The organism is Pseudomonas sp. B6001, from assembly GCF_013386015.1.
Classification (GTDB): Bacteria; Pseudomonadota; Gammaproteobacteria; order Pseudomonadales; family Pseudomonadaceae; genus Aquipseudomonas.
In genome coordinates, this window is sequence record NZ_JACAOX010000023.1 from 1 (window position 1) to 57,671 (window position 57,671).

The 57,671-nt window shown below is 61.8% G+C and carries 44 protein-coding genes and 1 pseudogene (1 of these 45 running past the window's edge); 12 read left to right on the forward strand and 33 right to left on the reverse strand.

Annotation, left to right across the window (positions count from 1 at the left end):
* Positions 1-206 precede the first annotated feature (206 nt).
* Entirely contained in the window at positions 207-1,202 is a 996-nt protein-coding gene (locus HX821_RS24560; protein WP_023658850.1) for a succinylglutamate desuccinylase/aspartoacylase family protein, read from the reverse strand.
* Between the two features lie 158 nt (positions 1,203-1,360).
* Here HX821_RS24560 and HX821_RS24565 point away from each other — a divergent pair.
* Positions 1,361-1,789: pseudogene (locus tag HX821_RS24565) on the forward strand (TetR family transcriptional regulator C-terminal domain-containing protein); the annotation flags it as partial.
* Here HX821_RS24565 and HX821_RS31890 read toward each other — a convergent pair.
* The 7 genes from HX821_RS31890 to HX821_RS24595 all read right to left on the reverse strand — a co-directional run bounded on the left by HX821_RS31890 (position 1,745) and on the right by HX821_RS24595 (position 9,036).
* Positions 1,745-2,743 (reverse strand): DMT family transporter, encoded by a 999-nt coding sequence (locus HX821_RS31890; RefSeq protein WP_008433732.1) that lies wholly within the window; start codon positions 2,741-2,743, stop codon positions 1,745-1,747. The pseudogene HX821_RS24565 and the gene HX821_RS31890 overlap by 45 nt on opposite strands.
* Positions 2,740-3,438, reverse strand: coding sequence for an ABC transporter permease (locus HX821_RS24570; protein WP_003217050.1), 699 nt, complete (start codon positions 3,436-3,438; stop codon positions 2,740-2,742). The genes HX821_RS31890 and HX821_RS24570 overlap by 4 nt, the downstream gene beginning before the upstream one ends.
* A 7-nt stretch (positions 3,439-3,445) precedes the next feature.
* Complete coding sequence (locus tag HX821_RS24575) at positions 3,446-4,150, reverse strand: ABC transporter permease (protein ID WP_134326647.1); 705 nt, start codon at positions 4,148-4,150, stop codon at positions 3,446-3,448.
* An 80-nt stretch (positions 4,151-4,230) separates the two neighbouring features.
* On the reverse strand, positions 4,231-5,067 hold the full coding sequence (locus tag HX821_RS24580; RefSeq protein ID WP_087692319.1) for a transporter substrate-binding domain-containing protein: 837 nt from the start codon (positions 5,065-5,067) through the stop codon (positions 4,231-4,233).
* A 25-nt stretch (positions 5,068-5,092) separates the two neighbouring features.
* Positions 5,093-7,087, reverse strand: a complete 1,995-nt coding sequence (locus HX821_RS31940) for an aminotransferase class I/II-fold pyridoxal phosphate-dependent enzyme (protein ID WP_177036617.1) — start codon at positions 7,085-7,087, stop codon at positions 5,093-5,095.
* A gap of 103 nt (positions 7,088-7,190) precedes the next feature.
* Positions 7,191-7,982, reverse strand: coding sequence for a CDP-diacylglycerol diphosphatase (locus tag HX821_RS24590; RefSeq protein ID WP_177036619.1), 792 nt, complete (start codon positions 7,980-7,982; stop codon positions 7,191-7,193).
* A gap of 70 nt (positions 7,983-8,052) precedes the next feature.
* Positions 8,053-9,036, reverse strand: coding sequence for an aldo/keto reductase (locus HX821_RS24595; RefSeq protein WP_003217060.1), 984 nt, complete (start codon positions 9,034-9,036; stop codon positions 8,053-8,055).
* 111 nt (positions 9,037-9,147) lie between these two features.
* On the opposite strand from HX821_RS24595, the gene HX821_RS24600 reads away from it, so the two are divergent.
* From HX821_RS24600 to HX821_RS24610, 3 genes are all read left to right on the forward strand, one after another.
* Complete coding sequence (locus HX821_RS24600) at positions 9,148-10,059, forward strand: LysR family transcriptional regulator (protein WP_102604648.1); 912 nt, start codon at positions 9,148-9,150, stop codon at positions 10,057-10,059.
* Between the two features lie 138 nt (positions 10,060-10,197).
* Entirely contained in the window at positions 10,198-13,953 is a 3,756-nt protein-coding gene (locus tag HX821_RS24605) for a hypothetical protein (protein ID WP_256344345.1), read from the forward strand.
* A 98-nt stretch (positions 13,954-14,051) separates the two neighbouring features.
* Complete coding sequence (locus tag HX821_RS24610; protein WP_177036621.1) at positions 14,052-15,398, forward strand: sodium:proton antiporter; 1,347 nt, start codon at positions 14,052-14,054, stop codon at positions 15,396-15,398.
* Between the two features lie 3 nt (positions 15,399-15,401).
* Here HX821_RS24610 and HX821_RS24615 read toward each other — a convergent pair whose 3' ends face one another.
* The 3 genes from HX821_RS24615 to HX821_RS24625 form a co-directional block, all read right to left on the reverse strand.
* Complete coding sequence (locus tag HX821_RS24615) at positions 15,402-15,542, reverse strand: hypothetical protein (protein WP_003217070.1); 141 nt, start codon at positions 15,540-15,542, stop codon at positions 15,402-15,404.
* 11 nt (positions 15,543-15,553) lie between these two features.
* On the reverse strand, positions 15,554-15,766 hold the full coding sequence (locus tag HX821_RS24620) for a hypothetical protein (protein ID WP_003217072.1): 213 nt from the start codon (positions 15,764-15,766) through the stop codon (positions 15,554-15,556).
* 72 nt (positions 15,767-15,838) lie between these two features.
* Complete coding sequence (locus tag HX821_RS24625; protein WP_003217074.1) at positions 15,839-16,384, reverse strand: hypothetical protein; 546 nt, start codon at positions 16,382-16,384, stop codon at positions 15,839-15,841.
* 413 nt (positions 16,385-16,797) lie between these two features.
* Here HX821_RS24625 and HX821_RS24630 point away from each other — a divergent pair, with 413 nt between their 5' ends.
* The gene (locus HX821_RS24630; protein WP_003217076.1) at positions 16,798-18,207 is read left to right on the forward strand and encodes a circularly permuted type 2 ATP-grasp protein; all 1,410 of its coding nucleotides are present in this window, start codon (positions 16,798-16,800) and stop codon (positions 18,205-18,207) included.
* 2 nt (positions 18,208-18,209) lie between these two features.
* Positions 18,210-19,160, forward strand: coding sequence for an alpha-E domain-containing protein (locus tag HX821_RS24635; RefSeq protein ID WP_003217078.1), 951 nt, complete (start codon positions 18,210-18,212; stop codon positions 19,158-19,160).
* Positions 19,161-19,320: 160 nt separating this feature from the next.
* On the opposite strand, the gene msrA is transcribed toward HX821_RS24635, so the two are convergent.
* The 3 genes from msrA to msrB form a co-directional block, all read right to left on the reverse strand.
* Positions 19,321-20,016: a peptide-methionine (S)-S-oxide reductase MsrA gene (gene msrA / locus HX821_RS24640; protein ID WP_008433754.1), complete on the reverse strand. Its 696-nt coding sequence runs from the start codon at positions 20,014-20,016 to the stop codon at positions 19,321-19,323.
* Between the two features lie 160 nt (positions 20,017-20,176).
* Positions 20,177-21,934: a cytochrome c biogenesis protein DipZ gene (locus HX821_RS24645; protein WP_177036623.1), complete on the reverse strand. Its 1,758-nt coding sequence runs from the start codon at positions 21,932-21,934 to the stop codon at positions 20,177-20,179.
* A 29-nt stretch (positions 21,935-21,963) separates the two neighbouring features.
* Positions 21,964-22,476, reverse strand: coding sequence for a peptide-methionine (R)-S-oxide reductase MsrB (msrB, locus tag HX821_RS24650; protein ID WP_003217084.1), 513 nt, complete (start codon positions 22,474-22,476; stop codon positions 21,964-21,966).
* Positions 22,477-22,777: 301 nt separating this feature from the next.
* Here msrB and HX821_RS24655 point away from each other — a divergent pair, with 301 nt between their 5' ends.
* Positions 22,778-23,488 (forward strand): response regulator transcription factor, encoded by a 711-nt coding sequence (locus HX821_RS24655; RefSeq protein ID WP_003217086.1) that lies wholly within the window; start codon positions 22,778-22,780, stop codon positions 23,486-23,488.
* A complete protein-coding gene (locus HX821_RS24660) occupies positions 23,485-24,951 on the forward strand; it encodes a HAMP domain-containing sensor histidine kinase (protein WP_177036624.1) in 1,467 nt (488 codons plus the stop codon). The genes HX821_RS24655 and HX821_RS24660 overlap by 4 nt, the downstream gene beginning before the upstream one ends.
* Here the strand turns inward: HX821_RS24660 and HX821_RS24665 are convergent.
* Positions 24,914-25,855 carry an alpha/beta fold hydrolase gene (locus tag HX821_RS24665; RefSeq protein ID WP_177036626.1) on the reverse strand — a complete coding sequence of 314 codons (942 nt, stop codon included), beginning with the start codon at positions 25,853-25,855 and terminating at the stop codon, positions 24,914-24,916. The genes HX821_RS24660 and HX821_RS24665 overlap by 38 nt on opposite strands.
* Positions 25,812-26,774 (reverse strand): AraC family transcriptional regulator, encoded by a 963-nt coding sequence (locus tag HX821_RS24670; protein WP_177036628.1) that lies wholly within the window; start codon positions 26,772-26,774, stop codon positions 25,812-25,814. Before HX821_RS24670 ends, HX821_RS24665 begins: the two co-directional genes overlap by 44 nt.
* A 97-nt stretch (positions 26,775-26,871) precedes the next feature.
* On the opposite strand from HX821_RS24670, the gene HX821_RS24675 reads away from it, so the two are divergent.
* Complete coding sequence (locus tag HX821_RS24675) at positions 26,872-27,831, forward strand: SDR family NAD(P)-dependent oxidoreductase (protein ID WP_177036630.1); 960 nt, start codon at positions 26,872-26,874, stop codon at positions 27,829-27,831.
* Positions 27,832-27,847: 16 nt separating this feature from the next.
* Here HX821_RS24675 and HX821_RS24680 read toward each other — a convergent pair whose 3' ends face one another.
* The gene (locus HX821_RS24680) at positions 27,848-30,106 is read right to left on the reverse strand and encodes an ATP-dependent DNA helicase (protein ID WP_177036632.1); all 2,259 of its coding nucleotides are present in this window, start codon (positions 30,104-30,106) and stop codon (positions 27,848-27,850) included.
* Complete coding sequence (locus HX821_RS24685) at positions 30,103-31,752, reverse strand: VRR-NUC domain-containing protein (protein WP_177036634.1); 1,650 nt, start codon at positions 31,750-31,752, stop codon at positions 30,103-30,105. The genes HX821_RS24680 and HX821_RS24685 overlap by 4 nt, the downstream gene beginning before the upstream one ends.
* Before the next feature lie 188 nt (positions 31,753-31,940).
* On the opposite strand from HX821_RS24685, the gene HX821_RS24690 reads away from it, so the two are divergent.
* Positions 31,941-32,165, forward strand: a complete 225-nt coding sequence (locus HX821_RS24690) for a YgdI/YgdR family lipoprotein (protein WP_102369114.1) — start codon at positions 31,941-31,943, stop codon at positions 32,163-32,165.
* 205 nt (positions 32,166-32,370) lie between these two features.
* Here the strand turns inward: HX821_RS24690 and HX821_RS24695 are convergent, their stop codons facing one another.
* The 10 genes from HX821_RS24695 to HX821_RS24740 all read right to left on the reverse strand — a co-directional run bounded on the left by HX821_RS24695 (position 32,371) and on the right by HX821_RS24740 (position 49,688).
* Positions 32,371-33,801, reverse strand: a complete 1,431-nt coding sequence (locus tag HX821_RS24695; protein ID WP_177036636.1) for a lipase — start codon at positions 33,799-33,801, stop codon at positions 32,371-32,373.
* A 179-nt stretch (positions 33,802-33,980) separates the two neighbouring features.
* Positions 33,981-37,091: an autotransporter serine protease gene (locus HX821_RS24700; protein ID WP_177036638.1), complete on the reverse strand. Its 3,111-nt coding sequence runs from the start codon at positions 37,089-37,091 to the stop codon at positions 33,981-33,983.
* A 184-nt stretch (positions 37,092-37,275) separates the two neighbouring features.
* Positions 37,276-40,233, reverse strand: a complete 2,958-nt coding sequence (locus HX821_RS24705) for an autotransporter serine protease (protein WP_177036640.1) — start codon at positions 40,231-40,233, stop codon at positions 37,276-37,278.
* Positions 40,234-40,430: 197 nt separating this feature from the next.
* Positions 40,431-41,768: a TolC family outer membrane protein gene (locus HX821_RS24710; RefSeq protein WP_003217106.1), complete on the reverse strand. Its 1,338-nt coding sequence runs from the start codon at positions 41,766-41,768 to the stop codon at positions 40,431-40,433.
* Positions 41,769-41,770: 2 nt separating this feature from the next.
* Positions 41,771-43,105, reverse strand: a complete 1,335-nt coding sequence (locus tag HX821_RS24715) for an HlyD family type I secretion periplasmic adaptor subunit (protein WP_008433775.1) — start codon at positions 43,103-43,105, stop codon at positions 41,771-41,773.
* Positions 43,102-44,853, reverse strand: a complete 1,752-nt coding sequence (locus HX821_RS24720) for a type I secretion system permease/ATPase (protein WP_177036641.1) — start codon at positions 44,851-44,853, stop codon at positions 43,102-43,104. Before HX821_RS24720 ends, HX821_RS24715 begins: the two co-directional genes overlap by 4 nt.
* Before the next feature lie 104 nt (positions 44,854-44,957).
* The gene (locus tag HX821_RS24725) at positions 44,958-45,326 is read right to left on the reverse strand and encodes an AprI/Inh family metalloprotease inhibitor (RefSeq protein ID WP_177036643.1); all 369 of its coding nucleotides are present in this window, start codon (positions 45,324-45,326) and stop codon (positions 44,958-44,960) included.
* Positions 45,327-45,400: 74 nt separating this feature from the next.
* Positions 45,401-46,849: a serralysin family metalloprotease gene (locus HX821_RS24730; RefSeq protein ID WP_177036645.1), complete on the reverse strand. Its 1,449-nt coding sequence runs from the start codon at positions 46,847-46,849 to the stop codon at positions 45,401-45,403.
* Positions 46,850-47,213: 364 nt separating this feature from the next.
* Positions 47,214-48,314 carry a P1 family peptidase gene (locus HX821_RS24735; RefSeq protein WP_134326664.1) on the reverse strand — a complete coding sequence of 367 codons (1,101 nt, stop codon included), beginning with the start codon at positions 48,312-48,314 and terminating at the stop codon, positions 47,214-47,216.
* Positions 48,315-48,323: 9 nt separating this feature from the next.
* Positions 48,324-49,688: an APC family permease gene (locus tag HX821_RS24740; protein ID WP_177021716.1), complete on the reverse strand. Its 1,365-nt coding sequence runs from the start codon at positions 49,686-49,688 to the stop codon at positions 48,324-48,326.
* Positions 49,689-49,885: 197 nt separating this feature from the next.
* On the opposite strand from HX821_RS24740, the gene HX821_RS24745 reads away from it, so the two are divergent.
* Entirely contained in the window at positions 49,886-50,680 is a 795-nt protein-coding gene (locus tag HX821_RS24745; RefSeq protein WP_008433783.1) for a helix-turn-helix transcriptional regulator, read from the forward strand.
* A gap of 104 nt (positions 50,681-50,784) precedes the next feature.
* On the opposite strand, the gene HX821_RS24750 is transcribed toward HX821_RS24745, so the two are convergent.
* The 4 genes from HX821_RS24750 to HX821_RS24765 are packed head-to-tail and all read right to left on the reverse strand — an operon-like array spanning position 50,785 to position 54,565.
* Positions 50,785-51,864 carry a polyamine ABC transporter substrate-binding protein gene (locus tag HX821_RS24750; RefSeq protein ID WP_010169417.1) on the reverse strand — a complete coding sequence of 360 codons (1,080 nt, stop codon included), beginning with the start codon at positions 51,862-51,864 and terminating at the stop codon, positions 50,785-50,787.
* Between the two features lie 60 nt (positions 51,865-51,924).
* On the reverse strand, positions 51,925-52,266 hold the full coding sequence (locus tag HX821_RS24755; RefSeq protein WP_003217122.1) for a cupin domain-containing protein: 342 nt from the start codon (positions 52,264-52,266) through the stop codon (positions 51,925-51,927).
* A gap of 27 nt (positions 52,267-52,293) precedes the next feature.
* Positions 52,294-53,700, reverse strand: a complete 1,407-nt coding sequence (locus tag HX821_RS24760) for an FAD-binding oxidoreductase (protein WP_177036647.1) — start codon at positions 53,698-53,700, stop codon at positions 52,294-52,296.
* Between the two features lie 49 nt (positions 53,701-53,749).
* Positions 53,750-54,565, reverse strand: coding sequence for an AraC family transcriptional regulator (locus HX821_RS24765; RefSeq protein WP_003217127.1), 816 nt, complete (start codon positions 54,563-54,565; stop codon positions 53,750-53,752).
* Positions 54,566-54,826: 261 nt separating this feature from the next.
* Here HX821_RS24765 and HX821_RS24770 point away from each other — a divergent pair, with 261 nt between their 5' ends.
* Complete coding sequence (locus HX821_RS24770) at positions 54,827-55,099, forward strand: DUF1652 domain-containing protein (protein WP_003217129.1); 273 nt, start codon at positions 54,827-54,829, stop codon at positions 55,097-55,099.
* Between the two features lie 148 nt (positions 55,100-55,247).
* Here HX821_RS24770 and HX821_RS24775 read toward each other — a convergent pair whose 3' ends face one another.
* Positions 55,248-57,671: the 3' portion of a UvrD-helicase domain-containing protein gene (locus tag HX821_RS24775; RefSeq protein ID WP_177036649.1), read on the reverse strand. 45 nt of this gene lie beyond the right edge of the window; only the last 2,424 of its 2,469 coding nucleotides appear in the window; the start codon falls outside the window, past its right edge — the gene reads right to left on this strand; its stop codon occupies positions 55,248-55,250.

The following is a 57,671-nucleotide window of genomic DNA, read 5'->3' on the forward strand; positions in this document are numbered from 1 at the left end:
GATGCGGCGACCCGACAAGCCAGCTCCCACATTTGAACCGTGCCCGCTTTAGCTTTTGATTTTGATCTTAGGCACTCCGAGCCTAAGCGAGGAGCCGAGTGGTGGGGCAAGAGCGTTTTGCTTACTTTTGCGCTCTTCAAAAGTGAGCCGCTGTAAGAGCGGAACCAATACCAGCCATAACCGAAGAAACGGATATGTACTCCCGCCTAAGGATCCAACACCCCCCCGCTGTACCCCTCAGACAACCGCGTCCCGGTAAACTTGGCCACCACCGAACCCTGTGAAACCAGCCGCTCCCGATGCCCCGTCACCATCCGCCCGGTTTGCGCCGCATGCAGCACAACCTCAGAAGCCGGATCCCCAGGCCGCCGAATAATCCGCGCAAACCGCTCACCCTCTTCCACCTGTTCACCCAAACCTTTTTCAAACACCAACACCCCGGCACACGGCGCCAGGATGGTCTCCATACAGCCCATATCCACCACCTGCCCGTGCCATTGCGTAATCACTGGCGCCTCATCAATCACCCCGCTGGCGCAGAGCCAAGCCCAGATCCCATCACCATCCTGCCCGGCCAGGGCATCACTCACATCCGCCTGCCCACGCAATTCAATCGTCGCCGCCAACCGCGGCTGCCCATGATCAATGATGGTCTCCTCAAACGACCCATCACCACCCTCGTCCCAGACAATCACCACATCCACCTGCAACGCCGCCGCAAGCGCCCGGCCCGCGGGCCAAAAGCTGCGGTGGATGTAGAGATATGGCAGGGCTTCATCATCGGTGTGCAGGTCCAGCACCAGGTCAGCATCGGCGGCCAGTTGCACCAGGCTTTTCTGCCATTGCGCCAGGTTGCTGGCCGGCCGCTCCATGGCCAATGAATGATCAAACGCCCGGTTGAAATTCTGCCCGGTGGCTTCGTGAAACCGCCCCAACAACCGCCCCTGGCGAAACTGGCCAATGCCAAACGGGTTGGCCTGGGGCACCACCGTCACCGTGCCCTTGAGCCGCCCCTGATCCTGGCAGGCCTGCAAACGCGGCAGCAGTTGATGCAACACCAGCATCCCGGCGATTTCATCGGCATGCACACCGGCCTGCAGGTGCACCCGAGGGCCGTCGCCGTCACCCTCGAAGCGCCAGGCGCCAATGTGCAGGGTGTTCCCGGAATCCCCGGGGACTTGCCACGAAAGGTCTTTTGCCATGCCGTTGCCCTCCTCTTGTTGGTTCTGCAGGTATATATTGAACACACGTTCAACCATGTATCTTCACCGAGGGTGTGCCTGTGGCCGAAGACCGTCGCGACCTGTTGATTGCCGCCACCCTCACCAGCCTCGCCCGTGACGGGCATGCCGGCATTTCCGTGCGGCGCATCGCCGCTGAAGCCGGGGTTTCGGTGGGGTTGCTCAATCACCATTTCGGCAGCATCGATGCACTGATCGCCGAGACCTACCACAAACTCGCCAGCGAACTGACCACCGCCCTGTGGCAGGAAGTGGACCAGGCCGTGGGCCCTGCCGCGCGGCTCGATGCATTCCTCGCCGGTTCGTTTTCCTCGCGGGTCATGGACCCGAAACTGTTGGGCGTCTGGGTGGTGTTCTGGAGCCTGATCCGCCACTCGAACCACGTGAATGACTCCCATGAAAAAAGCTACCGCGCCTACCTCGACCTGATCCGCCAGTTGCTCGACGACCTGGCCGAGAGCGAAGGCTTCGTGATCCACGACACGCGCCTGGCCGCCATCGGCTTATCGGCGATGCTCGACGGACTCTGGCTCGAGTGGTGCCTCAACCCCGGCACCTTCAGCCCCGCCAACGGGCTGCACATCTGCCGTTGCTGGATACAGGGGCTGCGTCACGGAGCATTCGGCGCCGACCACATCCTGTGACACGGGGTGCCGGGCGCTGAGCATGGCCAGGGTGCCGCTGATGGCGATCAGCACGGCGCCGAAAATCAGCGACACGTCCATCACCGTGCCCCAGACCAGGCTCGAGAGCAGGAACGCCCAGATCAACCCGGTGTACTCGAACGGCGCCAGCAGCGTCGCCGTGGCCCGGCGGAAGCTCGCAAACAGCAGGAACTGGCCAATCCCGCCCACCAGCCCCGCGCCGAGCATCCCCAGCCATGCCGGGGTCGGCGATGGCGTGTGGGTCCAGGGCAGCGTCAGCGCCATGCAGATCACAAACACCACATTGGTGATCAGCATCTGCTCCAGCACCGAGGTGTTGTCGTCCACCTGGCGCAACTGGATATAGGTAAACGCCCAGCACAGTGCTGCCGCCAATGTCAGGGCGATTGGCAACGGATCGAGCATGTTGCTGGGGCGACAAGCGATCACCACGCCGACAAAGCCGATGATCAGCGAAATCCACTGGCCGCGACTGGCGCGCTCCTTGAGGATCAATGCCGCGAGCAACGTGACCATGATCGGTGCGGAAAAATACAGCGTGGTCATTTCCGCCAGGGTCAGGTCTCTGGCGGCGGTGTAGTACAGCAGCCAGGCCAGCAGCGACAGCAGGCCGCGGATGATCAACAGCTTGCGGCTGACCGAGTGCCAGGCACGCTTGAGCAAACCCATTCGCCCGGCGATCACGCACGCGGCGACCACCACCAGGCTGCGCCAGAACAGGATGGTGAACACTGAATAGTCGGCCACCAGCCATTTGATCCCGGCGTCCTGCAGCGCCAGGAACGCATAGGCCAGCGAGCACAGGGCAATCCCTTGCAACGAGCGATCGGTTTTCATCCGGCAGACCTGCGCAACGGTGTGCCGCGTCGCTCGGCAATGGCGTACAGGGCTTCAATCAAAAAGGTCAGGCACAGGTAGACCCCGGCCACCAGCAGCAGCGGCTGGTAGATCTGCAAGGTCTGGGCGCGTACCACGTTGGCGGCGCCAAGCAGGTCGACCACGGCAATGGTCGAGGCCAGCGCCGTGGACTTGAGCAGCATCACCGTCTCCCCCGCCAGGGTCGGCAGCAGCAGGCGCATGGCCCGTGGCAGGCGCACCCGCAACAGTGCCTGGCGTGGCGTCATGCCGAACGCCGAGGCGGCTTCCATTTCACCCTTGGGCACGGCCAGCAGCCCGCCGCGAATCACTTCACCGACGTACGCGCCCACCGACAACACCAGGGCGAACACGATGTACCAGTAACCGTCCCGCAGGAACGGCCAGAGGAAACTCCCGCGAATCATCGGGAACTGGGCAAACAGGCTGCCCAGGCCGTAATAGAAGATGTAGATCTGGATCAGCAACGGCGTGCCCCGCAGCACACTGGTGTAGCCCAGTGCGCAACGGGCCAGCCACTTGCGCCGGGACAGCCGCGCCAGCGCTACCAGCACCGCCAGGGCGAAGCCGAGCACTGCCGAGATCACCAGCAGCGACAGCGTCGTCTGCAAGCCCTTGGCGATCAGTCCTGCGTAATAACTTATCCACTCAGGCATGTGCGGCTCACTCGACAACCGGCATCCAGCGACGAATACGTCGCTCCAGGCGCCCGGACAGGTAGTTGGAGGCCAGTGTCACCAGGTAATACAAGGCGGCGGCCGTGAGGTAGAACAACAGGTAATGCCGGGTCGAGCCCGCCGCCTGTTTGGCGGTGTACAGCAGTTCGTTGGTGCCCACTACGCTGATCAGCGCGCTGTCCTTGATCAGATTGATCCACAGGTTGGACATCCCCGCCAGGGCGTATGGCGCCATGATCGGCAGGGTCACCCGACGGAACAGGCCAAAGCCGCTCAAGCCAAACGCCCGCGCCGCTTCGATCTGGCCATGGGGAATCGCGAGGATCGCCGCGCGGAAAATCTCCGAGGCGTACGCGCCTTGCACCAGCCCCAGTACCAGGACCGCTACCAGCGGGCCGCTGATGTTGAACTGCGCAAACCCCAGCCACAGCATCAATGCGTTGAGGCCCATCGAGCCTGCGTAATACAGCAGCAGGATCAGCAGCAACTCGGGCACCGCGCGAAACACCGTGGTGTAGCCGCGCATCAGCATGGCTATCGGGCGCGGTGCACTGAGCTTGGCGCAGGCCACCACCAGGCCGATCAGCAGCCCCACCGCAAACGAGCCGGCGGAGATCTGCAGGGTCATCCAAAGCCCTTTGAGCAGTGCATTGCCCCAGCCTTGTTCGCTGAAGTTGAGTAGATCGAACATCGCGGCTCCCTATTTCGATGACACGCGGTGACCCTGTGACGAGGGAGCTCCCTCGCCACAAGCACTCCCTTTCTACCGGGTTAGTTTGTGTAGGGGCTGTCACATACCTTGCTGACGTACGCCGGGGTGTCGGCGCGTTTGCACGGGCTGACCGATACCCCAAACACGCTCTGGGACAGGTCGGCGTAGTCCTTGCTCACCAGCAACTCACCGATGGCCTTGTCGAGCCGGGCCTTGAGTTCGGTGTCTTCCTTGCGCAGACCGGCCCCCACGCCGCGGCCGATGATCGGGTCGTAAGGCACTTCGGCGATTTCGGCCAGGCCCTGGGCCTCAGGGGTCTTGACCATCATGGCGATGGCGACGCCGTCGGCCATCATCAGGTCGGTGCGCCCGGCAATCAGGTCGGCGTTGGCCGATTCCTGGGTGTCGTAGTACTTCAGGTCAGCAATATTCTCGTAGTACTTCTTCAGGTAGTTGGCGCTGACCGTAGAGATCTGCACGCCGATGATCTTGCCCTTCAGCCCTGCCGGCGAGACTTCGACCGTGGTGCCCTTGGGGCCGGCAATGCCCAGCAGCGAATCGTAGTAGGCGCGGCTGAAGGCGATCTGTTTTTCGCGCTCTTCGGTGACCGACATCGAGGAGAAAATCACGTCGATTTTCTTCGCCAGCAGCGACGGAATAATCCCGTCCCAGGCCACTTCCTTGATCTGGCACTCAGCCTTCATCAAGCCGCAGAGCTTATGGATCAGGTCGACTTCAAAGCCCGTCCACTCACCATTGCCGCCCTTTACCGTGAACGGTGGGTAGGGTTCTGCCGCCACCGCGAACACAATGGGTTTCTCCGCCGCCAACGCAGTACCTGCCGCCAGCATCAACACAGCACTGCTCAACCACTTTGCCAATCGTTTGGATTTCATGATCTTGCCCCGTCTTTTTTTGGAGTTAGCGAGTTTGATGCGCGTTGACGAACTGCCGGCAACGTTCACTGCGTGGGTCGATAAACACCGAGTCCGGCGAGCCGGTTTCCTCGATCAGGCCTTGATGCAAAAACGCGACTTTGGATGACACATCCCGGGCGAACGCCATTTCATGGGTCACTAGGATCATGGTGCGGCCTTCTTCGGCCAGGGAGCGAATCACCCGCAGGACTTCGCCCACCAGCTCCGGGTCGAGGGCCGAGGTGGGTTCGTCGAACAGCATGACTTTGGGGCGCATGGCCAGGGCTCGGGCGATGGCCACCCGCTGCTGCTGGCCGCCGGAGAGGAACGCCGGGTATTCATTGCGCTTGGCGGCCAGGCCAACCCGGTCGAGCAAGGCTTCGGCGCGCTCGATGGCTTCGGCCCGGCTTTCGCGCAGCACCTGGGTCGGCGCTTCGATCAGGTTCTCCAGCACGGTGCGATGGGGCCACAAGTTGAAGTTCTGGAACACCATGCCGAGTGTCGAGCGAATCCGCACCAGTTGCCTGGCGTCGGCCACCAGCGGTGCGCCGGGCCGGCCGTAGTTGAGCTTGATGCTTTCACCGTCGACGTGGATGCTGCCCTGGTCCGGCACTTCGAGCATGTTGATGCAGCGCAGCAAGGTACTTTTGCCCGAGCCGCTGGCGCCGATCAGCGAGATCACCTCGCCTTCGTGGGCGGTCAGGGAGATGCCCTTGAGCACCTCGATATTGCCAAAGCGTTTATGCAGGTCGAGCACCTCAATCATCTTCTTCGCAGCCACCGGCTGTACGCTGATGATTTTCGCCGCAGGCTCGATTCGCGGTTCTCCGGCGAGCTTGGCGACGAAGCGGCTGATACGTTCACAGGCTTCGGCCAGTCGCGCTTCACCCAGGGTAAACGACAGCCGCACAAACCCCTGGGCCGGCTCGCCGAAGGCCGCGGCATCCAGCACGGAAACCCCTGCTTCGCGGAACAGCCGCCAGGCGAAATCCAGGGAGCCGAGGCCGGTGTCCCGCACATCCACCAACACGAACATGCCTGCCTGCGGGGCCCGCACGTGAATGCCCGGGCAACCGCCGAGGCCTGCTACCACCAGGTCGCGGCGGCGGCGGTAGGTTTCGCGCATGCCCTGGGTGACTTCATCGTGGGCCAGCACGGCGGCGGTCGCGGCCTCCATCACGAACCCCGGCAAGCCGTAGAGCATGCTCAATACCAGGGTTTCCGCGTGGGCCACCATCGCAGGCGCGGCGACGATCCAGCCGATGCGCCAGCCGGTCATGGCATGGGACTTGGACAGGCTGCCGATCACGATGCAGCGATCGGCCATGCCCGGCAACGCGGCCAGGCTATGGTAGTCGCCATCGAACACCAGGCTTTCGTAGACCTCGTCCACCACTACCCACAGTTCATGCTCGATCGCCAGGTCGGCGATCACCTGCAATTCCTGAGGGTTGAGGACAACGCCGGTGGGATTGTTGGGGTTGGAGAAGAAGATCGCCCGGGTGCGAGGCGTAATGGCGGCAGCCAGCAGTGCCGGGTCGAGGCGAAAGCCCGAGTCGGCGGAACACGGCACCCGCACCAGCGTTGCGCCGCTGGCCTTGAGGGTCGCTTCGTAGGTGACGTACATCGGGTCGAGCACGATCACTTCATCACCGGCCTGCAACAGGCACAGCGAGGTGACGAACAAGGCGTTCTGCGCACCGGCCACGGTGATGACGTTTTCAGCGTTGAGCGGGCGAGCCAGGGACTGGCTGTAGCGTGCAGCGATGGCATCGCGCAGTGCCGGGCGGCCGGGGATTTCGGTGTAGTGGGTGTCGCCCTGGCGCAGGGCCTCGACGGCGGCGTCGGTGATGAACGAGGGTGTGGCGAAATCCGGATCGCCCACACTCAGGATGATGATGTCTTCGCCTTTGCTGCTGGCCTGGAAGGCAGCGTGGTGGATGTCCCAGGCGGCTACGCCCTGCCCTGCAATTCGCTCGACAAAAGGTGAAAACCGCATGCCAGTGCCTCTCGTTCAATCAGAAAAAGCGCAAGCCCGCCTGTTACCAGGCAGGGGGTGCAGCCAACATAATTGAAACTGAACACTCGTTCAACGGCAAACTTCACCGGATGTCGTTAACAGCTAAAACAGGTCGTTGTGGTGGTTTGCCCATCAGGTTGCACTGGCGGTCCTGCAGTTCTTCGGCGGAGGCCAGGTTCCATTCCTTGAGCGTCAACCGCGTGGTCAACAGTACGAAGTTGCCGTTCGGCGCCGGTGCCAACAGCAAGCTGTAACTGGCCATGGCGTCGCCCTGGGCCTGCACGTAGTCATTCAGGATGGCCAATGGGTCGCGCAGGTCGAATTCCACCGCCGACAACGTACGGGCACTGTAGGTATGCCCCTGCAGTTTTACCGGCAGGGTTTGCCAGTGCTCGTCGAGGGTTGCCGCGCGTTCGTTGAGGGTGTTGAAAATGTCGGGGCGCAGGCAGGCGATATGAATGTGCAACTGGTTTTGCGTGCGGCCATACCGCGAGTTGATCGCCAGGGATACATAACGGTCGGCAATCGGTGTTTGCAGGCCGGCCGAGAGTACATCGTGGTGTTTCCAGGCCTGGGCAAAGTAATGCGGCAACAAGTCCCGGGCCAGCGCGACGTCTTCGATTCCGGTGACTTTATCGGTGGGGATCAGTAAGTCCTGGTACGGGCCGTTGAGGTCCTTGAGCAGCGCGAACCCCTTGTCCGGATCAACCTCGAGGCAGGGGCGCGGATTCTGGTGCTGGTTCTGGTCGGGCACGCATTGACGGCTGACGATCTGCCACAGCACATCGGGATTGCCGCGCCATTTCCAGGCGGCTGCCACCGCCACCACACACAGCAAACCACCCATGATCTTGAACAAGGGACCGCGCTTCATGCCAAAAACCTCAACGCCAAAGGAATGTCTTTTGTTGTTTTGCAGCTGCAAGACATCCCTGTCGCAAAGGTTAACGCTGGGCCGGGGCCATGAACTCCGGCCCTACCGGGTCTTTTATCGTGCTGGCCAGAATACGGTCGATATGTTGCAGGTCGTCGGCCGTGAGCTGCCAGCCGAACGCATCTTCAACGCCTTTGAGCTGCTCCGGCCGGCGGGCGCCCCACAGTGCAACCGTGGGGCCCTGGTCCAGCACCCAGCGCAACGCCAGGGCCAGCACAGACTTGCCGTGGCATTCGCGAGCGTACACGTCCAATGCCGCGACCGCCGCCAGGTACTGCTCAAAGCGTGGCGCCTTGAATTTCGGGTCGAGCTTGCGCACGTCATCCCCGGTAAAACCCGTGGCCGCGTGCATGCTGCCGCTCAACAAACCCCGGCACAGCGAACCGTAAGCCAAAACCACCAGTGAATTTTGCTTGGCGTACGGCAGGATATCGCTGTCGATCGCCCGCTCAAACAGGTTGTAGGGCGGCTGCACGGTGTCCAGGTGCGTGTACTGGCGGAAATCGTCCATTTGCGCAGGCGAATAATTGCTCACCCCCACGGCAAGGATCTTGCCTTCACGGCGCAGTTTTTCCAGCTCGCCGGCGGTTTCCTCCTGAGCTACCAACGGGTCGGGCCAGTGAATCTGGTAGAGGTCGATGTAGTCGGTTTCGAGGCGCAGCAGTGAGTCTTCGATTTCCTTGCGGATACGTCGGGCCGTGGCATTGCGGCGCACCGTGCCGTCGTCCCATTGCAACCCGGCCTTGGTGGCGATCACCGCCGTGTGGCGTACGCCGCGCAGGGCCCGGCCGATCAGTTCTTCCGACAGCCCAAGGCCGTAGACCGGCGCACTGTCGATAAAGTTGATGCCGCTGGCCAGCGCATGGCGAATGGTCTTGACCGAGACCTCATTATCGGCGCCGCCCCACATCGAGCCACCCATGGACCAGGTGCCCAGGGCAATCCGCGAGACGGCCTTGTCGATGCCCGGGATCTTGATGGTTTCGATACTCATGAAAAAGCCTCCGCCAGAAACAATCAGTAAAAAAACGATTACTCTAGATCATCCGTGGTTGAATCGGGCTCAACGCCGCGTGCAACCCAAACCCCATAAAAGGTGCTTGATATGGCTGCGTTCAATCGCTCCGAGTTGGCCGACCTGAATGTCTTCATGGCGATCATCCGTCGCCGCAGTTTCCGGCATGCCGCCAATGAACTTGGCGTCACCACCTCGGCCCTGAGCCACACCATGCGCAACCTGGAAACGCGCCTGGGGGTCAAGTTGCTGTATCGCACCAGCCGCGCCGTAGAGCCTACCGATGCCGGCGTGGTACTGGCGGAAAAACTCAGTGCCGGCTTTGCGACGATCCAGGACGGCCTCGACACCCTCGAACTGTACCGCGAGGCGCCGATTGGCCGCCTGCGCCTGAACGTACCCCGGGATGCCGCGGTGCTGCTGATTTCGCCGGTGCTCGGCGAGTTCACCCGCACCTACCCGCAACTGCGCCTGGACGTGATGATCGAGGACCGCATGCTCGACATCGTCGCAGAGGGCTACGACGCAGGAATCCGCTATGGCGCCACGGTGCCCCAGGACATGGTGGCCGTGCCGCTGACCGGCGAGCTGCGCTGGATCATGGTCGCCTCCCCGGCCTACCTCGCACAGGCAGGGACACCTGCAGTGCCCAGGGACTTGCTCACGCACTCCTGTGTACGCATGTACCTGGGCGACAAGACCACCTACAAATGGGAACTGGGCAATGGCGCACGCCAACAGCGGCTCGATGTGCCCGGCCACTTCAGCGCGGCCGACACCCAGACCATCGTTGATGCGGCCCTGCAAGGCGTGGGTATCGCCTATTGCCTGGAGAATCGCGTGCTGGCGGAACTGGCCGACGGGCGCCTGGTGGAAGTGCTGCCCGACTGGGCCTGCATCGGCGCGCCGCTGTGCATGTACTACCCCAGCCGGCGTCAGTCGCAGCCGGGATTGCGCCAGTTGATCGACATGATTCGGCTGAGGACCGCGGCGCACCCTTAGCATGGGCGCGTAAAACGCCGTATCAATCTGCATGCCAGTGGGATGGAATCGCTGAGGGGGCATCGGGTACGAAGAGTTACACCCGCTGGAGCGAAGCGCTGCTTGGGTGTACTCGATAAATTACCGGATCCCCCTCCTATGACAATTGCTCCTACTCAGGCTACGGCTTCTTTCATTCCTTTGAACGCACCTGACAAGCCGCTTCCCCCGGCGCGGCTCCAGGCCGCAGCGCCGGAAAATGCCGCGCCAGGCTCCCCCGGGACCAGGATCCCCAGCCCGCGTGCCGATGCCGACGGTGAACTGGCAGGCCAGGTAGCCAGCGCGCTGCGTCAGGTCAAGGGCGACGGCCATGATGACACGATCATGGTCGAGAACATTCCGCCGAACTCAACGTTCGGGCAGTGGTGGTCGCAGTTGGGGCGTGCCATGGAGTCCCCGCAAGTCCGTGACTGGATGAGGGAAAACGGGATAAACCCCAATTCAGTGATGATTGACCCCAATACCGGGAAGATCACCTACCAGCGCAGGCCCTCCGCCGCCGCGCAACCCAACGGCCCCGATGACAAAGGCTGGGCGCAGGTGGGCGCACAGGTCAGGGACGCCGCACGCGTTATCGGCGACGGTAACCCGATCCCCTTCAAACCGCCGCTCTCCCAAAACAGCAACAGTGCCCCCCTGTGGTTGGTGAGCCAATTCTACAAAGAGCAAGAACATATCCTGCCGGATCATGCCCACGAGCGTGCAGATGAGTTGGCGCGCGACAAAGCTTTTACCGGCGTGAGCGGCCCGCGTTTTGCGGACCTGCACGAAACCCGTGGTGAGGATGAGGTTGAGCGCCAGAAAGCCCTGGTGGGCAATACCCAGACGCTGAACACCGTGGGGCGTGAACTCAATTACCTGCTTGAGCGGATTCGATCGGGCAGCATTGGGAGCGGTGACGTTCTCGACTACCTGCAAAAGAATAAAGTCGAGCTTCACCCCGACAGCGCTTACCGCCAGGTCGGGAGCACCGACTCAGGGAGCACCATTAGCCTCAAGGAATTCCTTGAGATCAATGGCTGGGACGTGCCAACCACGCCCGAGGAGGTGGAGAACCTGACGAATTATCTGCTCAGGCCTGAACTCCAGGCGCCGCTCCATGGCAATTATGGCGGTGCGCTGGAATGGCAGCCCCCGCTTGCGCCCGAGGCGGCGAATCAGCTGCGGTCCGACCTGCGCCGCGGCAAGATCGGCGACGTTGATTTGAACGGCGCCAGGAACGTAGTGGAATACCTCATGCAGGGCAAGTCGTTCACGCCTTCCGAGCTGGCTGACCCGCAGCGGGTGCTCGACTCGCTGATCCGCTCCCCCAAGGGCAAGGCGTTGGGCGAGGCCCTCCAGGCAAAATTTGACGCGCAGTCCATCAAAGGCAGTGCCACTGATTGGCTGTTGGCAGCCATGAGTGTGGACAAAGACAACTCGTTCCGCGCGACAGACCCCAGGTCCAGGCATCACATCGCCGGTTTTGCCGTGACCGGGAACAGTACCTGGGGCAAACCCGCCTCCGGTATCGTCAGCCGGTTGGCCGAACATCTTGTCAGCACCGGCAAGGCATCGTCACCCGAGGCAGCGGCGCTACAAGCGCATCTGCTGCTCTCCACCCGCGCTCCGGAGTTCCTGGTTAAAGACATCCCGGACCAGGTCACCCCGGGTTCACATAGTTGGGTCAGTTTTGTCACCGCGGTAGAACGCATCGAAGCGCAGTCTCCGGGTTCAACCGCAGGGATGTCCTATGGGCAGGTCATGCTCCACGCTGAGGTCGCGCCGGTCTCCGCCCAGGAGCGTTATGTCGAATATGCCGCCCAGCAAGAGGCGCTCAAGGATTGGGGAAGCGCGAACGGTATGCCGTATCCGGTGACCGAAGGCCAAATGAATGATGTACGCGATGCATTCGATGCGCAGATCACCGAACTGAGCGCGGCCAGTCAAACACAGAGCATGCCGATGCCATTACGCAAGGAAATGGCCCTGGAGCAATTGCGCAAAGCCCTGCCGGGCATGGATACGGCAACCCTGGAAGACAAGAGCATCACGTTGGAACCCGCCCATAGCGATTTCCCGGGGCCTTATTCGATCCTCGACTTGTATATGAAGGACGCGCTTCACCATCGACCTGGCGTCGAAGAACCACCGGCCGTAGGGGTACTTGGAATTGGGCCCCCGCCCCCCGCTGACAATCATTGGGTGACCTCATCCAGTACGTTGAACCTCAGCGAGGTGCTGGAAAAAACCAAAGACCTGCCAAGTATGCCGAACGTGTTCCAGGACGCGTTCGGGGAATACGCCGACGGCATCGAAAAAAGCGTCGCGGCCCAGGTGAAGTGGATGGTTTCGCGGCTCCCTGAAGAAGACCGTAAAAACCTGGAATACGGCGAAATCACAGTGGTCAGGGAAGTCGACGTCGATAAGGACAACTTTGGCAAGGAAACCCGCAAGCGGGTGCCCGAAGACAATTGCCTGCTGGTGAAAACCAGGCGCAAAAACCAGGTGCACACCTACGAAATCAATCTCAGGACCGCGAAGATTACCGAGCGTACGGACCTGGGTGACTTCACGGCAGGCAAACAACCTTCCAACCACACCCATTACCATAAAGACCTGGAAGAAGTCATACCTTCGGGCGAGTACGCACCCGGGTTGACGGATGAAAAAATCCAGGACGCCAACCCCAAGAGCTTTGGCAGTGCCCGAACGTCTTATATTGCCGATGCCATGGTGACGGATGTTGATATCCGGTCATTCAAAAAAGAGGCCGAGGGGGTCACCACGCTTGATACCGAGGTTCCCTTTTACAAGAAAGTCAATGAATTCCTCCTCAACCTGATCCCCTTGAGGTCGGCAATCGTCAACTTTCAAAACGGCAACATCGGCGAAGGTGTCGGCGACCTGGCCCTGGATATATTTGGGTTTGCCGTGGGCCTCGGTGCGGCAGCCAGGGGGGCCAAGGCCGTGGCCGCCGGCGCATCGGCTTTCAGCAAGTTCGCCCAGGGCGCGAAGATTGTCGGGCGCGCGGCGCTGGGGAGTTTCAATCCGTTGAGCGGGGCTGATGATCTGGCCCGGAGTGCATTGAAGCTGGGGCGCACCACGCTGACCGCTGGACGTAACGGCGTCAATCATCTGCGTGGCGCCTTGCGCAGTGTCGACCTGACGTCACTGGCGAAAAAGCCCGGCATTGCCGAAGGCACTTACAAGGCGGCCAATGCGACCGAAGAAGCCAAGGTGTTTGCGAAGTTTGATGACGCCACCGGTAATTGGCACGCCTTGAATGTGAAAACCAGACAGCCCTTTGGCGAGCCGCTGGAAAATTTCAAAGCTGACGCCGTGCCGGTAGAAGCGCTTCGCGACAAACTGGAGAAGCTCCATGCCAAAACGGGATACACCGGGACAATCTGCTACGAAAAAACCATGTTCGTCGGGATGGCAGACAATGCACTCCCGTTGAAAACTCGCGAGGCCGTGCTGGGCAGTGTGGTCAGGAGCGGGGATTCCAATTACACGCAACGCTACAAGGATCTGATGGGTATTACTGTCGAGAATACCAGCGCCGTATTCAGGCCCGCGGACATTACCGAATCAGGCGTTATCAACTTCATGAGCAATAAAGCAGACGGCAATATCGTACACACCGCCTATATTCAAAAGAGCAGTGATGGAAAGCTCTATATCTACAACACCAACCAAGCCGGCCTGGACAAAGCCATGTTCGATGCCACTGGCACTCTTGATCAATCGGTCGGTGCAACGGTATTCAGTCTTGATAATGACGGGCTGCAAAAGTTTCTCGACTCGGGGTTCACCTTCTCCTTCACCCCAAACAGCACCCTCAATGCCAACGTAACACGCCTGGCGACCTGACAAACCGCGCATTGCCCGAGCAGGCAATGCGCGTTTTTTGAACCTCTCTCTCCCGGCAAACCTCAAACGTTCACACAGACCATGCCCGGGACTATTCAATGACCTTCATCCTATGGATGGCCGTACTGGGCGCGGTGTTGCTCACCCTCGCCCTCACCTCCTCCTACCTGCGCTGGATGCCGGTCACCACCTCGGCGGTGTGCCTGTTGCTCGGCGTGGGTATCGGCCCGCTGGGCATGGACCTGCTGCATCTGGACATCAAGGCCTCGGCCAGTTGGATGGAACACCTGACAGAAGTCGCGGTGCTGTTTTCGCTGTTCGTCAGCGGGCTGAAACTGCGCCTGCCCCTCAAGCACCGAACCTGGCGCATTGCGTTTGGCATGGCCGGGCCGGTGATGCTCTTGACCATCCTCGGGACGTGCCTGGTGCTGCATTGGCTGCTGGGGTTGTCGTGGGGGGGTTCACTGCTGGTGGGGGCGATCCTTGCGCCCACCGACCCGGTGCTCGCGGGCCTGGTGCAGGTCAATAACGCGCAGGATTATGACGCGCTGCGCTTCGGTCTTTCCGGTGAGGCAGGCTTGAACGACGGCACGGCCTTCCCGTTCGTGATCTTTGCGCTGATTTTCATGCAGCACGGCGGGTTCGACGGTGACTGGCTGGGCGGCTGGGTGCTGAAAAACCTGCTCTGGGCCGTACCTGCCGGGTTGCTCGTGGGCTACTGGATGGGGCGTGGCATCGGTCGCGTCACCCTGAAGATGCGTATCACCAATGCCGACAGCACCCTGTCACCGAATGACTACCTGACGCTGGCCCTGATCGCCCTCGCCTATGTGGTGGCCGAAGCCATCGGCGGCTACGGCTTCCTGTCGGTATTTGCCGCCGGCCTGGGCCTGCGCCAGGCCGAGTTCAAGTCCACCGGCAACTCACAAACCCCGGCGGAACATCTGGCACAGCCGGTGGTTGGCCACATGGAAGTTGAGCCGGAGCATGCGTTGCATGGCGATGTCGGGCAACTGCAGGACACGCAAATCGCCGCCGGGGTGATGATGGGCGACATGCTCGCCTTTGGTGGGCTGGTAGAGCGTTCGATGGAAGTGTTCCTGGTGACCTTGCTGGGCGTGGTGCTGATCAGCCATTGGGACTGGCGGGCGCTGGCGGTGGGGGCGGCGCTGTTTTGCGTGATTCGCCCCCTCAGCGTGCTGTCGATACCCTGGGGCGGCTTGCTGAATCGCCATCAGCGCGGGCTGGTGGGCTGGTTCGGGATTCGCGGGATCGGCAGCATCTACTACCTGTTCTATGCCATCAACCACGGGCTGGTGGGCACCAGCAGTGCGGTCGCGGTGAACCTGACGCTGTCAGTCATTGCCCTGAGCATCGTCGTTCATGGTCTCAGCACGCAGCCGATGCTGGCGTGGTATGAACGACGTGCCCAGGCACAACAATGACGTCTACTCCTGGTTTTCAGTGTTGCCGACGTCAGCGGCATCATCCAGGTCGTTAAGCGGTACTTCGGCATCATCCATCAATGAACCTGGGTCTTCATTGCCCGGGTCATTGAGTTCATCGTCTTCGTCTATTTCAACTGACATCACCGTCTCCTCTAACCGCCTTGGGTATCGATATCGGCATCGGTTTCAGGCTTGGGCTCGCGCTCGGGCTTGAAGTCTGGACTGTAGTCGTTTTCCTTGGCCTTGGGGTCGCTGGCAGGCTTGGGGTCTTTCGGCGCGTCGGCCGCGGTGCCGGGGGCCGGTTCGCCGCGGTCGATGGCGGGATCGTTACGGTTGCTGGTTTGCGGGTCGTTGTCTGTGCTCATGGCTCACCTCTGTTGGAAAACGCAGACTGCGTAAAGGTAAGGTCCCGTGCGGGTCGGTGAAGTTCCAATTGCTTATGAGCCGGGGTTGTCCACCTGGATGTAAAACGCGTAGGCCCCCAGCATCACCCAGAACACCATGAACAGCCAGGGCGCGCGCATCGAGAACAACAGCGACTTGCGATAGCCCTTGTGGGACGACTCCATCTCACTGAACAGTGGCGACTCATCGTAGGCCAGGCCCATCACCGGCTCGCTGCGCAGCAGTTCGCTCTGCTTGTAATGCCAGTGGTCGATGATTTCGTAGGCCGCCCGAATCCCCGGCCAGGCGTTGAGGGAACTGAGAATGCCCAGGGTCGCCAGGAACACGGGCACCACCAGGGTGAACAGCTTGCCCCATTCGGGGTTCAGGTTGCCCATGCCGGACACGAAGGCGATCACCAGGAATGACTGGGCCGTGAGGTAGGCGTCGGTGCGGTTGGCCAGGATGCTGGTTTCGTACTGGATTTCACGCCGGTAAAAGTCGAGACGGTCCTTGGGCGAACCGAAAATCTTAGCGTTGTGTTCGCTGTGGTCGGTCAGGCTCGATTCCGGGGTGTCGGGTGAGATGATTCTGGGCACATCCGTGCTCCGTGCTGGCATTTGAAGCAGTTTAGAAGAACCGGGCTGGTGCAAAGTTCAAGTAATCAGTGCACCGTTTTGAGGCGATAGGGCCGCATCGGTGGCGCGGGAGCTTGGGCCCGCTGGACCGGGACAGCGCTCCAGTGCGCAGCGGTCTGATTCCTTTTTGGGGCCCCTGCGCAGCCCAGCGGGAGCAAGCTCCCTCGCCACAAGGTGGATGGCACAGGCATTGCTTTAGTCCTTTATCTGCCCGGATACAGGAGCAATCGTTACCCCCCGACCCAGAGCCCACCCCAAAAGAAAGTAAGGACCAGGCCTGCTGGCACCATCAGCCACGGGCTCATAAAAAAATGCGTTTTCTAAAGCGGCAGTGCCAAAGCGCAGTTAGTCCCGGCACTGACAAGGTAATTGGAATGGCTCGATCTTTCTTTGATGAAATGAATGACGCACAAGGCGTTTGCCGTGCGCATTATCAGGAATTCTCCCGCTGGCTGGCCAACACGCCGCCAGAACTGCTGGCCCAGCGCCGCCGTGAAGCCGACCTGCTGTTTCACCGCGCGGGGATCACCTTCACCCTGTATGGCGACGAGCAAGACACCGAGCGCCTGATCCCCTTCGATATCATCCCCCGCAGCATCCCCGCCAGTGAGTGGAGTGTCATCGAGCGTGGCTGTATCCAGCGGGTGAATGCGCTGAACATGTTCCTTGCCGACATCTACCACGACCAACGCATCATCAAGGCCGGGATCATTCCCGCCGATCAGGTGCTGGGCAACGAGGGATACCAGAAAGCCATGGTCGGCCTGGACCTGCACCGCGATATCTACTCGCACATCTCCGGGGTCGACCTGGTGCGCGATGGCGACGGCACCTACTACGTGCTCGAAGACAACCTGCGTACCCCCAGCGGCGTGAGCTACATGCTCGAAGACCGCAAGATGATGATGCGCCTGTTCCCCGAGGTGTTCGCCAAGCAACGCATCGCCCCGGTGGACCACTATCCCAACCTGCTGCTCAAGACCCTGAAAAGCTCCAGCCGCCTGGACAACCCGAATGTGGTGGTGCTGACGCCGGGCCGGTTTAACAGCGCGTTCTTCGAGCATGCATTCCTGGCCCGGGAAATGGGCGTGGAGCTGGTGGAAGGCGCCGACCTGTTCGTGCACGACCTCAAGGTGTTCATGCGTACCACCGACGGCCCCAAGGCCGTGGATGTGATCTACCGCCGCATCGACGATGCCTTCCTCGATCCGCAGGCTTTCAACCCCGATTCGATGCTCGGCGTGCCCGGCCTGGTCGCGGCGTACTGCGCGGGCAACGTAGTGCTGGCGAATGCGATCGGCACCGGCGTGGCGGACGACAAGTCGATCTACCCGTACGTGCCGGAGATGATCCGGTTCTACCTGGATGAAGAGCCGGTCCTGCAAAACGTGCCGACGTTCCAGTGCCGCAAGCCGGATGAGCTGTCCCACGTACTGGCGCACCTGCCGGAACTGGTGGTCAAGGAAACCCAGGGTTCCGGCGGCTACGGCATGCTGGTGGGCCCGGCGTCCAGCGCGGCCGAGATCGAGGACTTCCGCCAGCGTATCAAGGCCCGCCCTCACGCCTACATCGCCCAACCGACCTTGAGCCTGTCCACTTGCCCGACGTTTGTCGAAAACGGCATCGCGCCGCGGCATATCGACCTGCGACCGTTCGTGCTCTCGGGCAAGGAAACCCGCCTGGTGCCCGGTGGCTTGACCCGCGTGGCGCTGCGCGAAGGCTCATTGATCGTCAACTCGTCGCAAGGCGGCGGAACCAAGGACACCTGGGTGGTGGAGGGCTGAGTATGCTGAGTAGAACCGCCGCAGATCTGTATTGGATGTCCCGTTACCTGGAGCGTGCCGAGAACCTGGCGCGCATGCTGGAAGTCAGTTATTCGCTGTCGTTGATGCCCCAGGCCGGGCGCAGTGACGGGCTGGACGAGTTGGCCATGTCGCTGCTCAGCAGCGGCACCCTGGACAGTTACCTTGAGCGCCATCAGCAACTGGACGCCGAGCGCATGCTGCACTTCTTCGCCCTCGACGAGGAAAACCCCGCCAGTATCTACAACTGCCTGCGGGCTGCACGGGGTAATGCCCATGCGGTGCGGGGACGGATCACGGCTGATATGTGGGAAAACCTCAACGCCACCTGGCTGGAGATGCGCAGTATTGCGGCCGGCGGGTTGGCGCGGCATGGCATCAGCCACTTTTGTGACTGGGTGAAGCAGCGCTCGCACCTGTTTCGTGGGGCGACGTCCGGGACGATCATGCGTAACGATGCGTATCGGTTTATTCGGCTGGGGACGTTTGTCGAGCGGGCGGATAACACGTTGCGCTTGCTGGACGCGCGGTATGAAATGTTTGGGGAAGAGTCCGAGGAAGTCAGCGACCTTTCGGCACGCGGGTATTACCAGTGGAGCGCGTTGTTGCGGGCGCTGTCGTCGTTTGAGGCGTATACCGAGCTGTACCCGAATGCGCTGAATGCGCGGTCGGTGTCGGAGTTGTTGCTGTTGCGCAGTGATGTGCCGCGCTCGTTGCATGCGTGTATCGAGGAGTTGAGCCATATCCTGGCGGACCTGCCGGGGAGTTATGGGCGTACGGCCCAGCGTTTGGCGGCGGAGTTTGAGGCGCGGCTGAGGTATACAGGGATTGATGAGATTCTGGAGGATGGGCTGCATAGCCGGTTGACGGATTTTATCGACACCGTGCGGGAGTTGGCGCGGGCGATTCATAGCTCCTACCTTGAAGTCGTCTGATAATCGTTCCCACGCTGATCGTTCCCACGCTCCGCGTGGGAATGAATCCGGTGACGCTCCGCGTCACGACTTCAAGAGCGGACGCAGAGCGCCCTGGCGGCGTTCCCACGCAGAGCGTGGGAACGATCGTCGATCGTCGAGAGTGGGAACGATCATAGGTCTACTGGTTTTTCACCAGTACCGGTTCTGCGCGGTACTGCTCAGGGAACAATTTTTTCAGCTGGGCCACCTTTGGCAGGTCGTTGATCACGATGTAGGGGTACGACGGGTTTTCGGTCAGGAAGTCCTGGTGATAGGACTCCGCCGGGTAGAAGGCTTTGCCCATCTCGATCTTGGTCACGATCGGCTTGTCGAAGGCTTTCGCGGCGTCGAGTTGGGCGATGTAGGCCTGGGCGACTTTTTGCTGTTCGGCGTTCTGGGCAAAGATCGCCGAGCGGTACTGGGTGCCGCTGTCCGGGCCCTGGCGGTTGAGTTCCGTGGGGTTGTGGGCGACCGAGAAGTAGATCTGCAGCAGCTTGCCGTAGCTGACCTTGCTCGGGTCGTAGGTCACGGCGACGGACTCGGCGTGGCCGGTGTCGCCGCCGCTGACGCTTTCGTACTGCGCGGTGCTCGCCGCGCCGCCGTCATAGCCGGAGACGGCGTTTTTCACCCCTTGCACATGCTGGAACACACCCTGCACGCCCCAGAAGCAGCCGCCGGCGAAGACCGCGGTTTGCAGGTTGTTCGCGTCTGCCGGCAGGTCCATGGCCGGCGGCGCGATGGCCACGGCGTCGTCGGACGGGCCGAAGGAGAACGCCGAGCTGTGGCCGACAAAGGCGGCGAACGCCAGGGCCGGTAAGTACTTAAGCAGTTTCATCTCAGTCACTCCGAAACATCAGGATAAATGCGGTCAACTGTGGGAGCTGGCTTGCCTGCGATTGAGGTGGTGAATTCAACATCGCTATCGCAGCGATGCGGCGACCCGACAAGCCAGCTCCTACATTGATCGGGTTAACCATGCAAAATTTCGCTATGGGTTAGCCGAAGGTGAAGGCATAGGCCGCCACTTGCGGGTCCAGGAACTCGATGGTGAAGGTCCGGTCCTTGACCGCGCCCGGCTGGCGCACCAGTTGATACAAGCGTTGTTCGGTCACGGTGCCGCTGCCATCCGGCGCGACGTCGGTGCCGTGGGAATCCCCCGGCGCCTGGCCGTCGATGCTGACCTTGAAGCGCACCGGCTTGCCATCGGCGCCCGGGCCCAGCACCAGGTGCAGGTCACGGGCGTGGAAGCGGTAGACGATCTTGCCGTTGGCCGCTGCGAGGGTGGCTTGCTGGCCGCCGACGTTCCATTGGCCTTCCAGGGTCCAGTTATTCAAGGCCAGGTTGCCGGCTGCCGGGTAGTTCACCACCTTGTCGGTGCCCAGGGTGCCGGTGGTCACGAAGTTCTCGGCGCGCTGGAAGCCCAGGTAGGTTTCCGGCGACTGCACTTCGTTCATGTCCGGTGCGGCCTGGATGCCCTTGGCATCGGCTTCGATCAAGCCGCCCGCCACCTTGGTAGCGCCCGCCTCACGCAGCAGTTGCTGGATCACTCGCTCGGACTCGGCGTAGTCACCCTCGCCAAAATGGTGATAGCGGATCTGGCCCTTGGCATCGGCAAAGTAATGCGCCGGCCAGTACTGGTTGTTGAAGGCGCGCCAGATCTTGTAGTTGTTGTCGATGGCCACCGGGTAAGTGATGCCCAGGTCCTTCATGGCCTTGGTGACGTTGTTCACGTCGCGTTCGAAGGCGAATTCCGGAGCGTGCACACCGATCACCACCAGGCCCTGGTCGCGGTATTTCTCGGCCCAGGCCTTGACGTACGGCAAGGTGCGCAGGCAGTTGATGCAGGAGTAGGTCCAGAAATCCACCAGCACCACCTTGCCTTTCAACGCCTCGGCAGTCAGTGGCTCGGAGTTGAGCCATTGCACGGCACCGTCCAGCGGCGGCAACTGGCCTTCCACTGGCAGCGTGTCACTGTGGTTGGCGGCCATCATCGCGCCGCCGGCCATCATCGCCCCGCTCTTCTGTTCAGGCTTGGCGCTGAGTTTCTCCACCAGGCTTTGTTCCAGGCCACCGGTTGACGCCGTCGACAGGCGCGCCAGGATCCCGGTGTCCAGGCCCAGGGCGATGGCCGCCACACCGGCCAACATCAGGGCGCCGAGACCACGACGCAGCCATTCACCAGCGCCCAGCGAACGCTTCATGAAACCGAAGACTTTACCGCCGACCAGCAGCGCCAAGGCCAGGGAGGTGGCAGCCCCTGCCGCGTAGGCCAGCAAGAGCAAGGTAGTGCCGATACTGGCGCCCTGCAGCGCGGCGCCCGTCAGCACCAGCCCGAGGATGGGCCCGGCGCACGGCGCCCACAGCAACCCGGTGGCCACGCCGATCAGGAACGATGCGCCCGGACGCGGCCGCGAATCGGCCCCGGCGGCTTCCGACAGGCGACTGCCCGCGGCCACCAGCGGCCGGGTCAGGCGCTCGGACAGGCTTGGCAGCAGCAGCGTCAGCCCGAATAGCGCAACAAACAGCAACGCGAGCCAGCGACCGTACTGATTGACTTGCACCACCCAACCGCCGCCCACCGCCGCGAGCGAGGCGACCAGGGCGAAGGTCATCGCCATCCCCAGCAGCAGCGGCAAGCCACTGCGCAAAAACGGCTGCCCGGTGCGAGCGAAGACAAAAGGCAGAACCGGCAGGATGCAGGGACTGACAATCGTCAGCACGCCGCCCAGATATGCGAGAACCAAAAGCCACATGGGGTAGACCCTTATAGGAAGACATTGAATTAAGTCGCGGTGAACGTCATGGCTGCGCCGTTCATGCAGTAGCGCAGGCCGGTGGGTGCCGGGCCGTCATCGAACACGTGGCCCTGATGACCGCCGCAGCGGCGGCAGTGGATTTCCTTGCGTACCACGCCGAAGGAGGTGTCGACGTGGCTGGCCACGGCGTTTTCCAGGGGTTGCCAGAAGCTGGGCCAGCCGGTGTGGCTTTCGAATTTGGTGGCTGAGGCGTACAGGGGCAACGCGCAACCGGCGCAGGCGAAGGTGCCGTTGCGGTGTTCACTGTTGAGGGCGCTGCTGTAGGGGCGTTCGGTGCCCTCCTCCCGCAGGATCGCGTACTGCTCGGCGGTCAGCAGGGTGCGCCATTCGGCGTCGGTGTGGCTGACTTCGAAATGTTCGGCGGCTTCGGCTTCGGCGATCAGGGCGGGGCCGGCGTTGATTTTTTGCAGCAGGCCACCGGCGATGACTGCGAGGCCGAGGCCGCCGCCGGCGAGCAGGATCTGTCGACGTGAATACATGAGTTGCTCCTCACACAAGTGCGGATGGCTGGCGAAGCCCCTATGGCTGATAAACAAACTGTGGCGAGGGAGCTTGCTCCCGCTGGAGTGCGCAGCGCTCCCGGCTTTTTTGGGGCCGCTGCGCGACCCAGCGGGAGCAAGCTCCCTCGCCACAATGAGGGGGGCGTACTTTTGCCGTTGCGATGAGTAAGGTTAGGCCCGGGGTGGTCGCGGAATCCTCACGCAGAGTTAAACAATTCGTGATAACTACACTGTTGCAAAAGCCGCACAATGCGCGAATCAAGAAGACAGGTTTTTATCAATGGATCAGCCCAAACGTGTCCTGGTGGTCGAGGACGATGCCCATATTGCCGATTTGATCTGCCTGCACCTGCGGGACGAGCAGTTCGAGGTGGTTCACAGTGCCGATGGTGACGAAGGCCTGCGCCTGCTGGAGCAAGGCGGCTGGGATGCGTTGATCCTTGACCTGATGCTGCCCGGCGTCGACGGCCTGGAGATCTGCCGGCGGGCCCGGGCAATGACGCGCTACACGCCGATCATTATCACCAGTGCCCGCTCCAGCGAGCTGCATCGCATCCTCGGCCTGGAACTGGGGGCGGATGACTACCTGGCCAAGCCGTTTTCCATGCCGGAGCTGGTGGCGCGGGTCAAGGCGCTGCTGCGCCGGGTCGACGCCATGGCGCGCAACTTGAAGATGGACGCCGGCAGCCTCGACCTCGGCCAGTTGTTCATCAACCCGCTGACCCGTGACGCCACCCTGCAAGGCCAGCGGCTGGACCTCACGCCCCGGGAATTCGACCTGCTGTACTTTTTCGCCCGCCAACCGGGCAAGGTATTCTCGCGCATGGACCTGCTCAACGCCGTGTGGGGCTACAGCCACGAAGGTTACGAACACACCGTCAATACCCATATCAACCGCCTGCGGGCCAAGGTCGAGGCCGATCCGGCCAACCCGGCGCGCATCCTCACGGTGTGGGGCCGTGGCTACAAGTTTGCCGAGCAATCGGCATGAGGCTGACCCTTACCCAGCGCCTGTCCCTGGTGTTCGCGCTGTTGCTGCTGATTTGCAGCGGCACGTCGGCCTGGCTGCAAGTGCGCTCCAACCACATGCATGAACTGGAAGTGGTGCAAGGCCTGTCCCGCGACCTCGCCGCGCACATCGCCCGGGATACGCAGTTGATGGACGCCGACGGTCTCAAGCCGGACGCGGTGCGCAACCTGTTCAGCCAGTTGATGCTGGTAAACCCGAGTGTCGAGGTGTACCTGCTGGACATTAACGGGCGTGTGGTCGGCAACGCTGCGCCCAGCGGCCACCTGCGCCGCGACCAAGTCAACCTGGAGCCGGTGCGCCGTTTCCTTAGCGGCGCGATGCTGCCGATCCTCGGCGACGACCCACGCAGCGTCGACGGCCTCAAGGTGTTCAGCGCCGCGCCGCTGCGGGTCAACGGCCAGCAGGCCGGCTACCTGTATGTGGTGCTGCTGGGCGAAGCCCATGATGTGTTCGACGCCCGGGATGCCACCGGCATGGCACTGAACATCGCCCTGTGGTCCATCGCCCTGGTGGCATTGTTGTGCTTGCTCGCGGGTTTGACCGCGTTCGCCTGGATCACCCGGCCCTTGCGGCAACTGACCGAGAAGGTCGGCCAGTTCGACATCAACGGCGCACCGAAAGTCCCGCAGGCCGTGGCGCCCGAGGTTGCCAGCCAGGATGAAATCGCCGTGCTCGACCACGCCTTCGTGCAGATGGAGAACCGCCTGGGTGAACAGTGGCGCGCCATCACCCACCAAGAGCAGGAACGCCGGGAGATGGTCGCGAATATTTCCCATGACCTGCGCACACCGCTGGCCTCCTTGCATGGCTACCTGGAAACCCTGTCCCTGAAAGACGCCAGCCTGACCCCGCAGGAACGCCGGCGTTACCTGGGCATCGCCCTCGACCAGAGCCGCAAGGTCGGCGGGTTGGCCCAGTCGCTGCTGGAACTGGTACGCCTGGAACACGGGTTTGTGCAGCCGGTCATCGAAGGCTTTTCGTTACCCGACCTGGTGCAGGACATTTTCCAGAAGTTCGAACTGACCGCGGAAGCCCGGGCGATCACCCTCACCGCCAGCCTGCCGCCGGTGGTGCCAACCGTATTGGCCGACCTGGGCCTGATCGAACGGGTACTCACCAACCTGCTGGATAACGCCCTGTGCCATACCCCGCCCAATGGCGAAGTTGAAGTGACCCTGGCCCCCAAGTCCGGTTTTGTTGAAGTCACGGTGAGCGACAGCGGCCCCGGGATTTCGGCGGATCTGCGCGAAGGTCTGTTCCTGCGCGCCTTCACCATTGGCGGGGCTCGACGCGATGGCGGCCTGGGCTTGCGCATCGTGCACCGGATCCTGCAACTGCACGGTCAGGAAATCCGCCTGATCGATGTGCCAGGACGCGGCGCGACGTTCACGTTCGCCTTAGAAACCCGATCAGCAGTTCGTTGACCTTGGGCCCCTGCTCGTTCTGAATCCAGTGGCCGCAGTTGGCCAGGACGCTTTGTTGCAGGTTCGGCACGACGTCGGGCATGCGCTTGAGGGTGTGGGCTTCGAACACGCCGACCGGGTCGCGGTCGCCGATCAGGAACAGCGTCGGTTGCAGCACCTGCCTGCCGGCGAGGAACTCGGTGCGCTGCCAGTTGCGTTCGAAGTTGCGGTACCAGTTCAACGGGCCGCGAAAGCCGTCATTGGCGAAGGTCTGAACATACACGTCGAGGTCCTGCTGGCTGCACCAGGCCGGGAGCTTACCGGGCAGCGGCACACCTTCCAGCAGCTTCGCGCTGGCGGGTTTCTTCTGCAGGAAAACGTCCTGGTCCTGCATGAACAGCCGTAATGTCCGCTCGATATCGGCATCCAGTTCCTTTTCAGCCACGCCCGGGGCCTGGAAGTACAGGATGTAATTGAAGCGATCGGCGTACAGCTCGCGCATAATCTCGATCACCGGCCTGCGGGAGCGTCCGGCGAACGGTACCGACATCGTCACCAACTGGCTGACGCGCTCTGGCTCGAGCAACGCCAGGTGCCAGGCCACCACGGCGCCCCAGTCATGGCCAATCATGACGACCCGGCGATGCCCGAACAGGTCCATGGCGCCCTGGATATCGGCGCACAGGGTCAGCAGGTCATAGTCGGCCACTTCCGGCGGCGCGCTGGATTGTCCATAGCCGCGCATTTCCGGGACAAACACCCGATAACCCTGGGCCACCAGCGCCGGAATCTGCTCGCGCCAGGAGTGCCAGCACTCGGGAAACCCATGCAGCAACCACACCGGCGGGCCGCTCTCGGGGCCGGCGATGTGCACGTTCAACTCAATGCCGTTGACCTTGACCTTCTGCTGCTGGGTTTCGCTCATCACTGGGTTCCTTGTGTGGGGTTCGCTCGCGGTATTCCCGGGGAGAACAAGCCATCACGCGCTTGAAAGCATTGCTGAAAGCGCTGTCTGACTGATAACCCAGGGACTGGCCGATCGTGGACACGCTGTTGTCGCTGGCTTTCAAGGCCTGTACCGCCAGGTGCATACGCCAGCGGGTCAGGTATTCCTGCGGTGCCAGCCCTACCCGTTGCTTGAAGTGCAAGGCGAAGGTGGAGCGGGATTGACTCGCCACGCCGGCCATTTCACTCAATGTCCAGCGCCGGGCGGGCGCTGCGTGAATTTCCCGCAGCACCGGGGCCAGCCTTGGATCCGTCAAGGCTCCCAGCCAGCCTGTGGTATGGGTGCCCATGGAAGATTGATAGAGCCGCAGGATTTGCACCAGCATCATTTGCGCCAAATGCTCGGTCATCAGCGCCGCTCCCTGCAACGGGCTGGCGTATTCCCGGGCCAGGCGATCCAGGCACCAACGCAACACGGCGGCCTGTTCGGAGTTGGCACTCACCCGCAACACCGGCGGCAGGCTGTCCAGCAACAACCGGGCGTCATCCCCGTAGATAAATCGTCCGCCGATCAAGAACAGATCCACCGTGGCACCCACCGTGGCGATGCCTCCCACCGCATCGGCATACACCTCACGTGCATCGAGTCCTTCAGGGCACAGATTGCTGGACAGCCTCCACGGGCGTGCCTGGGTCAACAGGAAACAATCTCCCTCATACAAGCGTATCGGTACTGCCAGCCCTTCCACTTCCAGCCAGCAACTGCCCTCCACCACCGCGTTGAACTTGATGCCATCCGGCGCCGCAAAGTCAATGACCCAGGTGCCCCCAGCCTTCAGGCCGGCGAAGGTCGAGCGATGGCTTTTTAACAGTGCCAGCACATCGGAAAGGGTATCCATAAAAGCTCCGGACGATCGCGACAGAAACACGGACTCTAGGGCATTCCGCGTCCGGGCTCCAGCGAGAGACTCTAGGCCTCCCATAAGGAGATCTTTCATGGCTGACAAACAAACCCCAATTGGCAGCGGCTTCGATGCCGGCACTACCGCCCAGCAAGCCTTGGCGGGCAGCGATTTGCGAGGCAAGACGGTGATTGTCACCGGTGGCTACTCCGGCATTGGCCTGGAAACGGTTCGCGTGTTGGTCGACGCGGGTGCGCAGGTGATCGTTCCCGCGCGGGATCCTGAAAAGGCCGAACGCAACCTCTCGGGCATCATCGGTGTTGAACACGCCAGCCTGGATTTACTCGACCCGATTTCCATCGACCGTTTTGCCGAAAACTTCCTCGCCAGCGACCGGGAATTGAACCTTCTGATCAATAGCGCCGGAATCATGGCCACACCACTGCAACGGGATACGCGAGGTTTCGAAGCGCAGTTCGCCACCAACCACCTGGGCCACTTCCAGCTAACCGCGCGGTTGTGGCCGGCGCTGCGTGAGGCTAATGGCGCACGAGTGGTTTCGGTATCATCCCTCGGCCATCGTCTCAGCCCTGTGCATTTCGATGACCCGCAATTTGAACACCGCCCCTATGACAAGTGGCTCGCCTACGGCCAATCAAAAACCGCCAACGCACTGTTCGCGGTAGCACTGGACCGACGAGGTAAAGCGGAGGGTGTGCGCGCATTTTCCGTGCACCCGGGGGAAATCCTCACCGACTTGATCCGTTATCTGGACAAGGACGACCTGGCATTCGTCGGCGCACTGGATGAGCACGGCAATATCCGCCGCGCCAGTCACTACAAGAGCCCCGAGCAAGGCGCCGCGACCTCGGTGTGGTGCGCTGTCAGCCCGCAACTGGAGGGCATGGGCGGACTCTACTGCGAAGATTGCGATGTGGCCACGCCGTCGCAGGATGACACCCGGCGCAACGGAGTAAGACCCTGGGCTGTCGACCCGGAGCACGCCGAACGTTTGTGGCTCTTGAGCCAGCAACTGTGCAGTGTCTCGTTGTAGTTTGGGGCTCTTGTGTTCATAGAGTGATCGACCACCAGCGCGGCAATAACTGCCGCACCCGCGCTTCGCCAAACCGGTCATCAATCAGCATTACCACCCCTCGGTCCTGCTGGCTGCGGATCACCCGGCCCGCGGCTTGCACCACCTTCTGGATGCCCGGATAAAGGTAGGTGTAGTCATAACCGGCGCCGAAAATCGCGCCCATCCGCAGCTTGAGCTGCTCGTTCACCGGGTTGAGTTGCGCCAGGCCCAGGGTGGCGATAAACGCGCCAATCAGGCGGGTGCCCGGCAGGTCGATGCCTTCGCCGAATGCACCGCCGAGCACGGCGAAACCGATGCCCTGGCTGTGCTGGGTGAACTGGTCGAGAAACCCCTGGCGCTGCGCCTCGGCCATGCCCCGTGATTGCTGCCACAGCGGGATGTGCGGGTGCCGCTCGGCAAGCAAATGCGCCACTTGCTGCAGATAATCAAAACTGCTGAAAAACGCCAGGTAGTTGCCCGGCGCCTGGGCAAACTGCGCTGCAATCAGCTCGACGATGGGCTCCAGGGACGCCTGGCGATGCACAAACCGGGTGGAGATCCGGTCGACGATATGCACCCGCAGCTGCTCGGCCTTGAACGGTGATTCCACATCCACCCAGGCCGTGTCGGGCGGCATTCCCAGCAAGTCCGCGTAGTAGTGCCGTGGGCTCAGGGTTGCGGAAAACAGCACGCTGCTGCGGGCCGCCGTCAGCCGGGGCCGAATGAATTCGGCGGGCACCACGTTGCGCAGGCACAGGTTCGATGAACTGCGCTTGCCGCTGAGTTCGCGTTTGCTGATGTCGAAAATGAAGTGTTCGTTGAACAGCTCGGCGACCTTGGCAAACTGCAAGGCCTCGAAGTAGAAGGCTTGCAGTTCGCCATTGAGTGCTTCGGGATGGTCGTTGAAATATTCACCCATGGCGCTGGTGCACAGGCTCAGCGCCTGCAGCAGTTTGTCGGGTTTCTGGGCGTAGGCCTGATAAGGCGCCACTTGCTCCTTGTGCAGGGCATTCCACTCACGGTTCAGGCGCTGGAGCGGCTTTTTCAGCCGCTCGGGTGCGATCTCGCGCAGGGTCTTGAGCGTGTACTGGTCGAGGGCCGCGCTGTACATCGAGCGGCCACGCTCCACCAGGTTGTGGGCTTCGTCCACCAGCACCGCGACGCGCCACTGGTTGAGCTGGGCCAGGCCGAACAGCATGGCGCCGAAGTCGAAGTAATAGTTGTAGTCGGCGACCACCACGTCGGCCCAGCGTGCCATTTCCTGGCTCAGGTAATAGGGGCAGACGTCATGGGCCAAGGCGACTTCCCGCAGGTTACGCTGGTCCAGCAGGCGCACGCGGGAAGCAGCTTCGCGGGCCGTCGGCAAGCGGTCATAGAACCCCTTCGCCAGTGGGCAGGAGTCGCCATGGCAGGCTTTGTCCAGGTGTTCGCAGGCCTTGTCCCGCGCCACCAGCTCCAGCACCCGCAATGGCAGATCGGGGCTGCTGTCATACAGCACCTGCGCCGCATCCAGCGCGAGTTTGCGGCCCGGGGTCTTGGCGGTCAGGAAGAACACCTTGTCCAGCTGTTGTGGCGCCATGGCCTTGAGCATCGGGAAAATCGTGCCGACGGTCTTGCCAATTCCGGTAGGCGCCTGGGCCATCAGGCAGCGGCCGGTGCTGACCGCCTTGTAGACCGTTTCCGCCAGGGCGCGCTGGCCCGGGCGAAACGCCGCATGGGGAAAGCCCAGGGCAACCGCTGCGGCATTGCGGGCTTCGCGCTGGTGCATTTCCTGTTCGGCCCAGCCGAGGAACAGGGCGCATTGCTGCACGAAGAATGCCTGCAGGTCATCAGCCTGAAACCGTTGGCTGAGCAGCGTCTCGTGCTCGCCGACAATGTCGAAGTACACCAGCGCCAGGACAATCTCCGACAACCCGAGCTTCTGGCACATCAACCAGCCGTAGACCTTGACCTGGGCCCAGTGCAGTTGCCGGTGGTTGGCCGGTTGTTTGTCCAGGTCGCCGCGATAGGTTTTCACCTCTTCCAGCTGGTTGCGGTCCGGGTCGTAGCCATCCGCCCTGCCCCGGACTTTCAACTGCTGGTATTCGCCCTCCAGCGCGACTTCATTCTGGTAATGGGCGCTGCGCCGCGAGGCCACGGTGCGGTGGCCGACAATCCCTTCCTGGGCACTGGGAGACGGGGTAAAACGCAGGTCGAGGTCGCCGACCTTGGCGGTGAATTCACATAATGCACGCACCGCGACGCTGTAGCTCAAGCGGCCTGCCCCGCCCAGCGCACATAACACACAGTGACGGGCATCTGGTGTTCGCCGCAGAACTCCAGCCAGCGCAGCTGGTTGTCCTGCAGGCGATCACCGGGGCCTTTGACTTCGATCATGCGGTAGGTTTTTTCTTCGGGCCAGAACTGGATCAGGTCGGGCATGCCGGCGCGGTTGGCGCGGATATCCAGCAGCAGGCGTTCGAACCAGTGGCGCAGGTGCGCCGCTGGCAGGCAGTCGAGGGCCTGATCGAGCAGTTCTTCGCTGAGCACGTTCCAGAACACGAAGGATGACTGGATGCCCCATTTGTCTACATAACGCTGGCGAATGGTGTGCTTGTAGCGCTCACCGTCCAGTTGGCCCAGGCACTCGGCGAACAGCTCGGCACGCCGCTGATGAAAATCCTCGCTGTGCAGGTCTACCGGCCCGCGCTGGAACGGGTGGAAAAACGACCCCGGCAACGGCGCGAAAATCGCCGGCCAGCACAGCAGGCCAAACAGCGAATTGATCAGGCTGTTCTCGACGTAATGCACGGGTGCACCATGGTCGCTGAGGTGCGCCTGTACGCAATACTCCACCGACATCATCGGTTCCGGAGCCGGCAGTTCGAGGTCCAGGCGCACGATCTCGCGGGGTTTTGCCTTGGGCAGCGCCGGCTCGCCGAGCTTGCGTCGCAGCCTGGGTATCACGCGCAGCAAGTGCTGCTGTTCGGCAGCGCTTTCCGGGGCCTGTTGCGCCTCCCGGGCCAGCCCCATCGCCTGGGCAAAATCCTCCTGGCGCTCCAGCACCCGGATCAGCCGCGCCCGTGCGCCGGGATAGGTGCAGCCCCGGTAGATAGCTTCCGCCAGGGCCAACTCGGCGCTGCGCTCACAATACTGGCCCACCTGGAACAACAGCTTGGCCCGACGTTTCTCCAGCCAGGGGTTGTCGGTGTGCAAGGTAGCGATTTGTTCCAGCACGCCATCGAGTGCCTCGCCCGCTTCAAAGGCCTGCTGGCACTGATGCAGGAACAGGAAGCCGTGCACATCGTCACGGCTGCGCAAACCGCGGGATTCGGCGCAGAATTCGACTTTCTCGTAGGTAAAGATCCCCAGGTCCGCCAGCACAAATTCCGACCAGTCCTGATAGAGATTACCGAAGAACATCAGGCGCAGGCGGTCGCACAGTTCCATCACGGTGAGGCTGTAAAGCCGATCGGCCAGGTCCGGGCACCAGTGCTGGAAGTGACGCAGTTCACAAAACTGCGTTGACAGCGTTTCCAGCCAGTCCGCCTTCCTGGCCTTGGGTTGCTCGATCCAGGGTTTGAACGCCGCCAGGATTTCCGCTTTCTGCAACAGGCCGAACAGCTCGCCAAACGACAACAGGCATTGGTCCGTCACCCAACCCTGTTCCAGCAAAGGCACGACCGCCTCGTGCACCGCGCCGATCTCGACATAGTTGAGCTTGCCCGCCCGGAAATGCGCGCCCTTGCGCATCACCATGCGTACCAGTAACGCCTGGGAAGCCTGCGGCAAGCTGTCAAATTGCTGAATGAAATGCTCTTCGTCCGGGGCCAGCAAATCGGCATAACGCTGCCCCAGCCAGGCGAGTACTTGGCGGAAGTTATGCAGGTAATAGAGCGGATCTTCTAGGGGATTGGACATTTCAGGCACTGGATCAACCACTGTTTATGCATACAGAGTGCCGTCCCTGACCGACTGTTGCAATCAGTAATAGATCAAAGGCACACGCAACTTTTTGCGTAATAATGATCAGATGGCTGTCAGCCACATTAAATGAGTCTCCCCCGACCGCTCAGGTGCGGGGTTTTCGAAGGATCAGGGTAAGGGTTATGAGCATGAAGAATTTGGGTCTGGCGGTGGGTATGTTCACGTTGCTGGTATTGGCCGGTTGCTCCACGCAGACGGTGGTGACGTTGCAGAACGGCACGCAATACCTGACCAAGGACGTGCCCAACGCGAAAACGGCCGATGGCTTCTACGAATTCACCGACATCGCCGGCAAGCATATTCGCGTCAAGGCCGATGACGTCGCGACCGTGATGAAGGAGAAATAAAAAGTGGGAGCCCGTCGGCTCCCACTTTTCTTTGCCATGATCGTTTCTTTGCAATGATCGTTCCCACGTTCTACGTGGGAATGCATCCCGTGACGCTCCGCGTCACCACTGCGCAAGACATGAACCGTGGGTTGGCCGTTGGACGCAGAGCGTCCGGGGCGGCGTTCCCACGCAGAGCGTGGGAACGATCAATCCGTGGCGCTACTTAGCCGATGGAAACCCCATCGCCCCAAACCCCGGCGAGCCCAACGCCAACCAGCGTCACCGAGTCCGCGCCAAAACTCAGCACGGTATCGCCCCCCACCACCTTGGCGTGGTCACGCCAGTCCGCACTGCCCTCCACGTCCCGGAACACCAGCTTGTCGGTCGGCTGATAACCAATCACCCGGTCCTGCCCAAACTGCCCGCCGAACAGAAAGGTGTTATGCCCGCTGTTGTCGCGAATAGTGTCATTGCCCTTGCCGCCCTCGATGAAATCCACACCCTTGCCACCCTGGATCAGGTCATCGCCATCACTGCCGATGATGAACGTGTTGCCCTTGTGCGGCTCGGCATTGCGGTTGAGGTCCTGCACCCAGGTATTGGCCCGGGCCGGGTCCGACAGGTTGGCCACGATAATCGTCGAGTCCCGGCTGGTCAGGTCGTAGAACTGCGAGTCCAGGACCCGCGTCATGCCATCCCCATACCCGGTGGGCAAATGAGAAAGCCAGGTGGGAACATTGACGATGGAAAACGGCAGGACATTCCACAGCGTCGACGCGTAGTGATCGTTGAAGCTGACGATATTGTCCGTGGTCGACTCATGGGGCTTGTCGTGCACGCCCAGTGACGAGAAGTTGAACGACGAGCCGTCCAGCGCGCGAAACACCGGGTCGTTTTCATAACCGATGTTCAGCACCTTGTCGCCGGCACTCTGGGTTGGCGAGGCATAAGCCACATAGTTGGAGTCCTTGTAGAACCCCGCCCATTTATTGCCGCTCAGATCGGCCATGCTGTTGACCGCCAGGCCACCCAGGCTATGACCGCTGACCACCACGTCCTTGCCCGTCAGGCCATGACTGCCGGCATACGCCGCGACATCCTTGAGCAAGGTGCCAAAGGCTTCGCCGGCGTAGTTTTTCGCGTAGTCCTTGGGCCCCAGCGCCGCCAGCAGGTCACTGACCAGATCGCCGATGGAGTCGCTGATCAAGGTTTCCCGAGGCCCCGAAGTCCCGCGAAAACCAATGCCGATTTCCAGCAGCTTGCCGTCGCCATCGTACTTGCCCAGCACTTCCACCTGCGCTGTGGTGTAGCCGGGCTTTTCACCGAAGAACGTGCCCCGGGCGTCCACCTTGCCGCCGTAGCCCAGGGTACTGGCGCTGATGGGCGTCCAGCCGGCCTTGTTGACCGCCTCGAGGGCGGCTTTTTCCGAATCCGGGTTCCAGGGAATGCCCGGAATCACCCCCTGTGAATCGGTGCTGCCCAGCAGCGCCCCCACCAGAGTGGCGGGTAGCCCCAGGCCAAAACCGTTGTGCTGGTAACCCACGGCAAAGCCGTTGTCCAGATTGTGATAGGAGTACAGCGTGATCGCCATGGCATCGGCGAACAACGCTTTGGAGCCCTCGGTGCCGAGGTTCTTATAGTCGAAAACACCCATGGTATTGCCTCTCTTTTGTTGGAATTGTCGAGAAAGCCGAATCTGCACAAATGGACGATTGGAACCGGATCAATGTGGGAGCGGGCTTGCTCGCGAAAGCGGTGGATCAGTCAACCCATCCACCGACTGATCCACCGCTTTCGCGAGCAAGCCCGCTCCCACATTTCGAACCGCAGTGTTTAGAAAGCCCAGTCCAGGCTCAAACCCACCCCATGGACTTTCTCCTTGCTGGCCAGCAGGCCGTTGTAATCCAGATTCACCTTCGCATCCTTGCTCAGCGCCAGGCTGACCCGCGCCCCCACCAATGCCGCATCACGCACCATCGACGAACTCTCCACAGTGAACGAAGGGCCGCCCGAGGCAAACGCCAGGTGCCGCTCGGAATCGACGCTGCTCAGGTTGTGCTGCCAACCCAGGGTGCCGGAAAGCTCCAGTTGCTGATGGTCATTGATATTCAAGGTTTTCAGCGCTCGAGCACCCAGGGTACTCAACACCACATCGCGGCTGTCATCCCGGCCCTTCAAGGCCGCCGCATCACCCTTCTCGGTAAACCCATCGGCATCCAGATGCACGTACGCCAGGTTGGCGAACGGTTCCAGGGCCAGGGGTTGCAGGTTCAGGCGATACGCCGCCTCGGTAAACACCTGGGTACTGCGGGCATCCACCTTGGCTTTCTGCTTGCCGGCGACTTCACCGTATTGCAGCTCGCGCTTCACATCGGCGCGGTGCCAGCTGTAGGTCGCACCACCGCTCAAGCGCAAGGCACCGATTTCATGCCCGGCATACGCACCCAGGTGATAGCTGTCCACCGATGCCCGGGAATGGGTGTCGCTGCCCATGTTCAGCGACGTGTCGCTGTACCCTGCCACCAGGCCTACACGGGTGTCTTCATCCAACGCGCCGTCCACACCCGCCAGCATGCCGCCGATGGACGTGGTGTAGCCCGCCGTATCGCTGCCGCTGTTGGTCTTGCCCCAGGCGCCCAACGCCTTGACCCAGACGTTGCCACGGCTGTCGACGGTCTGGCTCGATGCGCCCATTTGCCCTTGCTGCAAACGCTCGCCCACGGCTTCACGCAGGTAGCGGTTGTCATTGACCAACGCGGTTTCCAGCGCCGGGTAGATTTCCCCGGACAGCTGCTGGAATGCACCCTGGGCCGAAGCCGCATTCGGCGCCAGCAACAGGCTTTCGTACACGGCGTTGCCCGCGCCCAACTGCTCGGCAGCAGCGGCCACCGAACGTTGGTTCGGGGTGGCGGCCACACTGGCAAAGGTGTTGGCATTGCGCCCCACATCCAGCTGCACGCCGTTGGCGGCGTAGTTCAGGGTACCGCCGATAAACAGATAGTTGGGCAGCACCGAACCGAAGCTGCCGGTAATCCCGCCCGCAGCCTGCAGGATGTTGTATTGGCGACCGATCAGGCTTTCGGCCTGGGTCTGGGTCAGCAGCGTCGGGCTGTTTTCCAGGGCCAGGGTCACCGTGCCGCCGCTGAGGGTGGCCTTGCCACCGGCGACGATGCGATCACTGTTGGTGGCCGACAACTCCACCGCATAGGTAGAGCCCGCCGCGAAGTTCACATCCCCGGCCACGTTCAGGGTGCCGATGGAGTTGCCCGGCGCCACGGTACCGCCGCTGTTCGCTGTCAGCGAACCAATGCGCCCGGAACCGCCCACTACGCCGCTGCTGCTGACGGTAACGTCGGAGGTGATCGAGCCATTGATCGCCAGCAACCCTTGGTTGACCAGGGTCGGGCCGCTGTAGGTGTTGGTGCCGGTCAGTACCAGCGCGCCAATGCCCTGCTTGGTCAGGCCGCCATGCCCGGAGATATCGTTGCTCCACACATCCAGCCCGCAATGCACATCGGTGCACGTGCGCTGGGTCGGTTTGCCGGCATCCACCACGGCGCCAATCCCTGGCAGGTCCGCGACAAACTGGCCGGAGCCGTAGGCGCCGTCGATACGAAACTCCGCCGGGATATCCTCAGCCGTCACAAACATCCCCGGGCCGTTGATGGCCTTGCCCAGGTTGATCATGCCCCAACCGTACAGCGAGTCGATGCCCGGTGCGCCGAGGTCGGTCGCGGTGGTTTTCAGCAGCGTGGAGATCTGGTCGCCGCTCATGTACGGGAAGCGCTCCATCAACACCGCTGCACTGCCGGCCACATGCGGCGCGGCCATGGAGGTGCCGTTGAAATTGGCGTAGTCGGTGGTCAGGTTTTCCAGGGAGGTGCCGTTGATCACCGAACTGTAGATCTTGGTGCCGGGGGCCGCGACGCAGAAGCTGGCGGCATACCCGCAGCGCGAGGAAAACGTACTGATCACGTAAGGATCGGAACTGGCGGTGTCGGGATTCTGTTGCAAGGCCGCCACCGACAGCCAGTTGGGTGCAATCTCCGGCACGAAGTACGCCAGGCCCGAGATCGCATCCGGGTTGTTGCGGTTGTAGTCGTTGCCGGCGGCAAAGATCGTCAGCACGCCGCTGCGGGCCGCATCAATGGCGCCCTGATAAGCGCCACCTGCGATCGTCCCAAGGATCGGCCGAATGTTATTGAACTGCGCCTGGGCTTCATTGACCGTGAAGTTGGGGAATGCCGGATCTCGGCCGCCCTTGGCGTACTGGTCACCAATGCCGATGCCCCAGCTGTTGTTGATAATGCGTGCGCCGCTGGCCACCAGCGCGTCCCAACCGGCTTTGTAGACCGCACCGTCGTTGCCCAGGATGATCCCGTCTTCGGGGCCCGGGTCACCGTTTTCGGCGCTGATGATCTGCGCATCGAACGCCACGCCGTGCATTGGCCCGCCGTCGCGGTTACCCGCGGCGATCCCGCCTACGTGGGTGCCGTGATTGCCGAGCTTGCCGTTGGAACCCAGGGAAGGCGTGCCGTCGTAGCGAAACGCGTCCCCGGCTTTCACCGGGATATACGGGTCGGTGTATTGGCGAATGCCTTCGGTCACGAGCGTGACCACTTTGCCGGGGCTGGCGAATTCCGGATGCTGGGCATACACCGGCTGGTCGAAGATCCCCAGCTTCACACCCTTGCCGGTGTAGCCGGCGGCGTAGGCGGCGTCTGCATGCACGGCGCCCAGGCCCCAATCGGCCTTGAATTCATTGCTGCGCCAACTGGCAGCATCTCCCAGTTTTCCGGTTTCCACGTAGGGTGCGGCCTGGGCGGTACCCAGGCTGGCCAGGCAACACAGCAACGCGCCGTATGGCACGCAGCTCAGGGCCTTGAGCGGGTAGCCCGGGCCTGTTGGGATGGCGGATTGAAACCCTCGTTTTGTTTTTTTCACGGTGACCTTCCTTAGTTTTTATTGCACTTGTATAAATCACGTTTCTCCCAAGCGTCGCCGACCCAATGTGGGAGCGGGCTTGCTCGCGAATGCGGTGGCTCAGCTACAGGTGCGTCGATTGACACACCGCATTCGCGAGCAAGCCCGCTCCCACAGTTGACCTCTTTCGACCTCAGGATCTTGCTCAGAACTGCCAGTTCAGGCTCAAACCCACACCCTGGATTTTTTCCCGGCCAGCCAATTGGCCGGTGTAGTCGAAGTTGACCCGTGTGCTTTTGCTCAACGCCAAGCTCGCCTGCACGCCCACCAATGCCGCGTCGCGCATCAACGGCGAGCTTTGCACCGCAAACGACGGCCCTCCGGCGACAAACGCCAGGTGCTCTTCGGATTCAACGGCACTCAGGCTGTGCTGCCAGCCCAGCGAGCCGGAAACGTCCAGTTGCTGGCGGTCATTGAGGGGGAAGGTTTTTGCCGCCCGCAGGCCCAGGGTGCTCAGCACTGCATCGCGGCTATCGCTGCCACGCTCCAGCGCGGCGGCGTCGCCTTTCTCGTGAAAGCGCTCGTTGTCCAGATGCACGTAAGCCAGGTTGGCGAACGGCTCCAGCGCCACCGAGGACACGTTCAAACGGTAGGCCGCTTCGGTAAATACCTGGGCACTGCGCGCATCCAGCTTGGTCTTCTGCTTGCCGCTGACTTCGCCGTACTGCAAGTCGCGTTTCACGTCGCCGCGATGCCAGCTGTAGGCACCGCCGACGCTCAAGCGCCAATTGCCCAGCTCATGCCCGGCGTAGGCGCCGAGGTGGTAGCTGTCGATGGACGCCGATGAATGCGTGCCGCTGCCCATGTTCAGCGAGCTGTCGCTGTAACCGGCCACGAGACCGGCACGGGTCTGCTCGTCCAGCGCGCCGTCGACACCGGCCAGCATGCCGCCCAGTGAGCTGGTGTAGCCTGCCGTGTCGCTGCGGCTGTCGGTCTTGCCCCAACTGCCGAGCGCCTTGACCCACACGTTGCTCTCACCGGTAACCGGCGTATGGCGCAGGCGCTCGCCCACGGCATCGCGTACCTGGCGGCTGTCATTGATCAGCATTGTGCCGATGGCCGGGTAGATTTCTCCCGACAGCTGCTGGAAACCCGACTGCGCCGTGGCTGCCGAGTCTGACCGCAGGATGCTTTCGTACACCGGATTACCGGCGCCCAACTGCTCGGCGGCCGCCGCCACCGAACGCTGGTTACGAGTGGCACCGACACTGGCGAAACTCGCATCACTGCGGGCAATGCCCAGTTGCACACCGTTGGCGGCATAGTCGAGGGTGCCGCCGAGGAACAGGTAGTTGGGCAACACGGCACCGAACTGGCCCTGGATCCCGCCAGCCGCCTGGAGGATGTTGTACTGGCGCCCCACCAGGCTTTCCGCCTGTTGCAGGCTGAGCAGGGTCGGGCTGTTTTCCAGGGCCAGGGTCACGGTGCCGCCGCCGAGGATTGCCTTGCCCGTGGCGACAATCCGGTCGCTGGTGGTGGGGGTGAGTTCGACCGCATAGGTGGAGCCGGCGGCGAGGTTCACATCCCCGGCCACTTGCAGGGTGCCCACGGAGTTGCCCGGCGCCACGGTGCCGCCGCTATTGACCTGTAACGCCACGATGCGACCGGAGCCGCCCAACGTGCCGCTGTCATTGACCGTCACCGCGGACGTCAGCGAGCCATTCACCGCCAACCGGCCGCCATTCACGGTGGTCGGGCCACGGTAGGTGTTTTCGCCCGCCAGGATCAGGCTGCCCGCACCGGATTTGGTCAGGCTGCCTTCGTAGATACGCTGGGCCGCGGCTGCCGCACGGGCAGTGCCAACGGCATAGTCCGTCTGGTCCTGCTGACTCGCGCCGGCGCCCACGCCGTTCTCCCAGCCCTTGTCGCGCAGGGTTTGCTGCCAGGCCAGGGTTTCGGCGCTGTCTTCGGCCTGACGCTGGATCAGCGCCTTGTCGGAGATCGCATTGCTCCACACATCGCCCTGCCCGGCCGCCAACGTGACATTCATCGGCCCGAGCAATTGCCCGGGCCCGTGCATTGCTCGGCCAAGGTCCGGCACGCCCCAGCCGACCTGAGTGGTCGGTGCATCGGTGACCGCGCCATTGAGCTGGGTGGCCGTGGTCAACAGCACCTGCAAGGCCTGTTCGTTGTTCAGGTATGGATAGCGTTCCATCACCAGCGCCAGTGCGCCGGTGGCATGGGGCGCCGACATCGAGGTGCCGGATTTCACCCCATAACCGCCATCGGGAATGGTGCTGTTGATCAACGCCCCGGGGGTGGAAATGCACCAGTACTTGGCGATGCCGCACTGGTTGTATTTCTGGTTGTTCGCCTTGTCCAGGCCCGATACCGCCAGCCAGTGGCCTTCCAGCTCCGGCTGGAAATAAGGCAAGGCCGAACGCACGCTGGCGTTGGCGTAGCCGCTGTTGCCAGCACTGAACACGTTGATCACCCCGGCCTTGGCCACCTCCGCAGCGGCATCCAGCCAGGTGTTCTGGTTGTAGTGCTGGGCATAGGCAGCGTGCAGGTCGCCAATGGTCTGGTAGCTGACATCCTTGGGTTGGCTACCCCAACTGTTATTGATCGCGCGCACGCCGGAATCCACCAGCGCGCTGTACACCGCCTTGAAGTACTTGGGGTCTGGCGTGGGGCCGAACAGGAAACTGTCATTGGCGTTGGTGTTGCCGACGTAGATCTGCGCGTTGTACGCCACGCCGTGCATGCCCACGCCATCGCGGGCCGCGCCCATGGTGCCGGTCACGTGGGTGCCGTGGGAGTCATTGTTTGGGTTGAGCGCGCCGGTGGTCGTGAAGGGGCTGCCATCGACGTAGGTGCCGCTGGCGGTGACCGCGTGATAGCGGTCTTTTGAGGCTTCGGGATGGTTGGGGTCGAAACCCGAGTCCAGGGCGCCGATCTTCACGCCACTGCCGGTGATGCCGCTCGCATAGGCCTCGTTGGCTTTCATCCGGTCCAGGCCCCAGTCGCTCTGGAACTCGGCGGTGCGCCAACTGCCGGGGTCGCCGACTTTGCCGGCTTCGATGTACTGCCCGTGGGCCGCCACTGACAGCAGCAGCAAGGAGCCTGCGGTGAGAGGTTTGAAGCGAGGTGAACCAGTAATCATGAAGAGTCCTTTTTCTTATTGTTGAAATACCTGTGACGAGGGAGCTTGCTCCCGCTGGAGTGCGCAGCGCTCCCAAGATCTTGGGGCCGCTACGCAGCCCAGCGGGAGCAAGCTCCCTCGCCACAACAAGCTCCCTTGCCAAAACAAGCGCCCATGCCACCAAAGCTCCCTTGCACCAAGTACCACTCGTCCAGGCATCAGCGGCTCTCAGGACCAAACGCCTCGTCCACCTTGGCCAGGTCGGTGTCACGCAAGTTGCCCGCGTAGTAATGCAATTTGGTCCAGGCCATCAGGTAGTCGTACCGTGCCTGGGCCAGGTCGCGACGGGTGCTGTACAACTGCTGCTCGGCGTTCAGCGCATCGAGGTTGACCCGCTCGCCCCCGAGGATGCTTTGCTTGGTCGAGACCACCAGCGCTTCAGCCGAAGTCAGCGCCTTTTGATACGCCCGCAACTTGCTGACGCCCGACAGGCAAGCACTGAACTGGCGTCGCAGTTCGATCAGGGTTTCGCGGGTCTTGCCTTCCAGTTCGTACTCGGCCTGCTCCATGGCGCGGCTGGCCTGGCGGGTGGAAGCCGAGACGCCGCCACCGGCATACAACGGCATGCTGACTTCGATGCCGATGGTGTTGGTGTCGTAGCGCTGGTTGTAGGTGTTGCCGCTGTCGGATTCCTGCTGGCGCGAGCTGGCATACGCCGTGATGCGTGGCAGGTGCCCCGAACGGTTGCGCTCCACTTCATAACGCGCCACTTCCACGGACTGGCGTTGCGAGGCCAGGTTGGGGTTGTTGGTCAGCGCCAGTTCGTGCCAGGTGTCGTAATTGGCCGGGGTCAGGGTGAAGGCGGCAAACCCCGGGTTCAGCGGCGCCAGGTCGTTGATGTTGACGCTCTGCACGCCAATCAGCGCCCCGAGTTCGCGCAGCGAGGCGTCCTGTTCATCCAGCGCCTGGATTTCCTCGGCAGTCGCCAGCTCATAACGCGACTCGGCTTCCAGGATGTCGGTGCGGGTGCCCTCACCCTGCTGGAACAGATGCTGGTTCTGCTGGAACTGCTGCTCGTAGGCCTTTTTCTTGGCGCGGGCAATGTCGATCTGGTCCTGGGCAAACAACGCCTGGGTGTAATAGGTCAGCACCCGCACCAGCAGCGCCTGGCTCTTGTCGCGGAAGCTCTCGTCGGCAAACAGTGCCTGGGCCACGCCCTTGCGGTAGTTGGCATAGGCTTCGTAGTCGAACAGCGGCTGTTGCAGGGTGAACGTGGAGCCATAGCTGTTGTAGTTGCGGTCATCGTGATAATTGCCGCCGCGCCCGTCGGGCAAGGTGGCCTGGGAGTTGTTGCGGCCCTTGTTGTAGTTGTACGAGAGCTTGGGCAGCAGGCCGGCGCGGCCGATGGTGCGGTTTTCCAGGCCGGCGTCGCGTTCCTTGATGGCGCCGAGGAATACCGGGTCGTTGCGCAGGGCCTGTTCGTAGACATCGAACGGGCCCATGGCGGCCTGGGCGCTGCCGCAGGCGAGCAGCAAGGCGATGAACATCGGCTTCATGCTCATTCCTCGGTCAATGCCGAGCCGGCGCGGTCCAGCAGCGGCTTGAACAGGTAATTGAGCAAGGAGCGCTCGCCGGTGCGGATGAACATCTCGGCGGGCATCCCCGGCTTGATCACCAGGCCATGGAGTTTCTCCAGGGCGCTGCTGCTGACGGTGGTGCGCAGCACGTAGTAAGGCATGCCGGTTTTTTCGTCGAGCATCTGGTCGGCGGAGATCAGGCTCACCTCCCCCGGCACCCGCGGCGTGCGGCTCTGATTGAAGGCGGTGAAGAGAATGTCCACCGGCAAGTGCGCACCGACCTTGTCCACCAGGTGCACCGGCAGGCGCCCTTCGACTTCCAGGCGGGTGTCCTGGGGCACGATTTCCAGCAGGGTTTCACCGGCACGCACCACGGCGCCTTCGGTGTGCACGCCCAGGTTGACCGCGATGCCATCGGCGGGCGCGTTGATCTCGCTGTGCTGCAGGTCGAAACCGGCGGAGGTCAGTTGTTGTTCCAGGGTCAGGCTGCGCAGCTGCGCGTCGGCCAGTTGGCTGCGGACTTCCTTCTGGTACTCCTCGCTGTGCTGCTGCAACTTGAGGCGCGATTCGAGGATGCCCTGCTCCACCCGCCCGCTTTCGCCGGTGTTCTGCGCCAGGTCCTGTTGCACCTGGGACAGTTGCCGCTGGTACTCCATCAGCCGGTTGCGCGGGATGTAGCCGTTGTCGGCCAGGGGTTGCAGGTTGTTCAACTGGTCTCGCAGGGATTGCGCTTGGGCGGTCAGGTCACTGCGGGCGCGGCGCATGCCGTTCAGTTGCGCCGTAGCGCCTTCGATACTGGCGCGAATCCCGGCCTGTTCCCGGGCAAAGGCTTCGCGGCGGCTGCTGAACAGTTGACGCTGGCCTTCGAGGACCAGTGCCAGGGCTTGGTCCGGGTTGCCGCTCAATTGCGCCGGAAAGGTGATCGTCGACTGGTTATCCCGCTCGCTCTGCCACCGTGCCACGCTGGCCCAGGCCATGCGGTACTGGGCTTGCAGGGAGTGCACGTCGGCCTGGTTCTGCGTCTGGTCGAGACGGAACAGCGGCTGGCCCTGCTTCACCGCCTCGCCCTCACGCACCAGGATCCGGCTGACCACGCCGGGGCTCAGGGTTTGCACCGCCTTGCGCTTGCCCGAGACCACCACCGTGCCTTGTACCGGGATCCCCTGGTCCAGCGGCGCCAGACTGGCCCAGAGGAAAAACCCGCCGGCGCCGACCACCGTCAGCAGCCAGCCCATGCGGGCGAAGAAACGCGCGTCGTGCTCGGGATGGGTCTGTTCGTAATCGCGGTTGATTTGAATGCTGCTGTCGCTGCTCATGCGCCTGGATTCCTTCCGGCTTGATACTGACGGCTGAGGCTGACCCCGGCCTTTTCTCGTGGTGCTTCCTGCTGGCCGGACAGTGCGCGCAGCACGTCCTGGCTCGGACCAAATGCCTGCAAACGACCTTCGTTCAGCACCAGCAGCTTGTCGGCCTGGGCCAACGCCGAGGAACGGTGAGTCACCAGTACCACCGTGCTGCCCTGGGCTTTCATCTGCATGATCGCGCTGGCCAGGGCGGCTTCACCCACGGTGTCGAGGTTGGAGTTGGGCTCGTCGAGCACGATCAGGCGTGGCCCGCCGTACAGCGCGCGGGCCAGGGCGACCCGTTGTTTCTGCCCACCGGACAGGCCGCTGCCCTCGTCGCCGAGCACGGTGTCGTAGCCGTGGGGCAAGCGCAGGATCAATTCGTGCACGCCTGCCTGTTGGGCGGCCTGCACCACCAAATCCGGGTCGGCTTCGCGAAAGCGCGCGATGTTGTCGGCGATGCTGCCGCTGAACAGTTCGATGTCCTGGGGCAGATAACCGATATGCGGCCCGAGGTCGTCGCGGTCCCAGCGATGAATGTCGGCTCCGTCCAGGCGCACGGTGCCCGCCAGGGTTGGCCATACGCCCACCAGCACGCGGGCCAGCGTCGACTTGCCGGAGCCGGAAGCACCCAGCACGCCGAGCACTTCGCCCGCAGTCAGGTTGAAGCTGACTTGATGCAAGGTTGGCACGCGTCGCCCCGGCGGGCCTGCGCTGACTTGCTCGAAGCTCACATTGCCCTTGGGCGCCGGCAAGGCCATCTGCTCGCCCTGAGGCGGAAACTCGCGCATCAGGTTGTCCAGGCGCTGGTAGGCCAGCTTGGCCGAACTCCATTGCTTCCACACGGCGATCAACTGGTCGATGGGGCTCAACACCCGACCCATCAAAATGGAGCCTGCGATCATCATCCCGGCGGTCATGTCGCCCTTGATCACCAGGAGCGCACCCAGGCCCAGCACCAACGATTGCAGGCACAGGCGCAGGGATTTACTCAGGGAACTGATGATCGAGCCGGTGTCGCTGGCCTTGTTCTGCAGGCCCAGGAACTGCGAATGCACCTTGAACCAGCGCTTGCGCAATGCACCGAGCATGCCCATGGCCTGGATGGTTTCGGCGTTGTGCAGGTGGCTGGTGGCCAATTGGGTGGATTGCTGGGAATAACCGCTGGCTTCACCCAGAGGCTTTTTGGTCAGGTATTCGTTAAGGCACGCCAGGGCAATCAGCAGCACGGCACCGGCACTGGCCAAGACACCCAGCCACACGTTGAACAGGAAAATCACGAACAGATAGATCGTAAACCACGGCGCGTCGAAAAACGCGAACAGCGCAGGCCCGGTGATGAATTGGCGGATGTGGGTCAGGTCCCCCAGGGATTGCCCGCCATGGCCTTCGCCCCGTTGCAGGTTGCGCTCGAAAGCGGCCTTGTAGACCCGCAGGTTGAAACGCCGCTCCAGCTGGCTGCCGATGCGAATCACGATAAAGCTGCGAATCACCTCCAGCACACCGATAAAGGCGAAGAACCCCACCACCATCAGCGTCAACATCACCAGGGTGGTTTCGTTCTGTGAAGACAGCACGCGGTCGTAGACTTGCAACATATAAATCGACGGCACCAACATCAATACGTTAATCAATGCCGTGAAACAGCCAATACTGATCAGAATACTTTTGTAGTCGCCGAGTGCCTTGAACAATGGTGCAACGGGAGTGGTCTTCGCCATGTTGCCTGATCTTCCCTGAGCCGAATGACGCGCAATAGTTTACCGAGCGCCCCAATAAGGGGCGGGCAAACATTAAAATCGGGTTATATCGTTATAACGAACTATTACGATGCACGTTGCAATATCAATACCGCGCCGTTTTTTGCGCGACCTTCATATTCGCCTTCTTTCTGGCGATTCAAATGGGTTATGCCGGTGCCTTCGGCATTCATCAGCCAAATACCATCGGGAGTAGGCGTCCAACTAACGGGGGCTTCCCCCAGCCATTGTCCGGCGCACTCCACATCGCCCCCTAACGCGTTAGCCTGCTCAATCAAGTCCAGTGCGCACACCTGCTCTTGCTGATGCAGCGCCCAATGCCCGGCCAACTGCGCGGAAGTAGGTAAAACCAGACTGCTTGCCATTGCTGTGGCTCCTGCCGACATAAGCAACACCTGGAAACTCCAGGCCACGGTACTGCGAAATAGCGTCATCACCTTCGCCCGTTCATGGGGTGGATGCAAGGGCAGAGGGCGGCGCGTGTGCGCCACCCTCCTTTACGCGTGTATCAGGCCACGATGTCGGTGACGGCTGCCTGGCCAACGGTGGTGACGAGGAAATCCGCCACGCCGTGCCCGGAGAAGTCCACGGCCAATGTGCCCAGGTTGGTACCCGAAGCGTAGGACAGCACCGCGTCGCCGGCATGACCGGTAAACGCGTTGACGAAGGTCAGGCCTGCACCTTTGGTGATGCCGGTGAGGTCGATCTTGTCCGAACCCGAGGTGAAGTCGAAGATCTTGTCGGCCGCACCCGGCTTGGAGTCGGAGTTGGCGCCGAACACGAAGGTGTCGTTGCCTGAGCCGCCCCACAGCTGGTCTGCACCGCCGCCGCCGAAGATGATGTCGTTGCCGGCACCGCCCTTGAGGACGTTGGCGGCTGCGTTACCGATCAGCAGGTCGTTGCCCGAACCGCCGATGGCGTTCTCCACGGTCACACCCTTGGCGATGGAAACGTTGCCCACCAGGCCGCCAACGTCGGAGAACGAGGTTTCATTGAGGTTGATCTTCTGGTTCTGGGTAAAACCGGAGAAGTCCAGGGTGTCGTTGCCGCCACCGTCCCATACCGAGAACACCAGCTTGTCGGCCGATGAAGTGGCGCTGAGGAAATCACGCCCGGTGTTGGAGTTGAAGCCGTAGGTGGTGTCACCGGCACGGGTGTTGTAGTTGGCGCCGTAGAGCTTCTGGATCGCGGCGATGTCGTCGATCAGCGGGCCGGACGAGTAGGCTTCTACCCCGCCTTTGCTGAAGTTCTGGTTGGTGTTGCTCTCGCTCCAGTAACTCATGACGCTGTAGCCACGCGTGTCCTGTCCATAGTCCGCGTCTTTGTACGAAGGGTTGCCGGTCCCGGCGTTGTAGTCGCCAGGGTGGTCCAGGCCCAGGGTGTGGCCGATTTCGTGGGTCAGGGTCTGCCGGCCATAGTTGTTCAGGTCCGGGGTCTTGTTCGGCGTGTAGCTGTTGTTCGTCAGGTACCAGGAAGTGCCGTCAAGGCCGCTTTCGTTGTACTTGGCGTTGGTGCCTGGCAGGTAGGCAAAGGCCGCTGCGCCGTCCTGGCCGCCGCTGTAGTTGCCGAAGGTCATGTGGAAGTCACCGCCCGAGGCTTTCTCGGTGAAGGTGACATTGGCCACATCGGCCCAGGATTGCATGGCCAGTACGGCCTGTGCTTTCTGCTGGGTGTTGAACTGGCTGAACCCGGTGATCCCATGCTTGTTCATGGTCGCGTTCGAAGCCGAAGTCAGGAAGGTGTAGGTGAGATCGATCTTGCCGTTGCCATCCACGTCCCGGTACGCGGCGTTCTCACGCAGCAGGTGGTCGGCGGCCTGGTCAACGGTGAACGACGGTTTGCCATTGACCGTGAGGTTGCCACCGCGGTCGTATTGATGGCTAAAGCTATCGATCTGGGTGTAAGCGGTACTTGCTTGAGCCGCCGACACAATAGCTTTGTCTTTTACTTTTGACATAAACGTACTTCCTTGTTTGCAAGTGGAACAGTTTTTGTCCGACCGGACCCACTCTGGCGAGTAAGTCCGATCACTCGCCCCTTTTGAAGGCGAAAGAAAACTGACACAACCTGAAATCATTCGTCCAGCGGTTTTTATCCAAGGATAAAGTTGGGCCGGTGAACAAAACCTGCAAACACTGGTAAATAGCGCGTTATTAAAATTCAGCTATTTAAATATTAAATACTCCTAAAGACATTTAGCCACGAATGGATCCAAAGTATTGACTGAGGTGCACTAAGAAAGTGTCACCGTGTCATTGTTAGTATTGATTGGCCACTATTTAAGTGTTTGTCCCGTATTACCGGGACAAGACTTAGTTTACTTACTGGCCGCGCCAGCCGGTTTGGCGCAATGCCTGCAGGAGCGTGTGGGCATCCAGCGCGGGCACCCGCACACCCTGGTCGGTGGTCATGTCTTCGCCGGCCACTATGGCATTAATGATCGCCTCTTCCACGGCCTCCGCCGCCGCGCTGAACAGCGGTGAAATGTGGTCGTTATTGACCATTTGCAGGGCTGTGCTGAGGGGCGAGCCCTTGCGCCCGTAGTCGGCCACCGGCAAATCCTGATTGCCGGTGGCGAACGCCAGGAACAGGTCCCCGCTGGAGTCCTCGGTACCGCCACCCGTGCGCGCAATCCCGATGGACGCGCGTTGTGCCAGGCGCTGGCATTGATGGGGCAGCAACGGCGCATCGGTGGCGATGATCACCACGATGGAGCCCATGCCGGGTGTGCCGCGATCGGCAAAGGGTGACGGGATGTCCATCAATTGCCGGCCTACCGGGTAACCATCCACGCGCAGTTCCTGGCGCTTGCCATGGTTGGCCTGCACCAGCACACCGACGGTCCAGCCACCCTGCTCCGCCGGCAAGCGCCGTGACGCGGTACCGATGCCCCCCTTGAACTCATGGCAGATCATCCCGGTGCCGCCGCCCACGGCGCCCTCCGCCACCGGCCCGGATTCGGCGTTGGCCAGCGCCTTGCGCACATGCTCCGGGCCGACGTGCTGGCCCCAGATATCGTTGAGCAAGCCGTCGTAGGTTTCCATCACCACCGGCATGCACCAGTACACGGCGGGGTCTTCGAGGCTTTCGCGCTCCAGGGCGATCAGCGTGTCGCGCACAATCCCGATGCTGTGGGTGTTGGTGATCGCCAGCGGCGTGGTCAGCAACCCTGATTCGCTGATCCATTCAAGGCCCGTGGCGTCGCCATTGCCGTTGAGCACGTGGTAGCCGGCAAAACATGGCTGATACCGCGCGGCACCGGCCCGGGGCTGGATCGCCGTCACGCCGGTACGTACCTGTTTGCCGTCGATGCGGGTCTTGATCGTACTGTGGCCGACCCGAACCCCTGGAACGTCGGTGATGGCATTCAACTCGCCGGGCGTACCCAGTCCCAAGGTGATGCCCAATTGACGTGCACGCATAACCACTCCTTACAATTTCTGAAACGCCGGACTCAACCGGCCACTGATGCAATACAGGATCACCGACAGTGCCAACAGGCCGATGATAATCATGATGTCGCGAACCGAGGCGGCAATCGCCAGGGTCACCAACAGGTAGCCGGCACCCAGCACCGCCAGCAAGGCCGGCACCGGCCACAACGGCATGCGATACGGGTGCTCGCGGTCACGCAGCAACACCCGGCTCATCAACGCGCTCAACGCCACGATCAGGTACACCAGCATGATCAGCAGCACGCTGAAAGACGTCAGGTCCGCCAGGTTGGAGCTGAAGCTGAGCAATGCCGAAGGGACCGCCAGGAACAGCGTAGCCAACCACGGGGAATCCCAGCGTGGATGAATCCGGGTGAAGAGTTTGTTGATGGTGGGTGTCCACAGCGCATCGCGGCCGCTGCTGAACACCACCCGGCCAATCTGGATGACGATGGCGACGATGGCGTTGAATACCGACAGGAAGATCCCGGCGCTGACCAGCCGCGACAGGGTTTCGTTGCCGTGGCTGGTCAGCAGGTAGCCGATCGGGTCGGGGCTGCTGATCATCGCGCTGAGGGATGGCGCACCGATCAGCAAGGCGGTGATCGGCACCAGCTCGATGACCACCACCAGGCCCAGGGACCACAACACCGCCTTGTGCACGCCCTTGCCGCCGCATTTCATGTCTTCGGCCAGCAATACGGCGGGACCGTAGCCATTGAACGAGAACAGGCCGATGCCCACCGCGCCGATGACCAGCGCCCAGGGCGCCAGGTGCAGCACGCCGTTCTCGACGATTTGCGGTTGCAACAGCACGCTGACCGGCTGCACCGGGTTGCCGAAGCCGATAAACACGATCACCAGCAACGCCGCCACTTCCAGCAGCAGGCAGGTGCCGGTGATCCAGGCATTCAGCTTGATATTGAGGATACCCAGGGCGTAGCTGCACACCACAATCACCAGGGCCACGGTTTGCGAATCGAATTGGGTGCCGAGGGCGTTATTCAGGTAAGTCGCCGCCCCGGTGGCCAGTACCGGCGGGATAAACAGCAGCATCACCAGTACCGTGAGGAACGTCGCGTAGCCGGCCATGCCGCCGAACACCCGCTTGGCATACACGTATTCGCCGCCGGCGCTGTTGTGGGCACGCCCGAGTTCGGCGTAGCAAAAGGCGAACATCAGCGCGAGCAAGGCGGCCATCACAAAGGCCAGGAACACCCCGCTGCCGGCCTGCTGGATGGCAAACGGCGCAATCACGAACACTGAACTGGCCGGGGTGACCGCCGAGACGGTGATGGCCACTACATCGAATACGCTCAGGGTGGGTTTCAGCACGCCGTCGGGCGTGGAAGGAGCACTCATATCGTTATCCTCTTGATTGTTCTTGGTTTGAGGCAGAAACGAAAAGGTGAAGCGGCGCAGGGTATGTTCCCCACTGACTGACGGCCAACTTAAACACTCTGTGTAGATCGGCCAATTCCCCTATTGGAGTACTCCCCTTGACGCCGCCGGGCAAAAGTCGAACCCTTGCGGCCTGAATCCTTAGCGTGGAGCTGCACATGAGCCTGTTCAGGGAAGTCGGCATGCACGCGGGCCTGGGGCGTACCGTCGCACAGATCGGCACCGGGCGTTTCTGGAAGCAACTGGTGCTGTTGCTGCACCAATGCCTGCCCTTCGACAATGCCCTGGCGATCTTCTACCCCGCCGATGGCCCGCCCGAAGCGCTGGAAGAATACGACGCACAACCGAGCAGCAAACCGGCGTCGATGCTGGTTTATCTGAATGGCTTGTACCTGTTGGACCCGTTTTTCCAGGCGTGTCGCGAGGGGTATGCCAGTGGCGTGTACCGCCTTGAGGAAGTGGCGCCGGATCATTTTCGCCAGAGTGAATACTTCCTCAATTACTTCCACGACAACGTGCTGGAAGACGAGGTGCAATTCATCCTGCAATTGCCGGGTGCGGGGACGTTATCGCTGTCGTTGGGGATGCAGCGGTTGTTTACCGGCGAGGAAACGGGGTTGATGACCATGCTCGCGGCCTGGGTGTTGCCGTTGATGCAGCAGCATTGGCAGCAAAGCACCCAGCGAGTGGCCGCGCCGGCGGAAATGGCCAGCCAGATACGGGACGCGTTGAGTCATTTCGGCTGTGGCGTGTTGTCGGAACGGGAGCTGGAAATAGCGCGATTGGTGTTGCGCGGGTTTTCGTCAAAAGCCATGGCCGAACGGCTGAATATCTCGCCGGATACGGTCAAGGTTCACCGCCGGCACCTGTATGCCAAGCTGGATATCTCATCGCAGCCGGAGCTGTTTTCGTTGTTTATCCAGTCGTTGGGGCATGACTTGGAGAATCCTTGATTCCGCGGCGTGGGAACGCCGCCCTGGACGCTCCGCATGCGCTTTTGAAGTCGTGACGCGGAGCGTCACAGGATGCATTCCCACGCGGAGCGTGGGAACGATCATCAACGCCCGGTACGAATGGTGTTCCACACCCGCGTACGAATCCGGTCGATGTTCAGTGGCATTGCTTCCAGTGCGAACAACTTGCCCATCATTTCCGGACTTGGGTACACCTTGGTGTCGCTCTTGATTGCCGGGTCCACCAGGCTGTCCGCCGCGGCATTGCCGTTGGCGTAGTGCACGTAGTTGGTGATGCTGGCCATCACTTCCGGGCGCAGCAGGTAGTTCATGAAGGCATAGCCGGCTTTTTCATCCGGGGCATCGGCGGGCATGGCGACCATGTCGAACCAGATGGCGGCGCCTTCCTTGGGAATGTTGTAGCCGATATTCACGCCATTCTTGGCTTCCTTGGCGCGGCTTTCGGCCTGGAGGATGTCGCCGGAGAAGCCCACGGCCACGCAGATGTCGCCGTTGGCCAGGTCGGCGGTATATTTCGAGGAGTGGAAATACGCCACGTACGGCCGCACTTTCATCAGCAGGTCCTCGGCCTTTTTGTAGTCTTCCGCCTTCTTGCTGTGGTGCGGCAGGCCCAGATAGTTGAGCGCCGCCGGCAGCAGCTCCGGGCCGTTGTCGAGGATGGCGACGCCACACTTCTGCAGTTTTTGCATGTTCTCGGGCTTGAAGATCAGGTCCCAGGAATCCACTGGGGCGTTGTCGCCGAGTACCGCCTTGACCTTGTCGATGTTGTAGCCGATACCGGTGCTGCCCCACAGGTACGGGAAGCCGTGGGCGTTGCCCGGGTCGTTGTTTTCCAGGGCCTTGAGCAGCACCGGGTTGAGGTTCTTCCAGTTGGGCAACTGGCTCTTGTCGAGTTTCTTCAGCGCCCCGCCCTGGATCTGCCGGGCCATGAAGTGGTTGGAGGGGAACACCACGTCATAGCCGGATTTGCCGGTCATCAACTTGCCGTCGAGGGTTTCGTTGCTGTCGTACACGTCGTAGGTGAAACCGATGCCGGTTTCTTTCTGGAAGTTCTTGGTGGTGTCGGGGGCGATATAGTCCGACCAGTTGTAGATCTTCACCGTCTCGGCGGCTTGGCTGAGGGTGGCGACGAATACCAGCGGCAACAGGGCAATGGGTCTCATGGTTCGATTTCCTGGCGGTTTTAGGGCTGTTTTTATGGCAGGCGATCAAAGATCAAAGAATCAGAGGATCAGTACATAGGTCTTGCGCACGGTTTCCTGGATGTCCCAGATACCGGTGCTGTTGGCCGGCAACATCAGTGCGTCGCCGGCTTCTATGTGGAGCATTTCCCCGTTGTCGGGGGTGAAGGTGCAGCGTCCCTGGATAAAGTGGCAAAACTCCTGGGCTTTGATCTGCCGGCGCCAGCGCCCGGGCGTGCATTCCCAGATGCCGGTTTCGACGCCGTCGCTACGTTCCACGCTCAAGGTCGAGGCCACCGCGACCGGTGTGCCTAGCGGCACGGCGACGGGCGAGGAATCCGGCAAATGGGCGCTGAGTGTGTCTTTGAACTGGGTAATGCTCATGTTCATACCTGTGGTGATTGAAACGAATTAGTGCATGAAACCTTCCATGAACCCGGCAACCCCGCTGGCCAGTTTGCGGCGCCACGGGGCGGTATTGGGGTTGGCCAACACTTGGTCCTCATGCACAAAACTGCGGATGATTGCGTTGTAGCCCAGCCAGCGGCAGGGTTCCGGTTCCCAGGCCTTGAGCCCGTCCAGCCGGCCCGGATGAATCACCCATGGCTGGCGAACCAACGGCGTATCGAGCCCCAGGATCAAGTCCGCCAGGGTGCGGCCACCGAGGTTGCTGGCGCCTACGCCCTCGCCGCCGTAACCACCGGCCAGGGCGATGCCTGCCGCGTGATCGCAGAGCATGTGCGGCTTGAAGCGCCGGGACATGCCCAGGTTGCCGCCCCAGGCGTGGGTGATCCGGACTTTCTTGAGCTGCGGGAACAGTTCGCCGAACAGATAGCGACGCAGCTCGACTTCGCTGTCGGTTAGATCGAAGTTGTGCCGCAACTTGCCGGCAAACTGATAACCCCCGCGAGCGCCGAACACCAGGCGGTTGTCCGCCGAACGCTGGCCGTAAGTCACTTGCCGGCTGCTCTCGCCGAACGCCTGGCCACGATTCAGGCCGATCTCGTCCCAGGTGCTGGCCGGCAACGGCTCGGTGGCAACGATCAGGCTTTGCACCGGCAACTGATAGCGCCCCAGCGGAGCCAGCGTGGTGGCATACCCTTCCACTGCCGGCACCACCCAGGAGGCGCGCACCGAGGCTTTGTCCGTGCGCAGGCTGCCGGACTGCCAATGAGTGACGGGACTGTTTTCGTAGATCTTGACGCCCATCCGCTCCACCAACCGCGCCAGGCCGCGCACCAGCTTGGCCGGGTGAATCGTGGCAACGTGGGGTGCATAGATGCCGCCATAAGGCTTGGCGATACGGATCTGCTCGGCCAGTTGTTGCGGGCCAAGCCAACGGTAATCGTCGTCGGTCAGGCCCTGGCTGTGAAGTTTGGCCAGGTACGCACGCAGGGTGGCTTCCTGTTCGGGGTAGCGCGCGGCGCAATACAGCACACCACCCTTGCGGTAGTCGCAGTCAATGCCTTCGCGCTCGATCACTTGCGCGACTTCGTCGGGGATGGCGTGCAGCAGGTCGAACGAGGCCCGGCGCTGTTCCGGGGTCAGGCCGGCCAACAGGCGGTCCTCTCCCAGCAGATTGCCCATCAGCCAGCCGCCGTTACGGCCCGAGGCACCGAACCCGGCGGTTTGCGCCTCGATGATTGCGATTTTCAGCTCGGGCGCCTGGCGCTTCAGGTAATACGCGGTCCAGAGCCCGGTGTAGCCGGCGCCGATGATGGCCACGTTGACGTCCAGGTCCTGCTCCAGGGACGCGCGTGCCAGCAGCGGCTCGTCCAGCTGGTCCATCCATAAACTGATATTGCGCCATGCAGGCATGCCAAGCTCCACCACCACACTTCGATGGCAGTGATCCTAGAGCCTGGCCTCAGGGGCTGTCTTGCGCGCGTGCACGCAGGGAAATTTGTTTGACGTAGGCCTTTGGCGACTGGCCGGTGTGCTGGCGGAAGCTGCTGTAGAACGCCGACGTCGAATTGAAGCCGGCGGCAAACGCCAGTTCGTCGATGCGGATCGGCGGCGCGGCCATTTCCAGTGCAGCCAGCAAATGCTGGAGGCGTGCCTGGTTGACGTAGCGATAAAAACTTTGCCCCAGCACCTGGTTCAACAGGTAGGAAATCTGATTGCGGCTGTACCCGCACTCCTTCGCCACCCGTTGCAGGTCCAGCTCGGGGTCCAGATAGGGTTGCTGGCGCTCGAAGTACTGTTGCAGGTCGTTGGCCATGTAGCTCAGTTGCTGCGGCGACAGGCCCAGGCGGCTGACGGTCGGGCGTGTGGTCTCGCGGCGGCTGGCAGACTGCTCGTGGACCAGGGAGGCGTACTCGTTGACCCGCCAGATCAAGCCATCGCGCACGGTAATCGCTTCGCTGGTGCGAAACGACACCAGGCCCTGGCCGCCACGCAAGGTGATGCGGTATTGGATGAACGCGGTGTCGCCGTCGGCGCGGATGCGGTCGGTGTGTTCGATCGCTTCGTCGGCGCCACGGGGCATGCTGGCTTGCAGGTATTCGCGCAGCTCGCCGGCACCCACCACGCGGTTCTGGAAGAAATCGTGGTACTGGATGTCCGGATGGTAGTACGACATCACTCCATCCAGGTCCCGATCCCGCCAGCACAGATGGTGACGCAGTACCAGCTTGGCCGTAGCTTGGGTTTTCTGGGAGTCATCCGGAATGATGTCTTGCATTGAGCGCTCTACGCCGGTGAAAAAAGAGGCAGCTTGCCCAACTGCCCGTACCCGCTCAACGGCCATTTGATATTTCCGACTAATGGCCTTTCGCTTAATACCACGCAGCACGTGACCCATATCAACGTTATTGAAAACAACTGCCGGACGGGACGAAAAAACTCCCATGCCCGATGCGAACGAATGCTATTTTTAATGCTCACGACGGCCAGGACCAGTGACGGTCATGGCGCCCCTGCAGCGAGCTAAAGGAAGCGCTCAATGAACAAGGTGGGCAACATGAACAAAGTGACATTCCCCAATGCCTGCCAGTTGATGCGCTGGCACTTTCATCCCATGGGCTTTGAGGCGAGCATGGATGCTCCCGGCAGTATGATCGCCCGCCTGTTCGACCGCGCCAGCGGGGAAACCCTGATTGCAATTGCCGGTATCCCTTGCGCCACGGTGATGAACGCTGCTGACGTGGAGCGGATCATCGAGGCGGTTGAGGATGAACTGGAGTCGTTTGTGCCGCCGCTGTCGCTGCGGGCTTGATCTGGAGAAGCAGGTATCCTGTGGCGAGGGAGCTTGCTCCCGCTGGGTTGCGTAGCAGCCCCAAAATCCTGGGAGCGCTGCGCACTCCAGCGGGAGCAAGCTCCCTCGCCACAGCAAGCTCCCTCGCCACAGGATTCAACGTCACCCCTTATGATTTGCTGATGCGCTGGTCGTCAAAAAACGGTTTGTCCCCGGCAACCCGGTCCGAAGCCTTTGGCACATTCACCCCTTGGCCATCCTGGCCGTCGACATACCAATAGCAATGGCTCACCGCCCGGGTAATGCCCACGTAGGCCAGGCGCAGCACTTCGTCTTTCTGCGCGCTGTCGTAAGCTTCGGTATCGCCGTCCTTGCCCAGTCCTGCCATGCGGTAGACCTGGTTCTTGTACGGCGAACTGGTCAAGTGCTGGCAGTCGCCCAGCAGGAATACCGCATCCGCTTGTAGGCCCTTGGCGCTGTGATAAGTCAGTTGCTTGAGCCGGCGGCTGCCGTACGGCAAACTAGAATCCACATTAACTACCGACTGAATATACTCTTGAATCAATGACTTATCGCTGCTTTTTCGATACAGCATTAACACCGAGTCACCTTTTTGATAGTGCGCCAGCAGTTGTTGGCCCAGCGCCGCATCGTCACGGTCACGCACCGTGACCGGCACCAACTCCTTCGCGGCTCCACTGGCCTTGGCTTTCTTGCCGCTGATGGCCGGGGCCGCCCGCACAATGTGCTCGGCAGCATCGATCACGTGCTGATGGCTGCGGTAGTTCTCGCCCAGCATCACCCGGGTGGTCGTGGGTGACGGGAACTCCTTGTTGAACTCCATGAAATACTTGGGCGAACTGCCACGCCAGCCATAGATCGACTGCCAGTCATCCCCCACGCACAACAGCGAAGAGCGCTGGGCCCCGCGCCCCATGTGCATGGCCGGCCCACGGCTGCGGATCTCCCGTAGGCTGGCCCGGATCCACGAGACGATCTGCGGCGATACGTCCTGGAATTCGTCGATCATCAGGTGCGACATCGGCCGTAGCAGCGGGTCGCTGAGCAACTTCAGGTTCTCCGGGGTGTTTTCGCCAAACAGCGAGAACATCCGGTTGTAGGTCATGACCGGTGGCGACTGGTCCAGCAAGTGATCTTCGAGGGCCTTCCAGAAAATGCTCAGTGCCTCGAAGTAAAAACGGTCTGGATCATCCTTGGCAAAACTCATCTTGCCCACGGCGGTGGGCACATCCAGCCCGAGGTTCTCGATGAACCCGGCGGCGGCAACAAAGCTGTCCAGCAACGGTGCCGAACCCAGCTCGCCCTTGACCTTGTAATCGAAGCCCGGGCCCGCTGTTGCGTCACCTGCCAGGCTGCTTAAAAGCCGCCTGGAAGACTCGTAGCTTTCTAGCCATATCAATGGTTTACGGCAGAAAGCTTGAAACAGGGTTCGCTTTACCGCCCATTCGGCACGTACTGACAGCTTGGACCCGGGTCGACTGACCTGGGCATTTTCCCGCGGGTCGAAGCCCAGTACGACCCAGGCATCCAGTTCGGCAATGTAGCCATGGCAGTGAAACTTCGCGCCGTTGATATCGAACGTCTGGCGATTGGGCTCGATGCCCTTGATCGGCCAGGCGCCGGCACGAAACCACAGGTCTTCGATCACATCGCAGAGTTCTTCATCGCGCTTGGCCGCCAGTTCGGTCACCGCCACGCGTTTTTGCACGTCCGGGTGATCGCGCTCCAGCTCCTTGAGTTGCAGGGCATGGCGCGCCAGCGGGGCGATCAGTTCGCGGAAGCGTTCATGGCGGCCATGCAGCCGGTGATAGCAGGCATTCAGTTGCTGGCGCTGGGCGTCGTTGATCCGCAATTCGAAGGGGTTGCTGTCGGCCTCATCAAAGCCCGCTTCGGTCCGCGCATTGAGGTTCTCGAACGCCTGCAGCCGCTCAAGGCCCGGCAGGCTGCGCACCATTGGCAGGATGCGTGAGTGAAAGGTCCGCACCACCGCTTGCGCGTCTTTCATACCAAGGGGTTGGCCCCACAAGGCGAGAATTTCCATGAGCTTGTTGATGAAGTCCTTGCGCGACTCACGGGTGAAGGTCACCACCGTCATCGAGCTCAGCTCGAAGCCCAGGTAATGGGTCAGCAGCAGGATACGCAGCACCAGCGAGGTGGATTTACCCGCGCCGGCGCCGGCGATCACCGAGGTGGACGGCGTATCGCTGAAAATCATCTTCCATTGCGCCGCACTCGGCTGGGCATGGGCCGGCAGCAGGCGCGCCACATCAGCCTTGATGCGTTTTTTCAACTCGGCGGTCAGCGGCAGGCGCCAATCATCGAACAGATTGTCGTCAACACCCGGCGCAGTGTGCTCATCCGGCCGGAAGTCACGAATCAGCAGGACCTGGCGGCCTTCTTCGATACCATCCGCCTTGCCTTCCTTATAGCCATACTCCACGCCGGCCGTGTGGCCACTGCGAAAGCCGTCGGCCTGGCCATGCAGCCATGAGAAACGGTGCTGTGCCCGCAGGCGCGTCAGGCCGTGACCAAATAATCGGGCGGCGAGCCGTTTCAACAGGGGCATTTCGGC

Coding starts and splice junctions, on each gene's coding strand:
- HX821_RS24705 (WP_177036640.1), bottom strand. CDS start 40,233: ATGATTACTGGTTCACCTCGCTTCAAACCTCTCACCGCAGGCTCCTTG.
- HX821_RS24670 (WP_177036628.1), bottom strand. CDS start 26,774: ATGGATACCCTTTCCGATGTGCTGGCACTGTTAAAAAGCCATCGCTCG.
- HX821_RS24575 (WP_134326647.1), bottom strand. CDS start 4,150: ATGTTCGATCTACTCAACTTCAGCGAACAAGGCTGGGGCAATGCACTG.
- HX821_RS24740 (WP_177021716.1), bottom strand. CDS start 49,688: ATGAGTGCTCCTTCCACGCCCGACGGCGTGCTGAAACCCACCCTGAGC.
- HX821_RS24570 (WP_003217050.1), bottom strand. CDS start 3,438: ATGCCTGAGTGGATAAGTTATTACGCAGGACTGATCGCCAAGGGCTTG.
- HX821_RS24685 (WP_177036634.1), bottom strand. CDS start 31,752: ATGTCCAATCCCCTAGAAGATCCGCTCTATTACCTGCATAACTTCCGC.
- HX821_RS31890 (WP_008433732.1), bottom strand. CDS start 2,743: ATGAAAACCGATCGCTCGTTGCAAGGGATTGCCCTGTGCTCGCTGGCC.
- HX821_RS24770 (WP_003217129.1), top strand. CDS start 54,827: ATGAACAAGGTGGGCAACATGAACAAAGTGACATTCCCCAATGCCTGC.
- HX821_RS24665 (WP_177036626.1), bottom strand. CDS start 25,855: ATGAGCGAAACCCAGCAGCAGAAGGTCAAGGTCAACGGCATTGAGTTG.
- HX821_RS24675 (WP_177036630.1), top strand. CDS start 26,872: ATGGCTGACAAACAAACCCCAATTGGCAGCGGCTTCGATGCCGGCACT.
- HX821_RS24630 (WP_003217076.1), top strand. CDS start 16,798: ATGGCTCGATCTTTCTTTGATGAAATGAATGACGCACAAGGCGTTTGC.
- HX821_RS24620 (WP_003217072.1), bottom strand. CDS start 15,766: ATGAGCACAGACAACGACCCGCAAACCAGCAACCGTAACGATCCCGCC.
- HX821_RS24695 (WP_177036636.1), bottom strand. CDS start 33,801: ATGGGTGTTTTCGACTATAAGAACCTCGGCACCGAGGGCTCCAAAGCG.
- HX821_RS24600 (WP_102604648.1), top strand. CDS start 9,148: ATGGCTGCGTTCAATCGCTCCGAGTTGGCCGACCTGAATGTCTTCATG.
- HX821_RS24655 (WP_003217086.1), top strand. CDS start 22,778: ATGGATCAGCCCAAACGTGTCCTGGTGGTCGAGGACGATGCCCATATT.
- HX821_RS24610 (WP_177036621.1), top strand. CDS start 14,052: ATGACCTTCATCCTATGGATGGCCGTACTGGGCGCGGTGTTGCTCACC.
- HX821_RS24765 (WP_003217127.1), bottom strand. CDS start 54,565: ATGCAAGACATCATTCCGGATGACTCCCAGAAAACCCAAGCTACGGCC.
- HX821_RS24580 (WP_087692319.1), bottom strand. CDS start 5,067: ATGAAATCCAAACGATTGGCAAAGTGGTTGAGCAGTGCTGTGTTGATG.
- HX821_RS24660 (WP_177036624.1), top strand. CDS start 23,485: ATGAGGCTGACCCTTACCCAGCGCCTGTCCCTGGTGTTCGCGCTGTTG.
- HX821_RS24595 (WP_003217060.1), bottom strand. CDS start 9,036: ATGAGTATCGAAACCATCAAGATCCCGGGCATCGACAAGGCCGTCTCG.
- HX821_RS24560 (WP_023658850.1), bottom strand. CDS start 1,202: ATGGCAAAAGACCTTTCGTGGCAAGTCCCCGGGGATTCCGGGAACACC.
- HX821_RS24605 (WP_256344345.1), top strand. CDS start 10,198: ATGACAATTGCTCCTACTCAGGCTACGGCTTCTTTCATTCCTTTGAAC.
- HX821_RS24750 (WP_010169417.1), bottom strand. CDS start 51,864: ATGAGACCCATTGCCCTGTTGCCGCTGGTATTCGTCGCCACCCTCAGC.
- HX821_RS24720 (WP_177036641.1), bottom strand. CDS start 44,853: ATGGCGAAGACCACTCCCGTTGCACCATTGTTCAAGGCACTCGGCGAC.
- HX821_RS24730 (WP_177036645.1), bottom strand. CDS start 46,849: ATGTCAAAAGTAAAAGACAAAGCTATTGTGTCGGCGGCTCAAGCAAGT.
- HX821_RS24745 (WP_008433783.1), top strand. CDS start 49,886: ATGAGCCTGTTCAGGGAAGTCGGCATGCACGCGGGCCTGGGGCGTACC.
- HX821_RS24710 (WP_003217106.1), bottom strand. CDS start 41,768: ATGAAGCCGATGTTCATCGCCTTGCTGCTCGCCTGCGGCAGCGCCCAG.
- HX821_RS24715 (WP_008433775.1), bottom strand. CDS start 43,105: ATGAGCAGCGACAGCAGCATTCAAATCAACCGCGATTACGAACAGACC.
- HX821_RS31940 (WP_177036617.1), bottom strand. CDS start 7,087: ATGCGGTTTTCACCTTTTGTCGAGCGAATTGCAGGGCAGGGCGTAGCC.
- HX821_RS24615 (WP_003217070.1), bottom strand. CDS start 15,542: ATGTCAGTTGAAATAGACGAAGACGATGAACTCAATGACCCGGGCAAT.
- HX821_RS24635 (WP_003217078.1), top strand. CDS start 18,210: ATGCTGAGTAGAACCGCCGCAGATCTGTATTGGATGTCCCGTTACCTG.
- msrA (WP_008433754.1), bottom strand. CDS start 20,016: ATGAAACTGCTTAAGTACTTACCGGCCCTGGCGTTCGCCGCCTTTGTC.
- HX821_RS24690 (WP_102369114.1), top strand. CDS start 31,941: ATGAGCATGAAGAATTTGGGTCTGGCGGTGGGTATGTTCACGTTGCTG.
- HX821_RS24590 (WP_177036619.1), bottom strand. CDS start 7,982: ATGAAGCGCGGTCCCTTGTTCAAGATCATGGGTGGTTTGCTGTGTGTG.
- msrB (WP_003217084.1), bottom strand. CDS start 22,476: ATGTATTCACGTCGACAGATCCTGCTCGCCGGCGGCGGCCTCGGCCTC.
- HX821_RS24760 (WP_177036647.1), bottom strand. CDS start 53,700: ATGCCTGCATGGCGCAATATCAGTTTATGGATGGACCAGCTGGACGAG.
- HX821_RS24725 (WP_177036643.1), bottom strand. CDS start 45,326: ATGACGCTATTTCGCAGTACCGTGGCCTGGAGTTTCCAGGTGTTGCTT.
- HX821_RS24735 (WP_134326664.1), bottom strand. CDS start 48,314: ATGCGTGCACGTCAATTGGGCATCACCTTGGGACTGGGTACGCCCGGC.
- HX821_RS24755 (WP_003217122.1), bottom strand. CDS start 52,266: ATGAGCATTACCCAGTTCAAAGACACACTCAGCGCCCATTTGCCGGAT.
- HX821_RS24645 (WP_177036623.1), bottom strand. CDS start 21,934: ATGTGGCTTTTGGTTCTCGCATATCTGGGCGGCGTGCTGACGATTGTC.